Annotated in this window: 51 protein-coding genes (2 of these 51 cut by a window edge); 23 read left to right on the forward strand and 28 right to left on the reverse strand. The window is 40.1% G+C overall.

The annotated features are described in order from the left end of the window. The 3 genes in view from LEP1GSC199_RS05775 to LEP1GSC199_RS05785 are tightly spaced (at most 6 nt apart) and all read right to left on the reverse strand, a layout consistent with a single transcriptional unit that may run on beyond the window. Positions 1-789: the 5' portion of a DUF445 family protein gene (locus LEP1GSC199_RS05775; RefSeq protein ID WP_002978908.1), read on the reverse strand. The gene continues 555 nt to the left of window position 1, outside the view; the window shows 789 of its 1,344 coding nt (coding positions 1-789); it begins with the start codon at positions 787-789; its stop codon lies off the left edge, out of view. 6 nt (positions 790-795) lie between these two features. After that, the gene (locus LEP1GSC199_RS05780; protein WP_002978994.1) at positions 796-1,569 is read right to left on the reverse strand and encodes an SDR family NAD(P)-dependent oxidoreductase; all 774 of its coding nucleotides are present in this window, start codon (positions 1,567-1,569) and stop codon (positions 796-798) included. After that, positions 1,566-1,994, reverse strand: coding sequence for a GNAT family N-acetyltransferase (locus LEP1GSC199_RS05785; RefSeq protein WP_002978837.1), 429 nt, complete (start codon positions 1,992-1,994; stop codon positions 1,566-1,568). Before LEP1GSC199_RS05785 ends, LEP1GSC199_RS05780 begins: the two co-directional genes overlap by 4 nt. A gap of 50 nt (positions 1,995-2,044) precedes the next feature. Between LEP1GSC199_RS05785 and LEP1GSC199_RS05790 the strand changes: the two genes are divergently transcribed. Both LEP1GSC199_RS05790 and LEP1GSC199_RS05795 read left to right on the forward strand, forming a co-directional pair. After that, entirely contained in the window at positions 2,045-2,962 is a 918-nt protein-coding gene (locus tag LEP1GSC199_RS05790; RefSeq protein WP_039926195.1) for a tetratricopeptide repeat protein, read from the forward strand. An 11-nt stretch (positions 2,963-2,973) separates the two neighbouring features. Next, positions 2,974-3,894: a DNA-processing protein DprA gene (locus tag LEP1GSC199_RS05795; RefSeq protein ID WP_002978870.1), complete on the forward strand. Its 921-nt coding sequence runs from the start codon at positions 2,974-2,976 to the stop codon at positions 3,892-3,894. Here the strand turns inward: LEP1GSC199_RS05795 and LEP1GSC199_RS05800 are convergent. Continuing rightward, positions 3,884-4,918, reverse strand: a complete 1,035-nt coding sequence (locus LEP1GSC199_RS05800) for a calcium/sodium antiporter (RefSeq protein WP_002978985.1) — start codon at positions 4,916-4,918, stop codon at positions 3,884-3,886. The genes LEP1GSC199_RS05795 and LEP1GSC199_RS05800 overlap by 11 nt on opposite strands. Here LEP1GSC199_RS05800 and LEP1GSC199_RS05805 point away from each other — a divergent pair. Next, positions 4,917-5,558 carry a hypothetical protein gene (locus LEP1GSC199_RS05805; protein WP_002979029.1) on the forward strand — a complete coding sequence of 214 codons (642 nt, stop codon included), beginning with the start codon at positions 4,917-4,919 and terminating at the stop codon, positions 5,556-5,558. The two genes, LEP1GSC199_RS05800 and LEP1GSC199_RS05805, sit on opposite strands and share 2 nt — an antisense overlap. A gap of 82 nt (positions 5,559-5,640) precedes the next feature. Here LEP1GSC199_RS05805 and LEP1GSC199_RS05810 read toward each other — a convergent pair whose 3' ends face one another. The 3 genes from LEP1GSC199_RS05810 to LEP1GSC199_RS05820 are packed head-to-tail and all read right to left on the reverse strand — an operon-like array spanning position 5,641 to position 11,546. Next, the gene (locus LEP1GSC199_RS05810; RefSeq protein ID WP_039926212.1) at positions 5,641-7,905 is read right to left on the reverse strand and encodes an arginine/lysine/ornithine decarboxylase; all 2,265 of its coding nucleotides are present in this window, start codon (positions 7,903-7,905) and stop codon (positions 5,641-5,643) included. A 48-nt stretch (positions 7,906-7,953) separates the two neighbouring features. Next, complete coding sequence (locus LEP1GSC199_RS05815; protein ID WP_002978895.1) at positions 7,954-10,275, reverse strand: hypothetical protein; 2,322 nt, start codon at positions 10,273-10,275, stop codon at positions 7,954-7,956. After that, positions 10,272-11,546: a valine--pyruvate transaminase gene (locus LEP1GSC199_RS05820; protein WP_002978906.1), complete on the reverse strand. Its 1,275-nt coding sequence runs from the start codon at positions 11,544-11,546 to the stop codon at positions 10,272-10,274. The genes LEP1GSC199_RS05815 and LEP1GSC199_RS05820 overlap by 4 nt, the downstream gene beginning before the upstream one ends. Positions 11,547-11,679: 133 nt before the next feature. On the opposite strand from LEP1GSC199_RS05820, the gene LEP1GSC199_RS05825 reads away from it, so the two are divergent. After that, on the forward strand, positions 11,680-12,774 hold the full coding sequence (locus LEP1GSC199_RS05825) for a DegT/DnrJ/EryC1/StrS family aminotransferase (RefSeq protein ID WP_002978955.1): 1,095 nt from the start codon (positions 11,680-11,682) through the stop codon (positions 12,772-12,774). Positions 12,775-12,882: 108 nt separating this feature from the next. After that, entirely contained in the window at positions 12,883-13,926 is a 1,044-nt protein-coding gene (locus LEP1GSC199_RS05830) for a hypothetical protein (protein WP_002978880.1), read from the forward strand. 27 nt (positions 13,927-13,953) lie between these two features. Here the strand turns inward: LEP1GSC199_RS05830 and LEP1GSC199_RS05835 are convergent, their stop codons facing one another. Continuing rightward, the gene (locus LEP1GSC199_RS05835) at positions 13,954-14,742 is read right to left on the reverse strand and encodes an NADase-type glycan-binding domain-containing protein (protein ID WP_002979034.1); all 789 of its coding nucleotides are present in this window, start codon (positions 14,740-14,742) and stop codon (positions 13,954-13,956) included. 50 nt (positions 14,743-14,792) lie between these two features. Here LEP1GSC199_RS05835 and cutA point away from each other — a divergent pair, with 50 nt between their 5' ends. Continuing rightward, complete coding sequence (cutA, locus tag LEP1GSC199_RS05840; RefSeq protein ID WP_002978910.1) at positions 14,793-15,116, forward strand: divalent-cation tolerance protein CutA; 324 nt, start codon at positions 14,793-14,795, stop codon at positions 15,114-15,116. Here cutA and LEP1GSC199_RS05845 read toward each other — a convergent pair. Beyond that, positions 15,086-15,823 carry a glutathione S-transferase N-terminal domain-containing protein gene (locus LEP1GSC199_RS05845; RefSeq protein WP_002978990.1) on the reverse strand — a complete coding sequence of 246 codons (738 nt, stop codon included), beginning with the start codon at positions 15,821-15,823 and terminating at the stop codon, positions 15,086-15,088. The two genes, cutA and LEP1GSC199_RS05845, sit on opposite strands and share 31 nt — an antisense overlap. Positions 15,824-15,926: 103 nt before the next feature. Here LEP1GSC199_RS05845 and LEP1GSC199_RS05850 point away from each other — a divergent pair, with 103 nt between their 5' ends. From LEP1GSC199_RS05850 to LEP1GSC199_RS05860, 3 genes are all read left to right on the forward strand, one after another. Then, on the forward strand, positions 15,927-17,132 hold the full coding sequence (locus tag LEP1GSC199_RS05850; protein WP_002978850.1) for a M23 family metallopeptidase: 1,206 nt from the start codon (positions 15,927-15,929) through the stop codon (positions 17,130-17,132). Beyond that, positions 17,129-18,328, forward strand: coding sequence for a M23 family metallopeptidase (locus LEP1GSC199_RS05855; protein WP_157356601.1), 1,200 nt, complete (start codon positions 17,129-17,131; stop codon positions 18,326-18,328). The genes LEP1GSC199_RS05850 and LEP1GSC199_RS05855 overlap by 4 nt, the downstream gene beginning before the upstream one ends. 154 nt (positions 18,329-18,482) lie before the next feature. Then, entirely contained in the window at positions 18,483-18,863 is a 381-nt protein-coding gene (locus LEP1GSC199_RS05860) for a DUF2237 family protein (RefSeq protein WP_002978914.1), read from the forward strand. Here LEP1GSC199_RS05860 and LEP1GSC199_RS05865 read toward each other — a convergent pair. Next, positions 18,860-20,113: a phospholipase C/P1 nuclease family protein gene (locus LEP1GSC199_RS05865; protein ID WP_002978786.1), complete on the reverse strand. Its 1,254-nt coding sequence runs from the start codon at positions 20,111-20,113 to the stop codon at positions 18,860-18,862. The genes LEP1GSC199_RS05860 and LEP1GSC199_RS05865 overlap by 4 nt on opposite strands. A gap of 5 nt (positions 20,114-20,118) precedes the next feature. Beyond that, on the reverse strand, positions 20,119-20,961 hold the full coding sequence (locus LEP1GSC199_RS05870; protein ID WP_002978793.1) for an SH3 domain-containing protein: 843 nt from the start codon (positions 20,959-20,961) through the stop codon (positions 20,119-20,121). A gap of 119 nt (positions 20,962-21,080) precedes the next feature. On the opposite strand from LEP1GSC199_RS05870, the gene LEP1GSC199_RS05875 reads away from it, so the two are divergent. After that, entirely contained in the window at positions 21,081-21,947 is an 867-nt protein-coding gene (locus LEP1GSC199_RS05875) for a hypothetical protein (protein ID WP_002978967.1), read from the forward strand. 114 nt (positions 21,948-22,061) lie between these two features. Here the strand turns inward: LEP1GSC199_RS05875 and LEP1GSC199_RS05880 are convergent, their stop codons facing one another. The 4 genes from LEP1GSC199_RS05880 to ilvC all read right to left on the reverse strand — a co-directional run bounded on the left by LEP1GSC199_RS05880 (position 22,062) and on the right by ilvC (position 25,776). Then, positions 22,062-22,718, reverse strand: a complete 657-nt coding sequence (locus LEP1GSC199_RS05880; RefSeq protein ID WP_002978851.1) for an HD domain-containing protein — start codon at positions 22,716-22,718, stop codon at positions 22,062-22,064. Between the two features lie 318 nt (positions 22,719-23,036). Next, the gene (locus LEP1GSC199_RS05885) at positions 23,037-23,231 is read right to left on the reverse strand and encodes a DUF2283 domain-containing protein (RefSeq protein ID WP_002978788.1); all 195 of its coding nucleotides are present in this window, start codon (positions 23,229-23,231) and stop codon (positions 23,037-23,039) included. A gap of 172 nt (positions 23,232-23,403) precedes the next feature. After that, positions 23,404-24,723, reverse strand: a complete 1,320-nt coding sequence (locus LEP1GSC199_RS05895) for a thiolase family protein (protein ID WP_002978856.1) — start codon at positions 24,721-24,723, stop codon at positions 23,404-23,406. Positions 24,724-24,774: 51 nt separating this feature from the next. Beyond that, positions 24,775-25,776, reverse strand: a complete 1,002-nt coding sequence (gene ilvC / locus LEP1GSC199_RS05900; RefSeq protein ID WP_002979007.1) for a ketol-acid reductoisomerase — start codon at positions 25,774-25,776, stop codon at positions 24,775-24,777. A gap of 407 nt (positions 25,777-26,183) precedes the next feature. On the opposite strand from ilvC, the gene LEP1GSC199_RS20750 reads away from it, so the two are divergent. Then, positions 26,184-26,429 (forward strand): hypothetical protein, encoded by a 246-nt coding sequence (locus tag LEP1GSC199_RS20750; RefSeq protein WP_232420669.1) that lies wholly within the window; start codon positions 26,184-26,186, stop codon positions 26,427-26,429. A gap of 668 nt (positions 26,430-27,097) precedes the next feature. On the opposite strand, the gene LEP1GSC199_RS05915 is transcribed toward LEP1GSC199_RS20750, so the two are convergent. The 3 genes from LEP1GSC199_RS05915 to LEP1GSC199_RS05925 all read right to left on the reverse strand — a co-directional run bounded on the left by LEP1GSC199_RS05915 (position 27,098) and on the right by LEP1GSC199_RS05925 (position 34,267). After that, on the reverse strand, positions 27,098-28,726 hold the full coding sequence (locus LEP1GSC199_RS05915) for an MASE1 domain-containing protein (RefSeq protein WP_002978918.1): 1,629 nt from the start codon (positions 28,724-28,726) through the stop codon (positions 27,098-27,100). Continuing rightward, complete coding sequence (locus tag LEP1GSC199_RS05920) at positions 28,723-30,600, reverse strand: ABC-F family ATP-binding cassette domain-containing protein (RefSeq protein WP_039926199.1); 1,878 nt, start codon at positions 30,598-30,600, stop codon at positions 28,723-28,725. Before LEP1GSC199_RS05920 ends, LEP1GSC199_RS05915 begins: the two co-directional genes overlap by 4 nt. Before the next feature lie 172 nt (positions 30,601-30,772). Then, complete coding sequence (locus LEP1GSC199_RS05925) at positions 30,773-34,267, reverse strand: PAS domain-containing hybrid sensor histidine kinase/response regulator (protein ID WP_002978823.1); 3,495 nt, start codon at positions 34,265-34,267, stop codon at positions 30,773-30,775. A gap of 56 nt (positions 34,268-34,323) precedes the next feature. Here LEP1GSC199_RS05925 and LEP1GSC199_RS05930 point away from each other — a divergent pair, with 56 nt between their 5' ends. The 4 genes from LEP1GSC199_RS05930 to LEP1GSC199_RS05945 all read left to right on the forward strand — a co-directional run bounded on the left by LEP1GSC199_RS05930 (position 34,324) and on the right by LEP1GSC199_RS05945 (position 39,681). Continuing rightward, positions 34,324-36,933 carry a hypothetical protein gene (locus tag LEP1GSC199_RS05930; protein ID WP_002978876.1) on the forward strand — a complete coding sequence of 870 codons (2,610 nt, stop codon included), beginning with the start codon at positions 34,324-34,326 and terminating at the stop codon, positions 36,931-36,933. Between the two features lie 172 nt (positions 36,934-37,105). Further along, entirely contained in the window at positions 37,106-38,476 is a 1,371-nt protein-coding gene (locus LEP1GSC199_RS05935) for a hemolysin family protein (RefSeq protein ID WP_002978997.1), read from the forward strand. Then, complete coding sequence (locus LEP1GSC199_RS05940) at positions 38,477-39,007, forward strand: phosphopantothenoylcysteine decarboxylase (RefSeq protein WP_002978897.1); 531 nt, start codon at positions 38,477-38,479, stop codon at positions 39,005-39,007. After that, complete coding sequence (locus LEP1GSC199_RS05945) at positions 39,004-39,681, forward strand: phosphopantothenoylcysteine decarboxylase domain-containing protein (RefSeq protein ID WP_002978848.1); 678 nt, start codon at positions 39,004-39,006, stop codon at positions 39,679-39,681. The genes LEP1GSC199_RS05940 and LEP1GSC199_RS05945 overlap by 4 nt, the downstream gene beginning before the upstream one ends. Here LEP1GSC199_RS05945 and LEP1GSC199_RS05950 read toward each other — a convergent pair. Both LEP1GSC199_RS05950 and LEP1GSC199_RS05955 read right to left on the reverse strand, forming a co-directional pair. Continuing rightward, complete coding sequence (locus LEP1GSC199_RS05950; protein ID WP_002978940.1) at positions 39,667-40,023, reverse strand: DMT family protein; 357 nt, start codon at positions 40,021-40,023, stop codon at positions 39,667-39,669. The two genes, LEP1GSC199_RS05945 and LEP1GSC199_RS05950, sit on opposite strands and share 15 nt — an antisense overlap. A 94-nt stretch (positions 40,024-40,117) precedes the next feature. Continuing rightward, complete coding sequence (locus LEP1GSC199_RS05955; protein WP_002978979.1) at positions 40,118-40,873, reverse strand: SIR2 family NAD-dependent protein deacylase; 756 nt, start codon at positions 40,871-40,873, stop codon at positions 40,118-40,120. Positions 40,874-40,946: 73 nt separating this feature from the next. On the opposite strand from LEP1GSC199_RS05955, the gene LEP1GSC199_RS05960 reads away from it, so the two are divergent. Then, positions 40,947-42,104 carry an aminotransferase class I/II-fold pyridoxal phosphate-dependent enzyme gene (locus LEP1GSC199_RS05960; RefSeq protein WP_002978874.1) on the forward strand — a complete coding sequence of 386 codons (1,158 nt, stop codon included), beginning with the start codon at positions 40,947-40,949 and terminating at the stop codon, positions 42,102-42,104. A 119-nt stretch (positions 42,105-42,223) separates the two neighbouring features. Here the strand turns inward: LEP1GSC199_RS05960 and LEP1GSC199_RS05965 are convergent, their stop codons facing one another. The 5 genes from LEP1GSC199_RS05965 to LEP1GSC199_RS05985 form a co-directional block, all read right to left on the reverse strand. Beyond that, positions 42,224-42,889 carry a cytochrome c-type biogenesis protein CcmH gene (locus tag LEP1GSC199_RS05965; protein WP_002978943.1) on the reverse strand — a complete coding sequence of 222 codons (666 nt, stop codon included), beginning with the start codon at positions 42,887-42,889 and terminating at the stop codon, positions 42,224-42,226. A gap of 3 nt (positions 42,890-42,892) precedes the next feature. After that, positions 42,893-45,091 (reverse strand): heme lyase CcmF/NrfE family subunit, encoded by a 2,199-nt coding sequence (locus tag LEP1GSC199_RS05970; protein WP_002978791.1) that lies wholly within the window; start codon positions 45,089-45,091, stop codon positions 42,893-42,895. Beyond that, complete coding sequence (locus LEP1GSC199_RS05975) at positions 45,088-45,480, reverse strand: cytochrome c maturation protein CcmE domain-containing protein (RefSeq protein ID WP_002975114.1); 393 nt, start codon at positions 45,478-45,480, stop codon at positions 45,088-45,090. Before LEP1GSC199_RS05975 ends, LEP1GSC199_RS05970 begins: the two co-directional genes overlap by 4 nt. Before the next feature lie 100 nt (positions 45,481-45,580). After that, a complete protein-coding gene (locus LEP1GSC199_RS05980) occupies positions 45,581-46,357 on the reverse strand; it encodes a YdcF family protein (RefSeq protein WP_002978939.1) in 777 nt (258 codons plus the stop codon). A gap of 30 nt (positions 46,358-46,387) precedes the next feature. Next, positions 46,388-46,789: a hypothetical protein gene (locus LEP1GSC199_RS05985; protein WP_002978825.1), complete on the reverse strand. Its 402-nt coding sequence runs from the start codon at positions 46,787-46,789 to the stop codon at positions 46,388-46,390. 81 nt (positions 46,790-46,870) lie between these two features. On the opposite strand from LEP1GSC199_RS05985, the gene LEP1GSC199_RS05990 reads away from it, so the two are divergent. Together LEP1GSC199_RS05990 and LEP1GSC199_RS05995 are read left to right on the forward strand one after the other, a co-directional pair. Then, positions 46,871-47,902 (forward strand): MBL fold metallo-hydrolase, encoded by a 1,032-nt coding sequence (locus LEP1GSC199_RS05990; RefSeq protein ID WP_039926201.1) that lies wholly within the window; start codon positions 46,871-46,873, stop codon positions 47,900-47,902. A gap of 57 nt (positions 47,903-47,959) precedes the next feature. Continuing rightward, a complete protein-coding gene (locus LEP1GSC199_RS05995) occupies positions 47,960-49,426 on the forward strand; it encodes a sodium:proton antiporter (RefSeq protein WP_198288761.1) in 1,467 nt (488 codons plus the stop codon). A 60-nt stretch (positions 49,427-49,486) separates the two neighbouring features. On the opposite strand, the gene LEP1GSC199_RS06000 is transcribed toward LEP1GSC199_RS05995, so the two are convergent. Together LEP1GSC199_RS06000 and LEP1GSC199_RS06005 are read right to left on the reverse strand one after the other, a co-directional pair. Continuing rightward, positions 49,487-50,470 carry a DUF368 domain-containing protein gene (locus LEP1GSC199_RS06000; protein WP_002978872.1) on the reverse strand — a complete coding sequence of 328 codons (984 nt, stop codon included), beginning with the start codon at positions 50,468-50,470 and terminating at the stop codon, positions 49,487-49,489. A 27-nt stretch (positions 50,471-50,497) separates the two neighbouring features. Further along, complete coding sequence (locus LEP1GSC199_RS06005) at positions 50,498-51,565, reverse strand: MraY family glycosyltransferase (RefSeq protein WP_039926202.1); 1,068 nt, start codon at positions 51,563-51,565, stop codon at positions 50,498-50,500. Between the two features lie 77 nt (positions 51,566-51,642). Here LEP1GSC199_RS06005 and dapA point away from each other — a divergent pair, with 77 nt between their 5' ends. The 4 genes from dapA to LEP1GSC199_RS06025 are packed head-to-tail and all read left to right on the forward strand — an operon-like array spanning position 51,643 to position 55,198. Then, positions 51,643-52,527, forward strand: a complete 885-nt coding sequence (gene dapA / locus LEP1GSC199_RS06010) for a 4-hydroxy-tetrahydrodipicolinate synthase (RefSeq protein ID WP_002979003.1) — start codon at positions 51,643-51,645, stop codon at positions 52,525-52,527. After that, the gene (dapB, locus tag LEP1GSC199_RS06015; RefSeq protein ID WP_002978916.1) at positions 52,520-53,323 is read left to right on the forward strand and encodes a 4-hydroxy-tetrahydrodipicolinate reductase; all 804 of its coding nucleotides are present in this window, start codon (positions 52,520-52,522) and stop codon (positions 53,321-53,323) included. Before dapA ends, dapB begins: the two co-directional genes overlap by 8 nt. 1 nt (position 53,324) lies before the next feature. Next, positions 53,325-54,155 carry a diadenylate cyclase CdaA gene (cdaA, locus tag LEP1GSC199_RS06020; protein ID WP_002978803.1) on the forward strand — a complete coding sequence of 277 codons (831 nt, stop codon included), beginning with the start codon at positions 53,325-53,327 and terminating at the stop codon, positions 54,153-54,155. Beyond that, entirely contained in the window at positions 54,152-55,198 is a 1,047-nt protein-coding gene (locus LEP1GSC199_RS06025) for a CdaR family protein (RefSeq protein WP_002978976.1), read from the forward strand. Before cdaA ends, LEP1GSC199_RS06025 begins: the two co-directional genes overlap by 4 nt. 79 nt (positions 55,199-55,277) lie before the next feature. Here the strand turns inward: LEP1GSC199_RS06025 and LEP1GSC199_RS06030 are convergent, their stop codons facing one another. Beyond that, entirely contained in the window at positions 55,278-56,174 is an 897-nt protein-coding gene (locus LEP1GSC199_RS06030) for an alpha/beta fold hydrolase (protein WP_002978962.1), read from the reverse strand. Between the two features lie 77 nt (positions 56,175-56,251). Between LEP1GSC199_RS06030 and LEP1GSC199_RS06035 the strand changes: the two genes are divergently transcribed. Then, positions 56,252-57,671, forward strand: partial view of an adenylate/guanylate cyclase domain-containing protein gene (locus LEP1GSC199_RS06035; RefSeq protein ID WP_002978853.1) — the 5' portion only. 1,142 nt of this gene lie beyond the right edge of the window; 1,420 of the gene's 2,562 nt are visible here — the first part of the coding sequence; its start codon is at positions 56,252-56,254; its stop codon lies beyond the right edge, outside the window.

The raw sequence follows: 57,671 nt of genomic DNA on the forward strand, positions 1-57,671 counted from the left end.
ATTCATAAACTGGTCAGATGTTTCTGGATCTTTTACAAAACGTTCCAAAAGTTCTCGAATGGCTTCTTCGTTAAAGGAAAAAATCTTTTTCACTCCAATTCCAATTTTTCCAAGCGTACTTCTTGTTTTTAAATACTCTTCTAAACCTTCATTGAGTAGGTTTGCAAGTTTTGGCATCTCTTCGAGGAGGACCACTCGAAGTTGTTTTCCTAAATCTTCACGATTTGCCTCTTCCGTTAGGTAATATGTTAGGCGATCCTTCGCATAATCCCAAAGTTTTTGAATTTCCTCTGGACGTTCTGCCATTTTTTTCATAGTTTCTTCGGAAAAGTCAAAGATAACTTCTAAAATCTCAGGCCCCCTTGCTTTGAGCATAGAAATGATTTTGGTCACAAGCATGGTTCGGATTTCTTCATTATGAATGGCTTCATCAATTTCTTTAACTATTTTTTGAATTCCGGTTTCGACCAAATTACGTTCATAGATATAAGATAGAATGATGTCTGGATGGAGTAAGTTACTTTGAATACTTTCGCCGAGTGACTTTGCAATTTTAGATTTGTTTTTGGGAACAAGCCCGGACCAACCAAGAACCTTACCATGTTTAGGTTGGAATAACATTTTGATGGCAAGAAAATTGGTGAAGTAACCCACAACCCCTGCCATTAAAACCACAAAGACTGCGTTTATCCAAACATTACCTTCGTAGTATGCTTGAAATCCTCCGGCGATAATGGAAAAGATTATAAGTAATCTACGATACCAGGCATCTAATTTTGCAACATCCATTCGATTCTATTCCTCTTCTAGTTTTAAGTATTTTCCACTTAACCTTCGCAGAAAACCTCGTGGGATGAGTTCTGAAATAGTAATGGCACCTTGGTTGAAGGCACCAGTGATACAAACTGCTTGGTTATTGTGAAGCGCACTGAGTGATTCTTCTACCACTACATCCGCATCCTGCCACATAAACGAAGGATATTTAGATTTACTAATTCCAGCTCTTTGATGGAAGTCTGAATGGGTAAGCCCTGGGCAAAGTGCTTGTACATATATGCCGTGAAGTTTGGCTTCTTCGTGGATGGATTCTGTAAAGGATTTTACAAAAGCTTTGGTTGCTGCATAAATCGCACTACCAGGAGCTGGCAGGTAACCTGCGATCGATGCCACATTAATCAAATAACCTTTTTTGTTTTTTTTGAATCGGTTCAGTGCTACGTGACTTAAATGGACGAGAGTTTTTACATTTAAATTTACTTCATCTAGTTCTTTGTCGAGTGGTAAAGCAGCAAACTCACCTACAGTTCCAAACCCAGCGTTGTTCACAACAAGTTCTGCGTCTTTATCTTTTGTTATGATGTCGGCGAGTTCTTCCACATCTTTCTTTTTGGTAAGATCAAGAGCAAAGTATTTTAAGATCCCTCTAGACTTAGGTTCTAATTCTAAGATTACTTTTTTTAAATCGGATTCCGTACGCGATATCAAAAAGACATTGTAGTCTTTACTGAGTGCTCGAACAAATTCTTTTCCAATTCCTTGGGATGCGCCAGTAATATATGCATTTTTCATTCAGGTGGATTCCTTTTCATCAGAACGGCTGTGGATCCGTCTGGATAGTATTTTTTACGTCTCTCTAATTCTATAAAACCAACGGACTGATAAAGTCTGATGGCAGGTTCGTTTGATTCCTTAACTTCCAGAAAAAATTCTTTTTTTGGAAATTCTTGGAAGAGAGCCAAGATAAGTTCTTTAGCTAAACCTAACTTTCGGTAGTTGGGAAGGGTTGCGATCCGAAAGATTTCTATCTCCCAAGGAGTTTCGCAGACGAGAGCATAACACTGAGTATCTGGATTCCCATAACCAAAAGCCACGTGGAATTCCAGATGGGTTTGGATCATTTTTTCTGTCCATTCCTCTCCGGGGAAACAGAGAGATTCCCATTGGAGGAGGAGAGAAAGGTCGGCTTCCCCCAACCTGCGAAAACTATGAGACATAATCACATTTTTTTCTTTTCATCCAAAAGAAAGAAACTAAAATCGAACCGATGGGCACAAAAAACAGCAGGTTTTCTTTGGTATCCTTGCCAATCGGTATCCTACTAGTCCTCTCTGGCTTTAGTTTTTCAGGATGTGACTATCTAAAGTCACTTACCGAATCCAGATACCGCAAACGCATTGGAGGCGAACCTGCTTCCGAAAAAGATATCGTCAATTGGAAAGAAAAATTGGCATTAGAAGAGGCGGAAATCGAAGAGATGGACAAAAGAATCCGAAAAATGGTTCAAAAATCCAACCAATCGGCTGCTCTTTCTTGGAAGATTGCGAGGGCTTATATGCGTGCCGGTTCCGCTGATTTAGGTGCTCGTTATTATGACGAAGCTTTGGCGGAGTCTATCCCGAATGCAAAACAAGGTGGTTTTGAAATCCATTCTTATGAATCCGCCTTACCATATTTTGATAAGGCCATCCAATCAGGAAAGTTGGATAAACAACTGTTATATGAGACGGCTGTGGCTTATGCCAATGCCTCCAAAGATATGGGTTGGGAATCCACTAGGCGTAGTCGTGCCATTAATTTATTCAAACAACTATCCAAACTAGACAAAGAAGATTCTCGGTTTCCCTTTCAACTGGCTCTTGTTTATTTTGATTCCTCTTTGAAGGATGAGGTTTGGAATGGAAAACTAACTAGTGGGTATGATGAAGTGGAACTTGCATTTTCACTTCTGGATCAAATTTTACGGAAAGAACCTTATAATGTTCCGACAAGGTTTGCCAAAGCCAACTTTTTATACCAAGTGGGGAAATCTAATTTAGCTTATGATGAGTACACTCGTATCAAATCCATTTTGGAAGAGATGAAAGAAAAAGGTACCATCCGAGAATCTTTGGAAGAAAATTCTTCTTATCGCAATGTGATCAAAAACTTAAACCAATTAGGGGCCCAAAACAAATCCAATTGACCTCTTAAATTGTGGTCGTTTCGATTCTAGGGCATCCTCGGGTTTCCTCTTTTCTTCGCAAAACAAGAATTTGGTGTAATTACATTCACTTTTCTGAGTTGTATCAAGTCCTGCCAAATTACTTCGAAGAGGATTTCTGGAACCAATGTTTGAAAGAGTGTATCGAATGGGAAGCTGGCAAAAATCCCCTTTGGAAACTTGTGAGTTTTTATGACCCCGAGTATCCCAAAAGCCTAAAAGAAATTTATGACCCACCTCTTGTGATTGCCTGTTCAGGGAATGTCCAGTTATTACAATCTCCGATGGTTGCGATTGTAGGAACAAGAAAGTCCTCTCCCGTTTCTCTTTCTGCCACAGAAGAACTGGTTCGGCTGTTATCAACAAATAAGAGTTTGTCGATTGTTTCCGGTATGGCCCTTGGGATTGATAGGCGAGCTTTTTTATCCGCTTTGGACTGGGATGTTCCCGTGGTCGGCGTACTCGGGACCACCTTGGGAATGGAATACCCTCCTGGGAATCGGGATCTTTACAAACGGATCAAAGAAAATCCAAACCAACTCCTTCTTACGGAATTTTTACTGAAAACAGAACCTGCCAAATGGACCTTTCCCAAACGGAATCGTGTGATCTCCGGTCTTGCGGACAGAGTGTACATTATGGAGTCGGGGCGTAAGTCAGGTACGATTTCTACGGCCTATAGTGCTATGGAACAAAACAGAGAGATCTATGTATTCGACCATCCCAAACAATTTGATAACGAGGGGGGAAGGTTATTAATACGGCAAGGTGCCCTAAGGTTATTTGGTGAAACCGAAACAGAAATTGAAGAAGTGAATGTTATAGAGATGAGTTACGATGAATGGAGAAAAAAACGAACCATCCCTTCTGGATTGGGAAGAGATGGTGGACTAGGTCGAAAGTTTACCCTTTAAAAACAAATCCTGCGGCGGTAGCAAGGATGTAGATGAATAGTAAAAATACACCGAACGGTCGTTTGATTTTATCTTTAGAAAAAACAATTCCTAAGCGGAATAGAATGAGAACAATGAGCATCGAAGGAAAGTAGAATGTAAAAAAACTTACAGGAGCTTCGAGTCCATTTCTTGTGACAGCAGCGGCTGCACCCGATACAAAGAGAACATTCAAAATATCGGCCCCGATGATATTTCCCACGGCTAGTTCCGAATGTCCCCGTCTTGACGCTTGGATGGCAGTGACAAGTTCTGGAAGTGAAGTTCCAAAGGCAACAAGTGTGGCTCCAATGATAGAATCTGGAATGGAGAGTCTAACTGCCGTTTCTTGAACAGAAGGAATCAACACTTTCGAGGAAAGGATCACAAATGTGATGGCTGCGACTAGTTTTAATAACACAATCCAAAAGGGTGCAGAATCGTATTCGGTTGTGTCATCAATCCCTGCTTCCAATTCTCCTGGTTTGGATCTGGACCAACGGATACTCAAATAAATGTAAACAGCAAGAAGTAGTAAAAATACAAATCCAGTTCCTTGGTCGATCCGTCCTCCTGTAGAGAAAACAGATGTTAGGTTAACCCAAGGAAGGGCTGCAAAAACCAGTAAAAATCCAGAAAGTACTTGGATCCAACCTTGACGATTTACAAGTCGTTTGTCAATATCAGGTGGAGAAATTAAGATGGCGATTCCCAAAATGAGGCCAGTATCGCAGATAATGGAACCAACAGCATTTCCAAGAGCAATTCCCGGATTTCCTTCGAGGGCAGAAAGCACCGATACGGAAACTTCCGGTAGGGTTGTGCCCAAACTTACGATGGTGGCCCCAATGATCATCTTGGGAACTCCCCAACGAGTGGAAAGAGAGACTGCTTCGTCAACTAGTACGTCAGCGGCTTTGCCCAAAACAAGGATGGAGCCAATGATGACGAGTAAAAGAACTGGTAAGGGAAGGGTTTGAAAAGTTGCAGTAAGAAATGCATCCATGGATAAAGGTCAGAATATGGAAAACTTCATCCGACTGCGACTCTTTCTTTGGGTAGGGACCCTCGGATTTTTTTCTCCGGTACTCGGAGAACCACGATTGCCCAAAGAACCAAACCTTCCCTCCCTCCCCATGGAAGAATCCAAGGAACCAAGAAATGCTCGTGGGGAAAAAGATTCTACAGAGCCTAGAGTCATCAATTTAACTCTCTGTGATGGGAGAACTGTCCGTGGCGAATCATCTAGCGGCAGTCAGTCGATGTCTTTTGAACATTCCAAAGATGGAATCCTTTACAAAAAAAAGTTAACAGTTAGTGAACTTGATTCGGTACGGATCGACTCTTGGGAACTCAAACAAAAACGTGAAGAAAAAAAAGGAATCACCTACGAAGTTGTTCCCAAAAAAATTCGGATTCGGACTCGCAATGGAGAAGTGTTTTATAAAGAGACTGGTGTTTCCGATTTAAAACTACTCAACATTGAGATCAAAAACAACAACGGAGAAACCACTCTATTTTCTTATTGGGTAGATTTAAAGTATCCTGATGGCAAATGGTATTCCGGTCTTCCTATGATCAAACAGGACCAAGGAACGAGAGAAGATTGTTTGAAAGATGTAGTTAAAATGGTTGAGTGGGAGTAAGTAAAAAATCTCTGAGAATTAGTCCAAACAAACTCCAGACAAGAAAGACAACCTGGAGTTTGTTTTTTGTGAGTTCTCATTTTTATTCGAATACACAATCTACATAATAAGTCATATGTCCCGATTCTGATTTTTCTTCCACAAGGCCGTGGATGTCTGTTTCGAATCCTGGAAACTTTGAGTTAAACTCACGAGCAAACTGCAAATAACGAATGATCGTCATGTTGAATATTTCACCAGGAATGAGAAGTGGAATTCCGGGAGGGTAAGGTGTTAGCAATACCGAAGTAATCCTTCCTTCCAGTTCATCAATCGGAACTCGTTCAATATCACGGTGAGCCATTTTAGAAAACGCTTCTGATGGCTTCATTGCAGGAATCATCGGGCTTAAATACATCTCTGTTGTTAGGTGAGATATATTGTTTGCTCTATAAACTTCGTGCATAGATTGGCATAAGTCTCGGAGTCCAATACGATCGTATTTTGGGTGTGTGGTCGTAAATTTTGGCATCACACGCCAGAGGGGTTGGTTCGAATCATAATCATCTTTGAACTGTTGTAATTCGGTTACCATCGTGTTCCATCGACCTTTGGTAATCCCTATCGTAAACATGATAAAGAAACTATAGAGTCCCGTTTTTTCTACAATGATTCCGTGTTCAGCTAAGTATTTGGTGAGAATGAGTGCTGGGATTCCCCAATCAGCAAACTCTCCTTCCACACTCATACCAGGAGTGATGACAGTTGCTTTGATGGGATCCAACATATTAAATCCTTCGGCAATGTCTCCAAACCCATGCCAACGGTCATTGGTTTTCAGAATCCATTCGTCTCGTTCTCCTGCCCCTTCGTCGGCAAGAGCTTCTGGCCCCCAAACACTAAACCACCAATCTTCTTCCAATTCCAAACCAACTTTGCGCATGGCACGTCGGAAATCTAATGCTTCCTCAATGGACTCTTCCACAAGAGCATTCCCACCGGGAGATTCCATCATGGCTGCTGCCACATCACAAGAAGCGATGATGGCATACTGTGGACTTGTACTTGTATGCATTAAAAATGCTTCATTAAAAAGGTTTCTATCTAAGGTCTCTTTTTCACTGTTTTGGACAAGGATCTGGCTTGCTTGCGATAGGCCGGCAAGAAGTTTGTGTGTGGACTGAGTGGCAAAGATCATACTTTCTTTAGGACGAGGTCTGTCAGAACCAATGGCATGCATTCCTGTATAGAATCTATGAAAGGAAGCGTGCGGAAGCCAAGCTTCATCGAAGTGGAGAGTTGATATTTTACCATCTAACTCAGATTTGATGTCTTCTACATTGTAAAGAATGCCATCATAAGTACTTTGTGTGATGGTGAGAATTCGCGGATTTCCTTTTACGTGTTTGGCAAACGGGTGTTCTGCGATCTTTTTCTGGATGTTTTCCCACTTAAATTCCGCTTTGGGAATGGGTCCAATGATTCCGAAGTGGTTTCTTGTTGGCATAAGAAATACAGGAATGGCCCCAGTCATGGTAATGGCATGTAAAATACTTTTGTGGCAGTTACGATCTACGATCACAACGTCCCCTGGGGCTACCGTACTATGCCAAACAATTTTGTTGGAAGTAGAAGTTCCATTGGTAACAAAATATAAACTATCACATTGAAAAATCCGTGCTGCGTTTCTTTCGCTGGCAGAAATGGGACCTGTGTGGTCAAGGAGTTGGCCTAGTTCATCCACCGCATTACAAACGTCAGCCCGAAGCATGTTCTCTCCAAAAAATTGGTGGAACATTTGGCCTACAGGACTTTTTAAAAAGGCAACTCCTCCCGAGTGACCAGGACAGTGCCAACTATAACTTCCGTCATGTGCATATTGGGTTAAGGCACGAAAAAATGGAGGAGGTAAACTATCTAAGTAGGATTTGACTTCCCTATGGATGGCACGTGCCATAAACTCAGGGGTGTCTTCAAACATATGAATGAAGCCGTGTAATTCTTTTAAGATGCTGTTCGGTATATGGCGACTGGTTCTTGTCTCTCCATAAAGAAACAGTGGTATGTCGGCATTTCTATGTCGGACTTGGGTGACAAAATCTTTTAGTTGGCGTAGAGCATCTGGAACTTCGCCTTCTGTTTCCGGTGTGAACTCTTCATCATCAATGGAAAGGATGAATCCACAAGCCCGGCTTTGTTGTTGCACAAAACTCGTTAAATCTCCGTAACTGGTAACACCCAGAACTTCAATCCCTTCGCCTTCTAGGGCCTTTGCAATAGCTCGAATGCCAAGACCACTGGCATTTTCGGAACGAAAATCTTCATCGATGATGATGATAGGAAATTGTACGATACCGTTTTGATACATCAACTCCATAGGAGGTGCGACCCCTTTAGAATCAAATAATTTTAGTATTTAAACTCGTTTTTTCGGAAGGTATTTATAATACTCCATCTCTACCGTGTTGATGAGGTAGGTGTAGTACTTAACTAATTTTTTATCGAACTTCTTTTTGTTCATTTCCTCTCTGTAGTGGTCAGCGAGTTGGCCACGAAAGAGTGCGGATTTCATATCAGTGCGGTTGATGAGAATGGTGTTGGGAAGGTCGCGGATGGCAACATCTTCTGGAATGACAATGGTGGAAACGGATTGTAAGACAGCGTATTCGACTGTAGAGGCCACCTTATCGTCATCTTTCTCTTTTGCAAGAGTCATATTGTTTCGTTTGATATTATCCAAGTTTTCATAAATTCGTGAACGTAGAGACTTGGGATCCAAAACTTTGTCAGTGATTTTATTGAATCGTTTGGGAAATACGAAATTATCTGCGGCTTTGTAGATATTCGATAGTTTATCATCTTTTTTGCTGGTTTCCCCCTCATCTTCGTAGGCCGAAGAGGAAGAACTGGAATTATAGGTTGGTTTTCCCCAATCTCCGATTCCTGAAAACTTTCCGGAATTTTTGATATCCTCTCGGATTTCCTCAGTGGATTTTTCGCGGAAGTAGATAGCTGCCATAAACCCAAGCACCACAGAGAAAGGCACACCAAAAAAAATCGGCATCGCAGAACGTAGGTAATATGCACCAGTAATGAATATCATCGTGCTCACTACAAAAGTTAAAATTCCTGGAACTGCATTGAACCTAGAACGAATTTCATTGGAACGTTCTTTCTCCAATTCTTCCACTTCCATGTTTTTTACATCAGCATTGAGTTTTGAAATTAACTCAGGTTTGAGTTTGTTATTGAGCTCTGGATGTTTGGGATTGGAAAGTTTATGATTGATGATTTTGGCATAACCCAATTGTTTTTTGTATTCGGGGTTGGTTCTTCCCTCAAACGCTAGTTTGTGGATGACCGCTGCCATATAACCGTGGTCTACCACGTAATAAACAGATCTGCCGTCAGGAAGTTTTTCTTCATAATAAGAATGGTCTGAGAATACATCATCTTTCAAACGTTTGATGTATTCGTCTGTTTTTTCTTCTGAGGTGATTCCTGCCTTCGCCACTTCTTCTTCGAAGTCAATTCTAAGGAGTGTGTTATGGTTTTTTGTATGTTCTGGAATTTTGCTGATAACCGCATTTTTTACGGTTCCGTAAATGCTGTCATCTTTACGTGATAGAACAGATCCTTTTTCTTCCGAAAGTCTTTTTAAAATTTTTACGCTTTGTTCAATCGTTTCTTTGATTGATAGGGCTCTGTTTCCTTTTTCTGTGGGATAAGGAAAGTTTTCAATGATAGATAAAAACTTTTTTACTTCTTCTTCTGGATTCATTTTTGATTCTAAAGAAGTAAATTTTGGTTTGGATATATAATCGCTAAAAGAAGCTAAGAAGGATTCATACTTTGCATCTTTGGCTAGTCTTGTGAGTTGTTCTTTTGTGAAATGTTCCAACCCATTTATATGAGCAAGGATTTGGTTCACAACTTCTGGCAAACGTTTGAAACTTCCATCGGGTAAGATGTTTAGTTCATCAATCACAATGTGATAATCAGTTAAAACGGAAAGTGCTAAGTTTTGTTCACGCGCAAAGTCCGTGAAGTCCTGGAGAAAGTCAGGCATGGGGATGTAAGGTAAATTTCCAAATCCCTTTCTGACAAGTGAGGAGATTTCTGCTTCCAAAGAACCGAGTTTAGGATACAACCATGTGTTCCCTTCTTTGTTTTTTTGTAATAATAAAGATCCTGGATTGTCTTCGTCCCAGTTCCTTCCTTTTTTAGCACGGTTTTCTAGAAGGACTTTGATGAGGTCTTGTGAAAACCTGAAACAAGCCTGTCTGTAGGGTTGTGTGTCTGTTTTGTTTTCGTTCTGCGGTGCCACGAGTGCAATTTTGGAAGAGATTTTGCTACCGGTTCGAATGAGGTAAGGATACGCATAAGCAGCACGATTTTGGCCCCGATGGTCAATGTCTAAAATTTGACGGAGCGCATGGTGGATGGAGTTTTCCGTCCGACCTTGTGTTCCTAAGTTTGTGTACTTCCCCAAAGCTTCGGGAAGTTTGTCCACTGTCATTAAGTAGGATGCGTGTTTTTCTTTACTGCCGTGTTTTTCTAAACGTTTGTGCCAGTCTTTGAGTTCATCCAAGATACAACGTGCTGTGGGTGTTAGGCTTCCCACAGAATCAGACAAAAAGATGTAGGACTGAGCAGAGGGTCTATCGGCAGAACTTTCCTCTTTGGATGAGGGGTTCTCTACGACTGTGTCTGATAGATCAATGCTGTCTTCACTCATTTGGATTTTGCCTGGTGAGATGCCACAATTTTTGCTAAGATATGGGCTCCCCTGGCTAATTCTTCTTCCTTACGGCAATATGTCAAACGTATGCAATCTTGAGTGTGGGAAAAATCTGAGTTTAATCCCGAAAAGAAATAATGTCCTGAAACAATGAAGAGCCGTTTATCTTTACAAAGGTGGTAAAGTTTATGATTGGATACAGATAGATTCGGAAAACGAATCCAAAGAAAAAATCCACCCATAGGATCATGGATTTCATACTCTACTCCTTGTTTTTGGAATTCCGATTCAAAGATAGAAACGGCAAGTTCCCTTTTTTTGTCATAAAACGGACGTAAGACGTTTTTTGCAAGGAGTGGAAGAATGTCCTTCCGAAATAGAATGTCCATCATATACACACCGAGGTTTCCAACCGCTAAATTACCTACAGCGGCATAAGAAGAAAGAGTTTCGATTGTGTCTGGATTCGAAATGATAATCCCCAAACGAACCCCTGGTAGGCCAATTTTGGAAAAACTGAGTGAAAGAGTTCTGCCTTCCTGGTAAGTGACAGGTTCTTCCTCACCAATCAAGTTGGGAAATGGATTTCCATAAGCTAAGTCAATGAAAAGGGGAATCGATTTTTTTTGTGTTTTTTCTTCCATCCAATGAATGTCTTTTAGAGACAAAATATTTCCTGTGGGATTTGTGGGACGAGAAAGGGCCACACAACCTACATTCGAAAGATCAAAATCAGTTTTGTTTAATCCGTATCGAAATCTATGTTTTCCTGTTGGAATCACTTCGGGTTTGGTTGCCACAAAGGCATCTGCTTCTATCGATTGGTCCGCATAACCAATGTATTCTGGGACAATGGGGAGAAGGATTTTTTTAAAACTCCCATCGGTCATTTTGCCGGAGTGGAGGTTGAGTAAATACGAATAGGCATTTTGGCTGCCATTGAAAAAAGCGATGTTGTCTTTGGTCAGCGTAACACCAAAGTGCGGAGATAAATATTCAGCAGCGAGTGTGCGAAAACGATCATTGCCGATGGGAGCTTGGTAATCTCCGAGAAGTGCTGTAAGAGACGGGTCTTTTGCCAGAGCGAGAAAACAATCCGCGAAAATTTCTTCTGCTTCCGGGATATGGGCCGGATTTCCTCCCCCGAGTAGGATTTCGTCCGGGTGGCCGGTGACTTGGCCCAGATCTTCCATAAGGGATCGGATTCCCTGGTTTTGGCGGAGGCGGGTGGCCCAAAGCGAAGAAAAAGAATCCGTCATGGGGGCCATATTCACCAGACTTTCCTCATCCAGAACCCTTTTTCTAAGGGAATTCTAAAATTATGTTCGCATTTCGAAAAATGAAGTGACATAATTCAGAAACAAGGTATTTAAGTGACATAATATAGAGGAGTGCTGTTGGATGAGCACCGAAACAATACAAAGACCCATTCGAAAAGAAAAAGATATCGAATTTTTTAAACCAACCCTTTCTCGGGAAGACCTGAAAGGTGTTTTAGAATGTCTCGTGGACGAACACCTTTCTACCGGTGAAATTGTAGAAAGATTTGAAAAAACGTTCTGTCACACCTTTAAAATCAAACACGCCATCTCTTCTAATTCTCTTACTTCTGCATACCACTTGGCATTACTTGCGTTAGGTGTAAAAGCAGGAGACTCTGTTCTTCTTTCTAGTTATGCTCCGATCTCCGCTTTGGATGCGATCTTTCTTTTGCAAGCAAAACCAGTGCTTGTGGATTTAAAACGAAATTCCTTCCATCCTTGCCCGGAAGAATTCCTTCGTAAAAAAAATGAATCGGGTGCCACTTTCGCTCTTTTTGATCATAGTTTTGGATCTCTCATTCGTTTGAGTGATTATTCCATCGAAGGTTTGGAAGTTTTAGAAGACTTTACCGAAGCGATTGGAGCCACTTCCGAAACGATCAGCGTGGGAAAACAATCCAAAATTGCGATTTGCGGTCTCAGTGCGGAGAACATCATCACCACTGGAAACGGTGCAATGATCATTACTTCAGAAGTTTCCCTCTCTACTTCCGTAAAATCATACAAGTCGGGTCCTTCCGCCAAACGTAACTTTGGTGAACCAAAGTATGATTACAATTTAGTAGATTACCAAGCAGCCCTTGGCATTGAACAACTTTCCAAACTTGGTGTCATATTAGAACGTAAGAAAAAAATTGCGTCTGCTTATTTACAAGCGGTGCAGAATTCTCGGCTAGAAACCTATTTCCAAAATCCAACAGAAGACACCTTCCAGAGATTTCCGATTGTTGTCTCAGCACAAAACTACGAAGAGATTCAAAGGTATTTTAAATCCATTCATATCGGAACTCAAAGAACTGTGGATGAACCTCTTCATCGAGTACTAGAAGTGAATCCTTTGGAATTCCCGAACGCAGAACGCCTTTATCAAAGAGGGCACTGTATTCCGATTTATCCTAACCTAACAAAAGACAACGTACAACGGATTGCTACAGCCATCCGACGCATCTATTGATTGGCTCAGGTTCTTTATTATCTAGACTCACTTTTTGAGTATAGATTACCTCTTAATCCCTTAAATTTAGATTCCTCCCTCAAACGGAGGAATCGTTGTTTAGAGAAGATGTTCTTTCCTATTTCTCATGAGGAAGATTTTGTCCTCGTAGAAGAGTTACCGAGTGAGGAACTCTTTACCCATTGGAAGGCTGCGGGCCTCACACCAGGCACTCCCGTCCAAGATGGTTCCCTTCTTGGAGACGTGAACCTTGTCGAATGGGGATGTAGGAACGAATGGTATGAAGGAAGGCTAATCGAAGATCCCATTCGTATTGAAACTTCTCGTTATCTCAATTCCAAAATCACACAGCTTGATTTTCGAAAACACCATTCCCCTTTACCAGCAAAGATAATCTCCTCCGAAGAACATTTGTTTGCTGAACTGGAAGAAACCAAACTTCCCATTGTACTCAAAAGCGAATTTGGCCTTGCGGGAAGAAATCATATTATATTTAAGTCTGCTTCTGATTCCTGGAAGATGTCACAGGTAAATAAACGACTGTTTGGTTTTCCTATTCTTGCTGAGTTTTGGGTCGGGGAGGAAAGGTTTTTTGATTTTTCAACTCTTTGGGATGTTCGGGATGGGGAATTCTTTTATCTCACCTCCACGGCTATGCTTATTGATAAAGAAGGGGTGTTTCGGGGAATTCGCATCGGCGGCTCTGAGTTTCCTTATTCTGCATCCTTTTTACCTCCGGTAATGGACCTAGTTCGTGATGTGAAAGGACTGATCCCCAAAGAGTATTCGGGCCCTTGTGCCATCGATGGATTTTTATACAAAGAAGAGGGTAGGGTCCAAGTCCAACCAGTATCAGAATTTAACTTTCGTTATTCGATTGGTCGAATTCTCTTTGAAGTTCGTAAAAAAAGGAATCCAAAACAAGAAGTGATCAGTGGGATTTTGATTTTACCTTATCCCAAACAAGGTTCGCTTGACGAGTGGTCTACCATCAAACGACTGGAAAAAGAGTTGGGTATCGTAATGGTTCTGCTAACGCCGGTTAGAGATCTATCGGGAAAACCTTACCAAAATACAGTATTGTATTTTGAATCCACGGAAGACAAAGAACCTTCCGTGGTGGAATCGATTTGGTTATCCTGGATGGACTAAAAAAGAACGGAAATTCAGTCCTTTAACTTAAACCCCGTCCCGATTGGATATAAATTCATGTTTTCCGTTGATCTCAAGTGTGGGATCTGATAGATTTCCTCGGCGTTTGATTTCCAAAATATCGGTATTGGTGAGAGGGAGTGTTGCCTCTAAACTCACAATGACTTTCTCCCCTTTTTCTGTCCAAGTGCACAACATCTTAGCGGTTTCGTAGCCCATCTCACAAGTTCCATCATTATGAAGTTGGATCCTTGCTATATTGGATTTAGTTTTCCACTTTCCGATGGCCCAAGTATTTTTGGGAGGAATGAGAGCTGAACCCGCCTGTTCTGAATTGAATACCAGTTCTGCTATGGCAGTGTTTTCTGAATTTGTTCCTTTGTATACTTCTTGGATGGTGAGAGAAATTTCTTTGGCACGGAGTTCGGATTTGAATTCTATCATTTGGAGAGATAAACTATCTTTCAGAGTTACAATTTCTTCATTTCCCTCTTCTGTGGAAATTTTTAGTTTTTTGATTCGATTGTTTGCGGCCCAAAGTTTCGGATCGCCAAATCCATTGTAGATGGAGAGGGAACGAAAGTTGATTGGTGTTTTGTATTTGATTTGTAAGGACTCACCGATCCCTTCACCTTCCGCCCCTTCAACCCAACTGGTTTTGAGTTTTCCATCCATAACAAAGATGGGTGTGTATTTTTTTGACTTTGGTAACAATTGACTGGAGGAAGTTATACTCGGAGGATTGAGTGGTCCGGCAAAGATTGGTAAGCAGATGGCGGCAATGAGTAGGGAAGTTTTTGAAATAGAAAACTGCATACACAAAATGATATGTATCTAAAATTTTGAGCAAGTAGGAAATAAATTAAATGAATGAACCTTGGGATTACTACACAGTCTATGTCACTTTTTCCTCAGAAGGGGAAGCAAAAAAAATCGCAAAAATTGTTGTTACAGATCGATTGGCGGCCTGCGCCAACATAGTTTCGGGAATGGATTCCATCTACATTTGGAAAGATGTTTTAGAAGAATCAAAGGAAGTTGTTTGTTTATTGAAAACTACAAGTGAGAAAGCGGAGTTATTAATGCAGAGAATCAAAGAATTACATTCTTATGAAACTCCCTGCATTGTTTTATGGCCTATTGTTTCAGGAAATCCTGATTATTTGGATTGGATTCGAAATTCTTTATAAAACTCTCCGATTCTATCGAATAACACTTCGAATCCTAATTCTTTACGCCAAGTAAGAAAAGTTTCTGGCATTTGTACAGAGGCAAACCAAGGATAAGCGGGGGATTCTTTTGGTTCGGCAAGCATACCCATAAGACTTGCCACAGTCAAATCCACTCGGCCAAAAGAATTTCCGTTAAAATATTTACGGCTTTTGTAAATTTCTATCAATTCTTTTGAGCATTCATCTAATGATTGTTTTACGACTTCTAGGTTTTTTGGAGTGATTTTGTATCTTCTTTTGAGAGATAGAGCAATCAAATCAAAATGTTCGGGAGGTCCAACCGTATCACTGAGCGAAGCAGGTTTTAATAAAAACAACTTCCCTACAATATCTGGATAATCTAGGATGAAGTGATATAAAAGAGTTTGTAAACTTTTTCCAATTTGTGTATCTACTTTCTCTTCCATCAGTTTTTCTTCCGCTGATGCTTTGTGACCAAATGCTTTTTCTTCAACTAAGTCTAGGATAGGCCCAGAACCTTGAATGACACTTGTCTCCGTCTCTAAAACTGGCACATAAAGATCGTTTACAAGTGGTTTTAAAGTTTGGATGTGTTGTCCAGGAACCAGCGGGTTTAGTTGGTAGGGGTAATTTGCAAGATCCAATGCCCATCTAGCTTTTTCAGAAAAATGAGAGATGGGGAAAGTGTATAGGCTTGAACTCATGTGTCGAAGTTTGCAGATAAGAAAGCATTCGGCAATCAAGTTTTTTATCATGGAAAATAGATTGTCTTTTAAGTGTTCCTGTCTTTAATATGATTCCTGTTTTATGAGATTTGGTTTTTTCATCTTATTTTTAGTTTGTCCTATTGGATTTTTAATTGCCAAAGAACATTCCGAATTCTGTTCCATGGACAGACTCTGTGTCATTTACGTTCAGGACAAAACAGGAGTCGACATCTACTTCCAAAACAAAATTGCTATCGATGAAACTTACACAACTATCTCAGTTAATGCCACTTCAAAAAATATGAAAAGTTCTCTAAAACTTCCCCTTGTGACAGTATTAAAAGGACCGAAACGTAAAAAACTGTTTCGTTTGAATGTAAACAAACCTAACAAACGATGGGTCTATCAAATCAAATACAAATGGATACTTGGTAATTATTCCGCATCCCATGATCCAAAAACTGTTTATGAATTACCCTTTGAAAAAGGTATGAAAGTTCGAGTCTATCAAGGTTATAAGGGAACCAAAAGTCACCAAGGTGACAACCGTTATTCGATCGATTTTGGATTGAAAGAGGGCGATTTGATTACAGCCGCAAGAGACGGTATTGTGATCGATACGGAACAAAAAAATAACGAAGGTGGATTCGAAATCAAATACATCCACTCGGCAAATTATATAAAGATTCTCCATGAGGACGGAACGATTGGCCAGTATGCTCATCTCCGTTATATGGGTGTTCTTGTCAAACGTGGACAACGAGTGACTGCTGGAACTCCCATTGGCTATGTTGGTAGTACTGGATTTAGTGATGGACCTCATTTGCATTTTGAAGTGTACAAACCGACTTCCCATTTACGTAAAAAAACAATTCCAACATTGTTTCGAACAGAGTCTTCCGATGGGGAACTTGTTTCTGAAGGGCAACTCCATTGGCGAAGAGACCCAAACACAGCTTTGGTTAAAATTGTTTCGGATATGGAGGAAATCCAAATCTGTGAATCGGTTCAAAATTTGGAACGTTTAGGATGTGATGTCACATCTTTTGCAAAAGGTTCTCCTCTCTACTTTTATATCCCTCTTTTGAAACCGTCGCGTCACAAGATACAAATTTCCGTTCGTAAAAATGGAACCTCTATTTTGAAATTGTATAATTGGGAGACAAATCCTGAATGGTGGGATACCTATTTAGATGTTCAGTTGGAAGATCCTTCGGAATCTATGGAAGGTGATTGGACTGCTGTAATATCTATCGATGGCGTTGTCCAAAAAGAAATAGAATTTCAAATAACGAGTGTAAAGTGACCAGGTTTTTATTTAGTATATTGTGCTTTGGTTTTTTCTTTGGGTTGTATGCGGAATCGAATGTTACCGAAGAATGTAATCAAGAATGGATTTGTCTTATCCAAACGAAGGACGAGGATGGAATTGAGTTATCAATTCGTAACCACAATCCTAATCCTAAAATTACAAATTCAGTTTTACTCAATGCCACTCTTATCAATTTTAAAACGGATTTAGTTTTCCCATATTTCGTTGTTGTAAAGGGACCAACTCCTGTTTTCATAACAAAATTTCTTTTGGAAGATAAATCAAAAAATGCCTTTCATTCTTTTTCTTTCCGAGTTCGGCCAGGGGATTGGGATAGCATACATGATGATTCTGTGAGTTATTTATTACCTTTCGGCCCAGAAATTCGAGCAAAGGTTGTACAAGGATACAATGGATCGGTTACACATTTTGGTAATTTTGCCTATTCGATCGATTTTGGAATTCCTGTCGGCACTCCCGTACATGCAGCAAGGAAAGGTTATGTGATGGCAACGGAAGCTCGTTATTCGGAAGGTGGGTTTCGAAGGGATTTGTTATCAAAGGCAAATTTTATCATTATCCAACATGAGGATGGAACTTTGGGAAATTATGCTCACCTAATGAAAAATGGTGTTGTTGTAAAATTGGGAGATGTGGTAGACGCAGGTCAATTGATTGGATACTCGGGTAATACTGGTTATACGCAAGGCCCGCATCTGCATTTTGAAGTACACAAACCAAATCGTCAATTGGAAGTAACAACAATCCCAACTGTTTTTAGAACACAATATTCCGACAGGGACACTTTAAATGAATATTATATGTATTGGCATCCGCGTTTAGGAATCGATACCAAAACAGACATACTAGAAGAAGACATTCAAATTTGTAAGTTAACAACAAAACGAGAAAAGACACAATGTGGTGAAAACTCTTTTCAATTGGGAGAAAACTTTTTGGTCTCCTTGGAATTTGTGAGACCAGGAAACCAACGGATCGAAGTGGATATATCTATTGATGGAAAGGGTTTTGAGCCTATGAAACTGGATTGGGTTGCTCAAAGGAATTTGGCTTTTGAAGGCAGATACCTTTCCATTGCAAATAACCCCAAATTTATTGGTCGTTGGAAGGTCCGAGTGAGGGTCAATGGAGAGGAAAAAAAGATTCTTTTTTTTGATGTAAAAGCATAATCGTTTGACAAGTAAATGTATGTATAGTAGATTGGCTGTGGGCTTTCCAAGACCTTTTGGTCGTTCTACTGGGGGTGCAAACCCCCATCTTTTTTCGCACCTAATTACAGAAACATCTTCCCATTTTTGAATCCTGCCCTAGTTTGAGATTCCTATGGAAATGGATGAATCTTTGAATGTACTCGGCGGACCTCTGACACCTTGCTCCACTCATCCTCTGACTGGTTTTTTCCGGGATGGATGTTGTAATACATCCGATGATGACGTTGGCTCTCATACAGTTTGTGTCCTGGCCACAGAAGAATTTTTAGAATCGCAAAAACAAAGTGGCAATGACCTCATCACACCTTGGCCACAGTACGCCTTTCCTGGTGTCAAACCAGGAGAACGTTGGTGCCTTTGCGCCTCTAGATGGTTAGAGGCTTACCGCAACGGGGTTCCTCCCAAGGTTTTTTTGGAGTCCACCCACAAACGAGCGTTAGAGATCATTCCTTTGGAGTTACTCGAGAGGTTTGCCGCTGACGGTTTCGATTAGTTTGTTTTAAGAGCATCCAAATAGGCTCTTGTGTGTTTGGATGTATTTCTTAGCAAAGAACCAAGGATGTTATGAATTGGATGGTTTGGTTCATATAGGGTTTCGTATTTCGGAATTTCTAAATGTTCCAATTGTTCATCCATTGGTTCTCCGGCATCATAAGCTTCTTTACAGACGTTACCTCGCAAAACATCCATTCCCTGCCATTCGGTCTGATCCTTTGCTGAAAATCCAGTGATGGAACTTGCTACAGAGTGATTCCAGTTTTTTGTTTCAATCAAGTTCCGAATCAAATAGTATTGGTATTCTTCGATCAAAGTATGTCTTCCTGAAACAAATCGAATCATATTCTCTTTTGGGGATTGGTATCCAACAATGGATACAAGTTGTACGCCAATTTGTTTGGCTGCGCTAACTCTTGGTAGTACAGAGGAATGGTAAGGTTGTGTGAGGTCCTGGATGTAATGCAGGGCCCAACCAGCAAAACGGTATCCCCAATAAGGATGGCCTGTTCGGAATGCTAAATTAGAAAGTTCTGTAAATTGGTGGATCCGGTATTCAGGATAGGTTTTTTTTAAGAATCCTGCAAGGGCAAAAATGATTCCAGGTTCATAAAAGAAACCCATGTGGAATGGTGCCTGTGAGGAAAATTCTACTGCTGGATTTCCAAATGGTTGGCTTCCAAACCCATAAATTTTTCCCACTTCACTTCCACTATCCTCAAACAAATACAAATCTAAATCATAATCAGGTTCATCTGTTGCCGAAATCAAAACTTCATCAGCACCGATGATTTGACCTTCTTGTAAGGATAAAAAAGTTTCGTTTCCCAACTTCCCTTTGTCATTCAGTGTTGTCAGTTGGTCCAAAGGAAGTTTGGTTCCATTTCTTTTGGGAACTGATTGGATGTACAACGCTGCTTTGTGGTTTGGATTGACCCGAAGGGCTTTATAAAAACTGACAACAAGGTCTGCATCCTTTGTAGTTTTTGAAAATTTTAAACTATCGTTTGTCGGAGTTAGATGGGGAAGCCGTTTTAGAGCCCACTCTTCAGAAAGAGACAAACTGTCTTGAATTGATTCTTTTTCTTTTGCTAAAAAAGTTTTTAAAGATTCTACTTTGACTTTTGGAGAGTTTTTATCCTTCCAATGGTCCTTTAGAATTAGATAGGTAATTCCAGCATGGTTGTTCCAGGCAAAGAGGGGCAGCGTAAAAGTTAAGATTACAATTGTTGTGATGAATTGTTTCATAGAGTTTATTGGGTTTCCTTTTTTTGGAAGATGGTTCCGTTCCAAATGTATTCTGATTGGTAGTATTCGTGAGAATTTGAGTCATCAATATCGAAACTGTGAGTTATCTCTTGGATTGTATTTGGTTTTCCTTTGATAACTTTTCGTTTGATTTTTGTATCTTCTGGTAGAGTTTCCTTAGGAAATACTAACCAAGACTCGGCGCAGGATGGAGGATCACAAGATCCAGGGTTCCAAGAAAAATGCGAAACTAATTTAGCATCTGGTGAAATGGTAATCAATTGTTCGTTCGTATATCCGTATTCAATTTCAGAAAAAACTAAGTATGTTAATCCGAAAAGAAACTTAGGACTGGGTGAAAATTGGGATGCGGGGTAAATTTTGTGATCCCAGTTTTCATTGCTGACTGGACCCACTTCCCATTGTGATTGGGAAAGAAGTTTGTCCCCTTGCATCAGTTTTAATTCGATTTTACCATGTTTGACACCCAAGTTTCTGCATAAGATTGTATTTCCATCCAAAGGAAAGGAATAGTCAGCGACAAACCCTCCCCAGATATATCCGGTTTCATTCTCGGATTGAACTTGGTACCAATATTCTTTTACTGAATCTTGTTCCAAAATTTGGTTCGTTTTTGTAAGAATGGTGATTGAAGTCCCTATAGAGAGTTTCTTTTTGACCTTGGATTTTATATTGTCCGACTCTCTTAAGTTGACATTATCACCAAAGATGCGATAGGTGGAGCCAACGTTTTTTTCGTGGATATAATCATCCCAGTGATTTTCAGCAAAAATGGGGAAAACAAATATGATAAGTAAAATGTAGAGTAAAGTTTTGTAACCCGACATAGTGCAAAAAATAGGGAATGTACTGCGGTGAGTCGATCTCTTTTCCAAAGGAATTGTATTTTTCTCGGAACGATAGGTCGATAATAGTATTGTAGGCTTTGTCATCACAAAGGAATTGAATGATACTCGCACAGGTAATGAAATCGTATTCAATGGATCAAATCCGAATCTTGGAAGAGAGAATGAATGCCTATGAAACTTGGGTATTTGTGCTTATCTTATTCGTTGCCGTACTTATCCTAATTGCTGTCATGCAAAAACTGACGATTGCTAAGTTAAAATCATTAGAAGCATTCAAATCAAAATCGATTTCAAAAAGTGTAAGTTCTACATCGAGTCAAAACCCATCGAGTTTGGCCGAAGTTCCAATAGCCGACATCCATACCATTACGCAGACACCGATTCATTCTGCACTAACCGTTCAAGGTAAGGATTTACCCGATCCTGGGTTGGTTTTTAAATATGTAATTCCATTAACGGTGGGTAAGGTCATTACAATTGGGCAAAGAGAAGGAAGTATTGTTACCAGGTCTACTGAGGTTTTAGACCACCACTTAACGATTGAAATAAATGCAATGGATACATCCAACTTAGAGATTTTATCTTACAGTTTGGAATTTAGAAGAGAAGGAAAAGTTTTGTTACAACTTCCGGGCAGCAAGGACTTTCGCGAAATGGGTGTGAAACAAAATATTCATATTTCGAAGTCTTTATCTTTTGATGAAGAACCTTGTTTTGAATCTTTGGATACAAACCATCCCTTACGAATTCGATTGGGGAGTCGTCTCAATGTAGATGGGAAGTTTAAAGCAGGATATTTTGAGTTTCATTTGTTTACCAAAGATGTGTTTGAAAAAACGGCAAGCGGAACCAAACGAATTGAAAAACATTTTTATTTGAAATTGTTTAAGATTTTTCCTGGATATGACACGGCGGGACAAACGAAAGAAGGGCTTGTTCCGATGCTTGGGCGGTTTGGGGTGTGAATCTATATGTCCCCGCCCTTGTTGGGTGGGGAACTGAACCCGCCTCCCAATACTTACCTCTTACCACAACTTCTCTCATCTTACAAATCCCTTTCCCAAAACCGAAATTTCTTTTTAAATAAGTTCACCTTTTTGTAAACTATGGATCTCTAACTTCACATTGTGACGGCTTCGCATTTCATACTTGTCAAAGAAGAAATCTGTATGGAAGAGTCGAATGTTTTCAATAAAATGATTCAATACTTGGGCTCTCCCCTTATTGTAGTCTTCGCGGGAGAAAATGGAATACTCTTTGCGAATGTTTTTCGCATAGTCGTAGTATTTGGATTCTTCCGTTCCGAGAATGGATATATCAATATCTAAAAAATAAGATGTATCTGGATGGCCCTCGTCACCTAATCTATGTGATTTGGTTGCTAGGATTTGTTCTACACAAGTCTCAATCCGTTCGATTGCGACTCCTAATTCTGATAATCTTACTTTGGCAATCTTTGCACTCTCTTCTTCATTGGTTTTCGATGAGACATCGTAAATCAAATCATGATAATATAAGGCAAAGAGTGTGATCTCTGGATCTTGTAATACTTTAGATACCAAATCGTATTCTCCTAACATTTGGTAGAGGTGGTTTAGGTTGTGGTAGGTGCGGTGGGGTTCTGAGTAGTGTGATCGAATCTCTTCCCAAAGGGAATCGCCGGAATTGGAGTTTGTATTGATGAATTTGGAAAGTAAGGATTCAAACCTGCTTTTACATACTTCTTGAATTTCCATGGTTCGAATCCTCGATCGAAAAAGGCAATTTGGATTGTGAATCTATATATCCCCGCCCTAGTTGGGTGGGGAACTGAACCCGCCTCCCAATACTAACCTCTTACCACACCTTCTCCCATCTTACAAATCCCTTTCCCAAAACCAAAATTTCTTTTTAAATAAGTTCACTATTTTGCAGAGTTTGAATCTAGATAGGGTTTTGCCGTGAGAAGATAAGGTTTGATTAAAAGAAGGATCTCACTCAAACAACATCGTATGTATCCCAAGGCTGGTAATCGTTGCAGAGTTTTTGCTTAAAGAAAATAGTTACTTAGAAATTTATCGTTTTTCCAATGCAAAGGCTGACAAATCAACAAATTTGGAAGCATTTCCATGAATGTCGATACCGACAGGATTTCCTTTTTCATCTAAATCGATATTGATATCCTTCGAAATTTCTTTGGTTTCATAAGCGGACTTAGTAGCTAAATCTATATAGAGGGAATCTGTTTCTGAATAATAGGTAACTTTCATGGTTTGAAACCTCGATCGAAAAATGCATTGTGGATAGTAAATCCATCTTCTAACAAAGTGACTCTAAGGTATTTTCCCACTGGGTCAATCCATTTCCAAACAAAAAAGCCAAGGTTTCCCTTGGCTTTTAATCAATCTTTCGATAAAAACAAATTCGAATTTTAAAATTCGATTATGCTCTTTCTACAATCATTGATCCTGCGATCCCACCGTGTGCACAAGCAGTCACGAGTACCTTTTTCACGTCTTTGTTTTCTTCAAAGTCCATGATAGCGTTGTGAAGGAGTCTCACACCAGTAGCACCAAACGGGTGTCCAATGGAGATAGATCCACCGTTCGGGTTGATTTTTTTCTCATCAAACTTCTTTTCCCAATCAAGACCGGTTCTAGTTTTGATTTCTTCAAGAGCCGCTACTGCTGTTGCAGCAAATGCTTCGTGGATTTCGATGATGTCGATGTTTTCGATTTTATCACCTGTTTCTCCGAGAAGTGCTACAGTGGCTTCTGCTTGGCCAAGACCCATAAGGTTTGGATCTACACCCCGCATGTTAAAACCGTTTATATAAGCTTTCGCTACTAAACCAAGTTTTTTAGCCGCATCTTCAGAAGCTACAATGATCCCAGCCGCTCCATCAGAACGTGGGCTTGCATTGAAGATGGAAAGAGTCGGTCCATGAGATTTCTTTAAGTATTTGCTGTATTTTTCTTTGAACTGGTCAAATTTCATTTGAGGGTTGTCAAAGAGTAACATCGCACGACCCATACGAGTTGGGTTTTTGACTAGACCTTCACGAAGTAGAACTGCTTCGTCAGCTTGTAACATGTTCCCTTCATCGTCTTTTACTTCCATGATATATGGTTTGTAACGACCTTCTTGTGTGGCATCAAAGGCACGTTTGAAAGATTCGTAAGCAACTTTGTCTTGTGTTTCGCGTGGAAGTGCATAGTTTTGTGCGAGGATTTCTGCAGTCACTTGCATTCCAAAAGAAGTTTCGCCATCGCCAAGTCCGTCTTCTAATGTATCACGAAGTTCCACTCCTTCAGGAAGGTCATTCGGAAGAAGTTTTACAAGTGAATCCAAACTGTTTGTTTTTTTGTTAAGGCGTGCGTTTTTTACAACGAATGGCATAGAAGTTTGTGACTCTTCACCAATTACGAGAAATACTTTTCCTTCCCCAAGCATAATGCGGCGAGTGGCTTCTGCTACTGCTTCCAAACCAGATACACAGTTGTTAGCAACAGTAAGGCAAGGAATTTCCATAGGAAGTCCAAGTAAGTTTGCAATCACACGTGCCGAGTTAGGTGCGTTAGAAAATCCTTCCCCAACGATCACACCGTCAATATCAGTAGGTTTTAAACCACTGCGTTTCATTACTTCTTCACCTACGATTTTTCCGAGGTGGTGGCCTGAGTACTGTGAGAGCGCCTTGCCAATTTGAGCAAAAGGAGTTCGTGCAGGTGCTGCGAGTACTATCTTTTGTGTTACTTTCATATAAAATCCCTTCTTCCTTTCTTTAGACTAAAACTGTAGTTACCTTAAAAATTACTTCGCAAGCCACTTCATCATAGAACGTAGTTTTCTACCTACATCCTCGATGGGGTGGCTTGCATTTTTTTCTTTGAGTTTTTTATATTCAGGGTATCCAGCCTTTGTATCGGCCATCCAACGTTTAGCGAACGCTGCACCTTTATCTTTTTGGATATCAGTAAGCACATCCTTCATACGAGCTTTCACTCCGGCATCAATGATGCGTGGTCCGCTGATATAATCTCCATACTCTGCTGTATCAGAAATGGAATAACGCATACGTGCCAGTCCACCTTCATAAATCAAATCAGTGATGAGTTTCACTTCATGCAAACATTCGAAGTAAGCAATCTCTGGATCGTATCCTGCTTCTGTTAATGTTTCGAATCCACTCATGATGAGGTTCGCAACTCCACCACAAAGAACCACTTGTTCTCCAAAGAGGTCAGTTTCTGTTTCTTCACGGAAAGAAGTTTCTAAAATTCCTGCTCTTCCTCCACCGACTCCACTAGCGTGTGCTAGGGCACGAGCTTTGGCTTGGCCTGTTGCATCTTGGTAGATCGCAATTAGGCAAGGAACTCCACCACCTTCTGTGTAAACGCGGCGTACCAAATGTCCTGGACCTTTAGGTGCTACCATATACACGTCTACGTTTTTCGGAGGAGTGATGAGATCATAATGGATGTTAAATCCATGAGAAAATACAAGAGCTTTCCCTTCAGTAAGGTTCGGTTCAATGTCCGCCTTATACATGTCAGCTTGGATGGTGTCGGGAGCAAGGATCTGTATGATGTCTGCTTTTTTTGCGGCTTCCGCAACACTGAAAACTTCAAAACCAGCTTCTTTTGCTTCTTTTACTGATTTGGATCCGTCGCGAAGTCCGATGATGACTTTCAAACCAGAATCTTTCATGTTTTGAGCTTGGGCGTGACCTTGGCTTCCGTAGCCAATCACTGCAATGGTTTTACCTTTAAGGAGATTTAGATCGCAACTGTCGTCGTAATAGATATTTGCCATGGATGGGCACACTTCCTGCGGAAAATTTAACTTATTTTTCCATCATTTTTAACTATTAGGAGGGAAACAAGAACGAATTAGGGCGCCTTTCCTTGCTTGGTCCGGACTCCGCGTTCGCTTCGGTCCTCCGGACGGCTAACGCCTCCTCCCCATCAAGGGCGCATAAGAGACATAATATACTTTCGACTCCTATCTCTCCTTTTGATCCCAGAAAAACCATTCGTATAGGTATTATCCGCAAATGCGGAAACCCTCCATTGGAGAAATGTTTTTTCTCCCCTATACTTGTGTTCATGATGAACAGAATCAATTCTGAATCCGTGGAAAAGCTTAACTGTCAAAGGCTCGTTAGGTTTTTTTGTTCCTTGTTTTTTGTGACTGATTTGGCGCTACTCGGAGGGGGTTGTGTGAGTCCCGACCTCGTCCATGATTCCTATTACGCAAGGCACCCCAGCCAGAATGGCCACAACTACCGCAATTACCCTTATCCTTACCAAGGGTCTAGAGGAAGTTATGGTGTTCCTTACTACCCCCATCACGGCGGAGGGAACCAATTCCAAATTCCCAGATCCCACGGTGGTGGTCACAACCCCTTTCATGTACCAGCAGGTAGATACCACAATATGGGCAACCCTGGGAAATGGAGGTTATAGGCCTTGGATCATTTGAATTTTTACCAACTCTCTTCGGACTTATTGGCACAATACCGTACAATCTGTCCGAAGAGAACACCTTCTCACTTGCCGTCTGTTTTCTCCGTTCGAGTTGTCCCTCCCTTAAATGTTCTACTGCTTCTCACTGCAATTCTTTTGATAGGTTGTGCGAGCCTCTTGCCACCAGAAAAGAGAGTGTATCCCAAAAATCCGGTAACTTTACCTGAAGGGATGGACATCCATAAGTGGATCCTAGCGAAGAAAGAACAATACCCGAAGCGATAGTGTAGTTATTCTCCCTATCCAGATTCCTATCAGATTTTGTTTTATCGAAAAAAAATACATCTCTCGGTTCCTTTATCTCTTGTGGTGCTTACCTTCGTCAGACCAACACGGCTCAAATAGAAATCATCGAAATCGTTTCCAATGTAAACTACGCTGATTATGGAAAATCTGTCATTCCTCGAGGTGGAGAACTTGGTCCCATGAATGAAAAAGAAAGAACAGAGATCCTTCTTCCTTGTATGGAAGAATTTTTAGAACCTCTTTTAAGGGAATAAATCGTCAAACGCCCGTATAACGGATGAGTCCAAAGGTCAAATCATCTTGGATGGCGGTGATTCCACCAGAAAGTTGGATTACCGATTGGAAAACCTGATCTCTAATTTCTAGTAGAGGTTTTTTCTCATATCGCGGATCAAATGTAGAAGTCTTTCTTCTCCATACATTTGGTAAGAGTCCGGGGCTCTGGCTTCTGTTAGGCCATCGGTTAACATCACAATCAAGTCGCCTGGCTCTAGTTGGAATTTTTCTTCTTCGGCAAGGATGGTAAAGATAGGAGTGATGATTCTTCCCATAGGTTTTAAACTTACCATGGCACCGGAAGAACGAATGATAAAGAGAGGGAAATGTCCCGCACGTGCAAAACGAAGTTTACCCGAATCTGTATGTAAATGAAGTAAACTAGCCGTCACAAAATGTTCTCTGAGGTTGGGAATGATTTGGTTACGAATGGATTCTAAGTTTTCTTTTAAGTCGGAGGGGTCTTCTTTCCATTTATCAAGGGAGGTTTTGACAAGAGCACTGAGTAGGGCGGCCGGAATTCCATGCCCAGAAACATCACAAATAAAAACACCTAACTCTAGTTTTTCGGGTTTCCAAACAATGTCGTACAAATCACCACCGACTTTCATCATGGGAATATTTTTAAAAAGAATTTCCACACCTTCAGGAAAAACTTCTTTCTGAGGAAAAAGAGATTCTTGGATCCGTTTTGCCATATCCAATTGTTTTTCGATTTCCGATCTTTGTTCTTCGATGACTGCCGTTCTTTCCAATACCTTTTGTTCCAATTCTTCATTGGCTTTTTCTTTCAGTTCATTTAGAACTTGTAAGGATCTTAAAGAAGCAAGTTGTGCTCTTTCTCTTTCCCTTGTGGCAGTCACCAAAAAGTAAGCAATCCCACTGATACAAAATAAAAAGGCATCTAAAAAGATGAGTGAGTCATTGATCGAAAGTCCACTTTCGTCCCTTCTCGCAAAAACACCTTTTCCTTCAATGGTGAGAGTGACCGCAGTAAATGCTAGAACAACAGTTGCCAGTGTGGCGCCGAACTGACGAAACCGAATGCTTGTGACAATGACAAAAGGAATGGGTAAAAAAAGTAAGGGCCATTCATCACTAAAAGCGATGGATCCAGATATATACACCAAAATGATCCAAAGCAAGAGTTCAATTTGTTTGCGCAGTTCCAACTTTAGTTTTGCTTTGGGATGAAACCAAACATAGAGTAGGGGAGCAACAATGAGAAAACCCAACATCTCTCCCGAGAACCAAGTAAAAAATACATTAAAGTATAATTCTGAAGATAAAAAATCCCAATACCATAAACTCGTAACACCGAGCACAGTGCTCACAAGAGATCCGGGAAAAGTTCCAATGCTTAGAAAATAAATTAAATCCTTTGTAGAATAGATGGGATCACTTTTTTCTGTGACTCGTTTGATGATCCTATAGTTTATATAACTGCTAAGGGTATTTCCAATTCCAATGATAAATGCTGTCGGTAAATGAGGGTTATTAAAAAAGTTAGCGAGTGTGGCTCCTAAGTAAATTCCAGGTAAGGCAACAGGACCAAGGAGAAGAAGTGAGGCTAGGCCCACTCCTTCCGGGGGCCAAACGGGAGATACTTGGCTATTTAAGAAGGCAATTTTAAAACCAATCTGAGCTGAGATGAAGTACCCAATAAAGATGATGGGTGTCCAAATAAAAATTCTTGTATATAGGACTGTCTTCATTCGGAATGAAGCATTTCCCATTCCTCCATTTTGTAAAGAATTTCCGACTCTATCTTTTGGATTTCTTCGGTTATTTTGCTTAGTTCGGTATGATCATTTGCGAATGTACTTAATTTCTTTTCTAATTCTACTTTTGTGGACTCTAACTTCGCAATTTCAGATTCTAACTTGGAAAGTTTCTTTTGGTCTTGTTTGGATTTTTGTGGTTTCCCCGTTGCGGGTGTCACTTGGGGAACTACGGTCTGTTTTGGGGAACTAGGTTCACTTTCTAATTCCAAAGTATCCGTTTCCAAAAAGGAAGAGAAGGTTCCAATATAATGGTCCAGTTTTCCCTCCTTTCGAAAGATAAGTAGGCTCTCAGCGGTTCTATCTAAAAAGTAACGATCATGCGATACAATCACAACGGTTCCTGGAAATTCATCGAGGAAGGATTCTAATACAGAAAGTGTTTGGATGTCCAAATCATTGGTTGGTTCATCTAAGATGAGAAAATTTGGACCAGTCATTAGGATCTGCACTAGAAAAAGTCTACGCCTTTCGCCTCCAGAGAGTTTGGCGATCGGTGTGTATTGCAACTTCCCATCAAATAAAAATCGTTCTAACATCTTTGCCGCGGAGATTTTTTCACCCGATTCGGTTTCTATCATCTCACCGGCAACGTCTTTGATATAATCGAGAACATTTCGTTCCAGTGGAAGTTCGGAACTCGTTTGGTCAAAGTAACCCACCTTAGTGTTCATCCCTGGTTTGATATACCCACTATCAGGAGTAATACGACCAGCCATCAAGTTCAGAAGAGTCGATTTCCCAATTCCATTGGGTCCAATCACACCGAGTCTTTCTTTGGCTTTGAAGGTATAAGTAAAGTCGTTAATGAGTAATTTATCAGCAATGGCCTTCTTTAGATTATGAATTTCTAAAATGGTTTTCCCTTGGCGTTTTGCGGCGACACTTAGTTCTAAATCTTTTTGTTCTTCGCGTTTTTCTCTATTTTGGAGTTCACTGGCACGTTCAATCCGTGCCTTTTGTTTTGTGGAACGAGCTTTGGGTTGGCGTTTCAACCACTTCACTTCTTGTTTGAGAAACTGTTTGATTTTATCTTCTTGTTTTTGGAGGGTTTCTTCTCTTTCTACTTTTCGTTCTAAATAAATAGAATAATTCCCCTCATAAAGGAAATGACTGCCACGGTCGAGTTCTAAAATTTTATTCACAATCCGATCTAAAAAATACCTATCATGTGTGATGAGAATGATGGCTTTGTCGAGGCCTGCCAGATAATCTTCTAACCATAAAATGGATTTTACATCCAAGTGGTTTGTAGGTTCATCTAAAATGAGTAAGTTGCTTTCATCAATGAGAGACTTTGCTAGTTCTACTTTTTTAAGCATCCCACCTGATAACTCAGACATCTTTCTTTCTAACTTTTCAACACCTAATTCTTTTAATATGGACTTAACTTGTTGTTCATAATCCCAAGCGGACAGTCTGTCCATCTCCCCGGAAATTTCGGTAAACTCATCATCGAGTCCTTCGACACCTTCACTCATTCGTTCACAGATATCTTCATAACGACGGATGGTTGTGACTAGTTTGTTATCACCTTTGTAGATATGATCGAGGATGGTTTCCTTCTGATCAAAAACAGGATTTTGGTCAAGGATGGAGATTTTGAGATTATTGTTTTTGATGATTTGGCCGGAGTCCGTTTCTTCTTTGCCGAGGATGGCTCGCAGTAAGGTGGATTTACCCGATCCATTGATACCAACAATGGCTAGTTTTTCTCCTTCACTGATAGAGAAATCAAGGTTTTGAAAGAGTTTTTTTTCGCCGATGGTTTTGGAAAGTTTGGAAACAGAGACTAGCACAATGTCCATGAGATGCAAATAGGGTCAAATGGACAATCTCATTCAATATTTTGGCATGAATGTACATCTCATTTATCGACTTTGATTTGGTTTTTGTTATCTCCCCTTTTTTCGAATTCTTTCATTTTGGGAAGGTCTCTTAGTAGAGTGATATGTTATCGTTCAAGAGTAGATTGGCGATCTAATGCAGTTGAAGCCAGTGTTTTATCTTTTCAGAGATGGTTTTTAAAACAACGGGTTTGGAAATATAATCATTCATCCCGCATTCGAGGCAACGTTCCTCTTCCCCTGACAGAGTCCCGGCAGTAAGAGCAATGATTGGCACAAGTTTCCCTTTCGCTAATTTCCGAATTTCTTTGGTGGCATCATAACCATTCATTTCTGGCATTTGCACATCCATTAATATCAATTGAGGTTCTGTTTGGATGAAGTTTTCTACTGCCAACGCTCCGTTCTCTGCCTCAATGATGATAGTTCCTGGTAAAGATTTTTGAACAATCGCTTTGGTTAACATCATGTTTACAGGATTATCCTCAACAATCATGATCTTAATTTTTTCATTCGTGAGAATGGGATGTACTGGTTCGTAATTGGTTGTAATGATTTCTGGACTTTTTCCTGATATTAGTTTGTCCAAACTCTCATATAAGATGTTTGTCTGAATGGGTTTTAAAAGGATAGACTGTACGCCGAGTTCTTTGCCTCTTTTATAAATGTTTTCATCATTGGAAGAAGTATGGAGAGAAAGGAAAGGTTTTCGTAAATTTTTTGATTCTACAATTTTTAATATTTTTTCAATGAAGTCTAGTCCATTCATTTCTGGCATATTAAAATCAGTGATGATCACATCGTAAAAGGTTCCTGATGAGATTGAATTCAGGGCTTCTTTTGCTGAACGAAAACTATCTACTTGGATCCCTTTGTAAGTTAACATTTCATGGATCACGAGTAAGTTGGTATCATTGTCATCCAAAACCATTACTTTTTTGATTTCATTTAGTTCCGGTTCGGTGTTCCTTTCATTGTCAGCCAGGGTAACAATTTTGAAAAAGAAACGAGAACCTTTGTCGCGTTCAGATTCTAATTCCATTTTAGAATTAAATAAATTTAATAATTTACTAGAGATGGATAGTCCTAGGCCAGTTCCACCAAACTGACGTGTGGTGGATGTGTCTGCTTGTGAAAACACTTCGAAAATTTTATTTCTATTTTCTGGACTAATGCCAATTCCGGTATCGATCACTTCAAAGAGTAATTCGTATTCGTTTTTGTCTTTTGGTTCGGCGGAGATTTTGATTTGAATTTCGCCTTTTAAAGTAAACTTTAAAGCATTTCCGATTAAGTTCAAAAGAATTTGCCTAAGTCGCAAAGAATCTACAAATATATTTCTTGGAACCTTTGGTGAAATGTTGAGAATGAGTTCTAGGCCTTTTTCGTATGCTTTGTGTTTTACGATTTCTGCGATTTGGTGGAGTAAATCGTAGATATTGACCCTTTCCTTATAGAGTTCCATTTTCCCAGATTCAATTTTCGAAAAGTCTAAGATGTCATTGATGAGATCCAATAGAGAACTTGCAGAAAGATACACAGTTTCCATGTATTTTTTTTGCACCTGATTGAGATTGGTCCGCATAAGAAGGTCGGAAAATCCAATCACACCATTGAGTGGTGTTCTGATTTCATGACTCATATTGGCAAGAAAGTCCGATTTTGCTTGCGAGGCTTTTTCTGCATTTTCGCGAGCAATGATTAGGTCATTTTCGAGTAGTTTTCGTTCGGTGGTATCGGTGTGGGTGCCAATCATTCGAAGTGGTTTTCCTTCTTCTGTCCACTCAATTACTTTTCCTCGGTCTAAAATCCATTTATAGGATCCGTCTTTACACAACATTCTATGTTCATTCACATAAACAGAGGTTTCCCCGTTAAAATGTTTGTCTAAGTCAGAAAAATAATTTTGTTTGTCTGCGGGATGAACTCTTGATTCCCATTCCGAAATATCGGATCCTATTTCTTCTTCTGAATATCCTAACATATTCTTCCATTGGTTAGAGAAGAAAACTTTGTTTGTAATCGCATTCCAATCCCAAATCCCATCTCCGGATCCTTCCAATGCAAATTGCCAACGGCTCTCACTAGCACGTAACGCTTCTTCGGTGGCTTTATGAGCTGAGATATCAATTCCGATCCCCAAGTAACCGGTGATCTCCCCTTTTTTGTTTTTACTTGCAGTGACTACCAGTTGGACAGGGAATTCGGTTTTGTCTTTACGAACATACGTCCATTCGTGAGAATCAAATTCACCTAACTTTGCTTTGTATATAAACGTATCAAATCCAGAAATGGGAACTCCGAATTCTTTGGAAAGATTGGTTGAACGTAATTGAATTTCTTCAGGTCTATGGAAAATCGCAGGTGAGGTTTTTCCAACCACATCTTCTGCATCATATTGTAAGTGGAATTCGGCACCCTTGTTGAAGTGGGTGATGGTGCCGTTTGTATCAGTTCCGATGATTGTCACATGGGTGGTTGCATCAAGAATACTCTCTAAATTTCCTAAAGCATCTTCTCTTTGGATATCCAATTCTACGTTTTTTGTAATATCTTGAAAACTTCCAAAAATTCGAATACTTTTCCCGTCTGCAAATACTGAATGTCCGATACTTCTAACCCATTTGAAGTTTCCTCGGAGTGTTTTGATTTTTAATACTAAGTCGTAGGAAGTTCCGTATTTGTCTGCTAGGTGAAAAGCGTTAATTAGTTTTTCTCGATCTGATTCTAAAGGATAAAAATCAAAGGCAGATTCTAGGTTTGGTACGTAATTGTCGGGGACTTCGTGAATCCTTTTTGTTTCTTTTGCCCAGAAAATTGTTTTGTTTGTTAGATCCACTTCCCATCCGCCCACATTGGCGGCAGCATTCGTTTCCTCAAATAGTAGTTTGAGTCTTGCAAGTTCATCTCGTTGTTTTAGGATTTCTATTTCTTTGTCTTTTCGTTCCGTAATATCGATGAAATAACAAATTTTTTCCGTGGGCGATGAGTTGAAATAACTTACGACACTATAATCGGAAACATAAATATACGAACCATCTTGTTTTTGGAATCTGAATTCCCTTTGATAAGTTCGCGATTTATTTTTTATATATTCTTTCTCTTCGGCAAGTGCTCTTTCTTTATCGTCGGGGTGAATGAGGTCATCTGGTTTCAACATTCCTTTTTTGAATTCACCAGTTTGATACCCTAGGTTGAGTGAAATATTGGGAGACACGTAAGTTGTTAAAAACTCGGTATCAAATTTAAACCGAAAGATCACATAAGGACCGCTGTCTAAAATTACATTTTCAATGCTAAAGTTTGGTTCTCCACGAAGAATGACTCCTGGTGTGTTTTTAAATTCCAAATACCGCCCAGAGATTCGGAAAGGATTTCCGAGTAGGTTTGTCGTGAATTGGAATGGAGTTTTTTTTGCCAGGGTTTCTTGGCATAAGTTAGTGAGGATGAGTGCATCCCTCGGTGTGATGTGGAGGTCGTTGATATGTTTTCCCGTGGATATGGAGTCAGGTGGCAGATAGAGATTCGGAGAGGTTCGTGAAAATTGAATTTCTAAGAAGGGATCTACATAGATTAGAAATTCGTCAAAACTCTCCACAATGGATTGGTAGTTGAAACTTTCTGCCATGAATTGTTATGTCACTTGACCAAAACGATTGGTCCTAAAGAATAATGGATACGATGATGAATCGCCTGTCACTTTCTATTTTTCTATGTTGTATTTCTGCACTTCCAGCGGGAAGTCTGATGAGCCAATCTCAAAGAAACCACGGTTGGGTAGTTGCGGGAACATCCTCAAAACTGCTCATTCAAGGAAAAGAAATATTAAATGCAAGGGACGAATTTCGATTTAAGAACCCGGAAGGGATGAGCCAAATCCAAGAGATCGACTACTATCTTATGTTAGGGGAGTATTACCTTCGTAAAAAAGACAAAGTAGGGATCGCCAATATCCTTTATGACTTACGAACCAAAAAAGGCGAATATGCTTTTGCCGATTTTTTATTGACTTCTTTATGGAAACAGTCTCAAGGCGAGGAAGTTCAGGCGGTCAAAGTCCTGGATACATACATTCAAAAAGAACCCAATACCTATTTTCGTAACCTAGCAAAAAACATGCGAACCAATCTTTTCCAAACAGGGGAAGATGAAAAAAAGTCCATGATCCGAATGGACTGCCAAAAAACAAAACCTTACTATTCATTATGCCGTGTATTCCGTTTGCAATATTACATTGATCTTCCTTCCGGAAAAGAGAAGGACATGCACAAACATTTTGTGAACATCATGCGTGTCAATTCCCCTTTTTTCGAAGATCCTAATCTGGAATGGATCCCTCTTCTTGATCGAATTGACGAAGATCTTCCCGCCAAACTATCGTTTCTTGGATTTGTGAGAGAAGGGATTCATTTACAAAAAATGATTATGGATCTGGAAAGAATTTCAGATGGGTTCGTTGGTGAAAATTCGAATGAACGGATGGCATTTTTCCAAATTTTACTTGGAGATTATCCTGGGGCTGAAGAATCTTTGTTAAATTTTTTGAGACTAACAAAAGGGAAAAAGGCATCCATCCTTAATCGAATCTATGTGAAGTTAGGTGCACTTGCCTACTTTCAAAAAGATTACAAAAAATCTTTAGATTATTATCTAAAGTTGGATTTGAATAATTGGTCAGCAGATATCCACCATCCGTTTTTGAATGAACCAATGTCCATCAGCGGCGTGAAAGATTTGATTTCTGTTTCCCTATATAAAGTGAACGGTGCAGATGCCGCACTCAAAGCTCTGCAAAAAATTAAAGATCCTGAAAAGTTAACAGAAGCAGACATCTGGCCCAAACTTAGAATATCGCAGATGTTAATGGATCAAAATCCTGAGTTGTCATCAAGGTTGACTGACGAAATCATTTATATGGCTCAGGAGAAAAAATGGAGGCGGTTGGAATATGCTGCCACCATCTTACAAGGTTATAACCAAATTTATAGAAAGGAATTCAGAAAGTCTACTATTGAGTTAACAAAGAGTAGGGGGATTTTGGATGAAGAAAATTCCTTTTATGCGGCAGAATTTCTTAGAAATTTCGGGTTTGTATTTGCCCATACAGCATCTGGCAAAAAGGGACCGGTGAATGGAAACATTCGGGATGGTGTCACCGACTACTTACAAAACAATCTGTATGAAGATTTGTATTATATTCGCAATTACCGGCCACTTGCTTTTTCTACAGATTTGTTTTTTGAATATGCACTCAGCCATCTTCGAGATGATAACGATGTTTGGGGGCTCTTAGATTCTATTTACAAATACAATGCTGTGAAGTGGATTCGAGGAGGTAAGGGAAGTCCGCATTCATTGTTGCAGATTCAATTTGTTGATAAACAATTCCAATACCTCTCTGGTTTTTCCACCGCTAGAGAATCCAAGTTTTTTGATTCTACTTATGCAGACAGTCGGGAAACCGAAAGCCAAATCCAAAGAAAAACTGAAGAAGAATCTGTTCGTAATTTAGAATCTGCTAAACTTCCCACCATCCTTTTGTTACCCTACAAGGATGAGTTTTATCTTTTTACCTTTAATCCGAGAGAATCCAAACGAAACCAACTTAGTTGGAAAGTAATTCGTTCCCAGAGGCCAGATACTTCGGATGTCATTGATTCGGTCAGAGAACTGATAAGTTCCAGTAAAGATGCTGACACTGTACAAATTTATTTAAATGAATCGGGAGCCAGTTTGATGCGTTCTCTGAAAAAAGAAATGAAAGAGACTGGGTTTATATTTTTCTTTTCTCTTCTCCCACAAACGGAGGTACAAAAACCATTGAATGTTTTTTCTTGGAAATGTCCACAGAACATGCGTTCTTTGGAAGGGAAAGGTATGAATCTTGTCGAAACTGCTTATTTTGAAGGTTCTAGGATTCTAAAAGAAAAGGAAAGGTTACATCTTTGGGACTTCCAAGCAAACGCCAGTTCGGTGAATTCTGTCACCAATCTGTCTTGGTCTTGTAAATCCGAAACCGGGTCATACGAAGAAATTCCTTTCCTTAAATTATTCCGTAGGATCGATTACCGCACGGTTCCTGAAATGATAGTTTATACCGAACGTGTCCTTGGTAAGTCCTGGTCTGATTACTCTTGGCACTACAATTGGTTGCATTTTTGGTTTCGATCGGGAACCAAAAAGATTGGATACCTTCCCACTCTACCTGTTTTGGATGCGGGATCGGTTTCGGGCCTTGCCGATCCTTCTCGTTACCGTGAGGAAGGGGTTTGGATTCAGGTTACCGCCCAGTAGGAGTGACATAATCAGACTAAATTCCTTGGGTCGGAGTTTTGTCTGCTTTTGCATTTCCGGTAAAAATGGGTCAAAATGTAGGCGACACTAGGAGATCGGTCCAAAATACTTAATTCTATTCCTCATACGCAATGGACCCTGATCATAATACTTTAGTGGTGTTCGAGTTTCTATGGAAATAATCGGCATCTTTCTCATCTTCCTTCTCGTCTTTGTCAATGGTTTCTTCGTAGCAGCCGAGTTTGCTATGGTTTCCCTTCGCCCCTCTCGCCTAGAGGAGCTCGTCAAAGAAAACAGAGCTATGGCTCATCTTACCAAAAAGGCCGTCTCTAAAATCGATGATATGTTATCGGTTTGCCAAGTGGGAATCACTGTTGCAAGCCTACTCCTTGGATGGATCGGCGAAGCTTTGTTTGCCAGTGTTGTTTCTGGATTCCTTCGTATGTTTCATATTGAATTGGATCTTGTTACTATCCACAGCATCTCTATTGGAGTATCGTTTACTCTCATCACACTCCTACATGTGATTTTGGGGGAACTAGTTCCTAAGACCCTGGCCATCCAAAACACAGAGGCAATTGCTCTTGGAGTGTCTGGCCCTATGTGGTTGTTTTATTATCTTTTCTTTCCAGTCACATTCGTAATGAACCGTCTGGCAGGAGGAGTCCTTACACTTTTCCGCTTACAACGTACGGGTGATAAGTATGTCCACTCTGCAGAAGAATTGATGATTATCATCGAAGAACAAAGGAAACAAGGCCGGATCGATAATGCTGAGATGCAACTCATCCAAAAGACTTTTGATTTTTCCGAACACACTGCAAAAGACGTAATGACACATAGACTTTCTATCATTGGAATTTCACAAGAGTCAACGATAGATAAAATGCTTCCTCTCATTGCAGAACATAGTTTTTCAAGATACCCGGTATATGATCAAACATTGGATCGTATTGTGGGGATTGTTCATGTACAGAAGTATTTAAAATGGCAAGCGGCACATCTTTCTGCCAAAGGTAAAAAAGAAAAGATCACCGTGATTATGGAAAAGGATTTTGTGAAGGTTCCAGAATCTATGTCCATTGAACGAGTAATGACTAAACTTCGCGAGAAAAAACAACACATGGCGATTGTCATTGATGAATATGGTGGAGTTTCCGGTTTACTGACGTTAGAAGATATCATAGAAGAATTTTTTGGTGAAATCCGGGATGAAACGGATTCCGATGAAGTCGATGTAACTTCAACGAATAAAAAAACAAAAGCCATTACTCTTGATGGAGAAACGGAACTTTCCAGTTTATCTGGCATTTTGGAAGGGGAAGAACCTTCGGATATGGAAGAAGTTAGAACCATCGCTGGTTATTTTATGGAAAAGAACGAGGATATGCCAAAAGAAGGAAGCATCGTTCAAATTAAAAAGGGAAGTCTTAAAGTAAAAAAAATGGAAGGAAATAAAATCATCTCCATTTTGTTTACTCCGAAACTAGAAGAAGATAATGATTCTGAAATGGAGAGGGAGCTCTCTTACGAGGACAGGTAGATGAAAGAAATTGTGATTGCGGTTTCAGGATCCATAGCTTCTTACAAGGCTTGTGATTTGGTAAGAGGACTTACCAAACAAGGATACCCTGTCCGTGTGATCATGACTTCCAATGCTACCAAATTTGTCGGAAAAATTACCTTCGAAGCCTTAACCGGAAAACCGGTTCGCGTGGATGAATTTGATACTGGTATGGCACATATCGAAATCAAAAACATTGCTTCAGTTCTCGCTGTAGTGCCGGCTTCCGCCAATATCATTGGGAAAATGGCAAATGGAATCGCTGACGATTTAGTCACCTCCACTTATTTAGCTTGTACCTCGCCTGTGTTAGTTGCTCCTTCAATGAATCCTGGAATGTATTTACATCCTGCGGTCCAAAGGAATCTAAAAATTTTGGAAAAAGACGGTGTGACCATTGTCTCTCCTGATAAGGGAATTGTTGTATGTGGGGATGAAGGATACGGTAAACTTGCCACCGTGGAATCCATTACCGAACAAATTATAAAACTCCATACAAAAAATTCATGAACTTAAAATTCAAACGAGTGATCGTTACTTCGGGCCCAACTCGGGAATGGATTGATCCTGTACGTTATATCTCCAATGCCTCTTCTGGAAAGATGGGTTATGAAATAGCCAAATCTTTTTTGTTATATCCTGTCGAAGTGATTTACATCCACGGAAATACTTTGGAACGATATGCCAATGTTCCAGGTGCCAAACTCAATATTGAAGTGGAAACCACCATCCAATTACGAGATGCAGTTTTATCTCAGATTACTAACGATAGTTTGCTTGTGATGGCGGCGGCTCCTGCGGATTTTCGCCCCATCATGACAGCAGAACATAAAATCAAAAAAGAAAAAACTTCCGAAGGAACGAAAGGCCTTCTTCTTGAGTTAGAAGAAAATCCAGATGTATTACAACAAGTCACTGAATTTGTCTCCGAACACAAAATAGAAAATTCGATTCGTGTGGGATTTGCTGCCGAAACTAGAGAACTTGAAAGGTATGCAAAAGACAAACTAACAAGAAAAGGTCTTCACTACATTGTGGGAAACTATGTGGGTGCGGGCAAAGGGTTTGGAGAAGTGGATTCTAGCGTTCGTATCTTTAGTGGTAAGGGTTTGGAAAAAGAAATCGGACCATTACCGAAAGAAAAAATCGCTGAAGCCTTGGTCCAATTTTTAGTGTCCGTTTGATTTGTTTCCAAAACCAAACGCAAAATATCCCGCAAGAAGGATCAGTCCAAAACTTACGATATAATTCCATTTGAGTCGTTCTCCAAGGAAGAGAGTCGCGAACAAAATGAACACAAAGATAGTGATCATTTCTTGGATGATCTTTAACTGGAACCCTTCGAATTTATAAACAGTATAACCAATGCGGTTTGCCGGAACCATAAGCACATATTCAAAAAATGCGATTCCCCAAGAAAAGAGAATGATATAAAACATATTGCTGGATTTTGCAAACTTTAGGTGTCCATACCAGGCAAAGGTCATAAAAATATTGGAAAGGATCAGTAAGGCGATGGTGGTCATTTTAGTCCCTTGGTTATATTCAAAGATTGATAAGGATTCATTTTATGAAAGCGGAAGGTTTACAGAAAAAGATTTAAGGATACGAGTCATTATTTTACTTCGGTATTCCCTCTGGATAAACTTCGTTAAAAATTTCGGGAAGGATTTCTCCCGATTTCCCACCAAAGTGATGTTGTATGGAAGGAGTGAGGGATGTGGTTTCCGGATTGATTTCGATTCCGAGTGCCCCATTGCGAATGGCAGTTAGAGCCAAATTGGTCGGAACCGAAACATTCGCACTAGTTCCGATCACAAACACAACATGGGCGACTTTACTTAGTTCCCAAGCTTTGGTAAGGAGTATATTGTCGTAACCTTCTCCAAACCAAACAATGTCTGGCCGTAACAAAGATTCACATGTCGTACAAAATTTGAGTCCCGGTTGGTTTAGGCCATCCTCTTCCAGATGGTATTTTGCCTGGCAGTGTGTACAACGTGCACGGAAAATATTACCATGAATTTCTAGTAGGTTCTTGCTCCCAGCTCTGGGATGGAGGCCATCTACATTTTGTGTGATGAGATTGACAAACGAAGAAGCTGTTTGCCATTTTGCAATTGTTAGGTGTCCGTCATTCGGTTTGGCCTCGTGGCAAATGCCTCGCCTCCAGTCATACCATTCCCAAACCACATCAGGATGTCTAACGAAGGCCTCGGGTGTGGCAAGTTCTTCTGCTTTGTAAGTTTTCCAATACCCACCCTCGCCACGAAAGGTCGGAATCCCACTTTCGTTAGAAATCCCGGCTCCCGTAAGAAACAAAATATTGCGGGCAGAACGGATTCGATGGATTACATCGGGAGGGAGGAGACTCATCTGTGGGATCATTCTAACAAAATGGGTAAAAAATTAAATCGGAAAATATTAAGGAAAAAGAAAACTGGTAGTTGTGGCAGACCATTGGACAGAAGTCCAAAAGAAATTAGATTCCATTCGTGAAAAACAATTGTTTCGGGAAACTCGTTCCTACCAGGGAATTGACTTTTGTTCTAACGACTATATGGGACTTGCAACTAAGCCGAGTATGTTGGAATTTTTCCAATCGAAGAAGGATATTTATCCCTTTGGTTCGACTGCTTCTCGATTGGTCCGGGGCAATACCACTTCCATGGAACAGTTTGAATCTGCATTTGCGAGTTTTGTAGAAGGGGAGGCAGCTCTTCTTGTTTCCACTGGTTTTACAGCAAATTTTGGTCTTTTGGATTCGATTGCAGCCCCCGATTGTTATGTGTTTACCGATCGCCTCAACCATGCATCCATTTTAGATGGAATTCGTATAGCCGGTGCAAAGAAAAAATACTACAACCATCTGGATTTAGGCCACCTGCGATCTCTCTTAGAAAAACTAGACTTGGAAGATCCTACACGGAAGAATAAACGCATCGTCGTTACCGAATCTCTGTTTAGTATGGATGGAGATTCTCCCGACTTAAAAACCCTTTTGTCTTTAAAAAAAGAATTTGGATTTGTCCTCGTATTGGATGAAGCCCATGCCTTCGGAATTTATGGCCCTAGTGGGAAGGGACTTGTCTTTCAAGACCTTGACCCTTCGGATATCCAATCTATCGATTACCGGGTTTATACATTAGGAAAATCTTTAGGACTTGAAGGTGGAATCATTGTTACAAAACAAATTGGTCGTGATCACTTAGTGAATGTAATGCGGTCTTTTATTTTTTCTACGGCTCCGCTTCCTATGATTTCGGAACTCGCCTTTTTTGCACTTTCGTTATTAGGTTCTATGGACAAAGAAAGAGAAAATCTTTTATCCCTTGCAAATAAGCTAAAGGATTCATTAAAACAGAATGGATTTTTGATTACCGATTCCACATCGCATATTGTTCCCATCTTACTTGAGACAGAAAAACAGGCGTTATTCTATGCAGCGTATTTACAGGAAAAGGGATTGGACGTGCGGGCCATCAGGCCCCCGACAGTTTCCACTCCGCGTTTACGGATTAGTTTGAATGCAAAATTAACGTTGGAGAGCATCCACCGATTGGTGGAAGAACTCATCCTGGTTCGAAAGAAGTGGAATTCTCTCTAGTCAAATTCTAATTCTCAAACTACCAATGGGAGGATTTAGTTTATTCTAAGGAATCTATCCAATATATAGTTCTTTAAATGAATCTATTGTTTTAATTAAAGAATATTTGTCCTAGACACTTAGGTTTCTTCTTCGAATTTACGGATTTTGTTTTTGATTTCTTCGGTGGTAGACTTTTGGTCACTTGATGGCTTTGAATTTGCCTCTGGAGTTTCCTTCTTTTTTCTGGTCCCAAATTTATAGATTCCAAAAAGTCCCAGAACACCTAATGCGAATAAGGTGAAGTTGATCCAAGTTCCATCTGGTTGTGCTAAAATTTTTGGTCCAAAACCATAAACTATGGAATCTACCATTCCCTGGTTTCCGTTTTCCTGAAACATCATCACAATGGGGTCTTTTAAAACAGAATCTCCAAAACCATTTTCCATTTTTGAAATGATTTCCTCTTCCTTCATTCCGTCTTTGATTCGGTTTTCGATAAAGGTTTTGAGGTAACTTGAAGCCGCACACATATTAAACGAACAAGATTGGATGGGAAGACTCGGTAAACAGATACAACGAATTTGTTCGGTCACTTTTAAGAAGGTTTGGATTTGACCTTCTTCTTTTAGGTTGGTAGTTGTTTTCTGTGCCAATAAAAGGTTTGGCAATAGGAGAAAGAAACCAAAGAACACGATCCAGACTTTTGATTTGGATCCTATGGCAGTCAATCTTCCTAGTGGGAACGATTGCGAAAAAACCATCCTCAATTGGTGGTTTCTGTGATAAAAAAATTCTTTTTTCATCTGTTAACCTACCGTCTTCTTTTTGGTTTCCCCAAGAGGGAGTAACAAAAAAATTCCAGAAAGGAAATAAAGTAAAGATCCAAGCCAAATGAGTTTTACCAGTGGATTCACCCAAACTTCTAAGTTCGCAACAATCTGTTTTGGGAAGTTGAGAAAAAATTTGAGTTTGTCCATTTCACTTCCTGGTGTGAAGTAATACTGCATAAACATCAAAGGTAGATCTGGGTTTTCAGATTTGAGATCGGAAGTTTCAATCGCACCAAGTTGGATGTAAAAATCTTCTTTTGCCATAGAGAGGATAGCCGGTTCACTGGTGGGAATGTGAGTTTCGAAATCTCCTGTTAGGTGAGAGATCTGTGGGTAAAACCTACGTTCGGTAACTAAATCCGAAAGTTTTTCTGTTCCTCGAAAGATTCCGTATGTTCCCTCTTGGGAAACAATCACATTTTGAATGTTAGGTTCTCCACCAAGGCCTGAAATTAGGACCGGTTTTAATTTGAGAGTAGAGGCCTCTATTTGATACCCACCAATCATTGCTTTGTCGATGGACTGATAAACTATCTCTTCAGAAGTGGGCGGTTGGAGTTCATAAAAAAATCGGACGGATGTATTGATTTTAAATGCGTTTCCCGCATACCCAATAAAAATAAGAACTAGTGAAAAGTGAACTAAATACCCACCATACCGACGTTTGTTTTTGAGTAACATTCGGTATCCGGCCACAAAAAAATTCTCGTTTTTAAACTCTTCTCGCCGAGCTCTAATCCCTCTGTAATATTCTTGTATGATCCCTGATATGGTAAAAATACCGATGGTAACCGTAAGAACCGAATACACTTCGGCAAGTACGTCCCCATACTTACTATCTGGTTTGGTAAAGTTTTGGGAATAGAAAAGGATGTACAAACCGCCACCAATGATCCCCGCAATAAAAGGTTTCAGAAGAGTGGAAAAAAAGACAGCACCTGCTCCCTTTCTCCAAGCTAAAAGTGGTGCCGATCCCATAAGAAGTAAAAGAAAAATCCCAGCAGGGACTCCCCAGGAGTTAAACCAAGGAGCCTTAAATTCTTTTCCATACAAAAGCGGGGAAAAGACACCTAACAGAATTGCTGCGGTCGAGAGGACGAGTAAAAAGTTGTTTAAAAGAAAACTTCCTTCTTTGGAAGTGATGGCTTCCAAGTTTCTTTCTGGAGTGAGGTTTTTTCTTCTATAAATCACAAAACCAGTGAAGAAAAGAAAACTACCAATGATGTAGATGATAAAAGGTGTGCCAATCGTAGACTTAGAAAAACTATGTGGGCCTTCGAGAACCCCGGAACGAGTGATCCAGGTTCCAAGCAAACTAAAATGAAAAGCAAGGATCACAAGTAACATATTCCAAAACTTCAACATCCCTCGACGTTCTTGGATCACAACCGAATGGACAAAGGCACTGGTAAGAAGCCAAGGCATTAGTGATGCATTCTCTACCGGATCCCATGCCCAATACCCACCCCAACCTAACTCTTCATAGGCCCACTTCGACCCGAGTAAAATTCCTGTTCCGAGAAAGAACCAAGAAAACAGAGTCCATTTGCGGATGAACTTCATCCAATCTTCAGAAAGTTGTCCTGACACAAGAGCTGACATAGCAATGGCAAAAGGAATCGATATACTTACATAACCAATATAAAGGATGGGTGGATGGATGATCATCGCCCAATGTTGGAGGAGGGGATTGAGGCCCCGGCCTGCCGCAGCTTCTGGAACAAACTCACGGAATGGTTGGGCATCTCCATAAAAAACAGCAAGAAAAGAAAAAAATCCAGATAATACCGCGAGGATGAGATTCATCATAGGGATTCTGTCTTCAATGGACTTACGAGTTTGCCATAACACGATAAAGGTGAATACGTTTAGAATCAAATTCCAAAATAACAAACTTCCAGAAGAACCTGACCAGATCGATGTCATTTTATAGAACAAAGGTAAGTGTTCGCTGGAATGCATGACTACATAATAGTTGCTATAGTCTGACCTGGCGAGTTGTGTTAATAAAACTGTAAATGTTAATACAATGACAAATGGATTTGTCATTAAAGCAAGACGGCCAAGTTCAATGGATTTTCGATCTTGTTTATAAATTCCGTAGATGGTTTGTAATGCGGAAAAAACTAAAATGGCAAGAGAGGCTGCAAGAAGGATGGTTCCTAAATTATTCATTTTTCCTCAGCGTATCCCGCTTCATATTTGGAGGCACATTTTGCTTCTACATGGGAAGCAACGAGTACCCCGTGATCCAACTTTCCGTCCACTCGGGCTCTTGCTCCTTCTTTAAAGGCATCTGGCAAAAGAGTGGCTCCTGTAAAAAATACAGGGATGATTTGATCATTCAGTTCCAAATCAAATTTGGCTTTTTTTCCTTCCCGGACAAGGCTCCCTACCCGCACAAACCCACGCACACGAAGATTTTGGTCTGAGTATTTGGTTTGGTTTGCTGCCAGTTCGGAGGCATCCAGAAGGAGATAGGAAGTTTCCTGCGAGGAAAAATAAGCAATCCCGCCGAGTGAAAGTCCAATGAGAAACAAAAGAGTTAAAAACTTACGATTCATAATCCATTCTTTAGACGGATTCCCGTCTTTCCTCTAACCTCTCTGATTGCAAGTTTCGGTCAAACAAAAAGGTCTTAAAAAAACGGCAGAATTGGGAGCGTTATAAATAGGATTTGGCACGATACACAAAATATCCCACCCATTCTTTGATGGCGAGAGTGGTTTGGTCCAAAAATCCTGCGGAGGGAATGTAAAGTTCAAAGGCTCCCGCTTGCAGATTGGTGGCACGGTAGTCTGTGGGAAAGGAAACAAACTGGATGTTTTGTTTTTCGAAACATCCAGCCGCACGTTTTATATGAAAGGCAGAAGTAATAAGAATTGCGGACTCTAATTTTTTTTCGACCAGTAACTTCTTAGTTTCAACAGCATTTTCATAAGTATTTCGTGATTTGTTTTCCCAAATTAAATCTTTTTCAGGAACCCCAAGCCCTAAAAATAATTCTTTTGCTAAGTCAGCTTCCTTGTAGGTATCAGCAAAGAGAAGCCCTGATCCACCGGTAAAAAGGATTTTTTTTACCTTCCCGGTCTTATAAAGTCTGATGGCATCAGTCAATCGGTCAGCGGAGTCTGTGAGTTCAGGTCTTCCTGGATGTAGGGATATGGTTTGGATCATTCCACCTAACACAATCGCTACGTCTGCTTTAGGGACATTGGAAATGGCTATTGGTGGGTAATCTTTTTCGAGAGATTGAAGTAGGAAGTTCGCAACATAAGCGTTAGATGCCAGATATAAAAACAAAATGATTTGAAAAAGTCGAAATTTTCCGTGTCCCGATTTTGTTTTTAGGATGAGTAAGAAGGACAAAAGGAAAAAAACAGGTAGTGGGTAGAGTAGAACGGTTCCGAACTTGGAAAGAGTAAAAAAGATTGAATCCATAGGTAGTAGGATTCTGAAAGTAAAGGAATCTTACCAGTCTAAATCAGGACCTAAAACGCCTATCCCGCTTCCCCAATATTGGGAAGGGTGAGGGTAACGAACCGAAATTCCTAAGGGGGAACGAGAAAATTTCCAGTCCCTTGCAATTTGTTTTCGCTGTTGGATTTGTTCCTCGGGAACAGAACTTTCGATTGTGTTTAAATACACTTTTGTCATTTCTACCCATTCTTTGATGGCAAAAGGATTTTGTTTTTTCAAATCTTGGATTAAAATTCTTAGTGCGAATTCGGCGTCTTCTCGGAGGTCACGAGCAATTTCAGAAACTTCCGCATTGGCCCCAAAGACAGTTTCACTTCCTTCTGTCCGGTCCACCGTTTCTCTCCATTTTGCATAGGCAATCATCAAATCTTTTGTTTCTTTATGCCTAAACATGGTAACAAAACAATTGTTCTAGTCTCAAAAAAACGCAATCGAAAATTCCCAATAGAGGAAGTTTGTTTTCGTCTAATCCTCGTGAAGTTCCTATCTTTTGTCCCCTTAATTCTCTTTTTTGTTTTGTCCTGTTTTGCAGATGCAAGTGTTCGTAAATCCCACCATACAGCAAACGGATTTAAAAACCCAAACCCCAACTTTGAAACCAAAGGTTTTTGGGATGTCATCTCTTGGCAATTCCTACGTTTCCAACTTCCCTATAGTTTGGATCCAAAAGATTATCCTCCTTTTCCTATCATGCCAAATGATGGCAAACAATTGCAGACTAACAAATCAAAACTTTCTGTCACTTGGGTGGGACATGCCACAACTCTCATTCAAATCGATGGAGTGAATATACTGACAGATCCCATTTGGAGCGAAAGGTGTTCGCCTGTAAGTTTTATTGGTCCCAAACGTTACACTCCCCCTGGAATCAAAATTGAAGACTTACCTCGAATCGATATTGTGATTTTATCACACAATCATTACGACCACACCGATTTACCCACTCTCAGACAATTAGAAGAAAAGTTCCATCCCCTTGTATTCACTGGAATTGGGAACAATAAACTATTGTTAGCTGAAGGTTTGAAAAATGTAAAGGAAATGGATTGGTGGGAAGAAACAAAAACGAAAGAATTATCTATCACTTTCACTCCAACCCAACACTTTAGTGGGCGTGGGTTACTCGACAGGGATGAAACTCTCTGGGGAAGTTACTTGATTTCGGGAGAAAAGGAAAAAGTCTACTTCGGGGGAGACACCGGCTTTTATACCCATTTTCGCGAAATCGCAGAACGATTTGGGCCTGTTGACGTTGCAATTTTACCAGTTGGAGCAACGGAACCCCGCTGGATGATGGCGCCCGTACACATCGATCCCAAAGAAACAGTGAAGGCTTTTATGGATCTGAAAGCCAAGTATTTGGTTCCTATGCACTATATGACCTTTGTTCTTTCGGATGAACCCTTGGATTCTCCTGTGCCCCGCACTAAAGAAGAGTTAAAACAAGCGGGAATCTCAGAAGCACAATTTGTTCCTTTAAAAATTGGAGAATCTCGCTTTTTTTAGTTCCAAGTGGTTTCGATTTCAGGTAAGCTGTCCTAAAAAAATAGGATGGTGAGCATGTTGAAGAAGCTTCTCACAACGATAGTATTCCTGGTTTGTTTGTCTGTGACAACAGCCGGTTTATTTGCGGAAGACCCAACTCCGGTTCCAACGCAAACAACCACTCAGGAAGAAACAGGACATTCGTCTCATGGCGAATCAGTACACGAGGAATTACCATATTGGACGGTTTTACCTTTTGTTGCCATTTTACTTTCCATCGCAATCTTACCGGTTGCTTCTCACAAAACTTCTCATTGGTGGGAAGACAATAATAACAAATTGATCCTTGCTGTTGGACTCGGAGCCATTTCTTTTGTGGTACTTCTAATTTATGGTTACAGCCATAATATTGTTCACACAGTTTTTTTCGATTACGTTCCCTTTATCATTTTACTTGGATCTTTATTTTATATTTCCGGTGGAATTGTGATCAAGGGGGACATCCATGCAACTCCACTCAATAACACATTGTATTTGTTAATAGGTGCGGGCCTTGCTTCCTTTATTGGAACCACAGGGGCATCGATGTTACTTATTCGTCCTTTGTTAAAAACAAATAGCGAAAGAAAACATGTAGTTCATACAGTTGTGTTTTTTATCTTTCTTGTTTCGAACATTGGTGGTTCTTTAACACCGCTCGGGGATCCTCCACTATTTTTGGGATATTTAAAAGGAGTGCCTTTCACTTGGACCTTCAAACTTTTACCTGAGATGTTAGTTGCAGTTGCGATTCTACTTACTGTTTATTTTGTTTGGGACACTCTCGCTTACAAAAAAGAAACAAAAAAGGACCTCAAAAGAGACGATAAACTTGCGACTCCCTTCTCTATCGGTGGGCAAGTGAACTTCATCTGGTTACTTGGTGTGATTTTAGCGGTTGCTTTTTTGAACAGTAACTATATCCCAGAAATCAACAATACTCCGACTCTTGGATTTATCCGTGAGGCAGTTCTACTTGTTCTCATTGGACTATCTAAATTTACATCCAAAGAGGCAGATCGTAAGTTCAATAACTTCACACTTCATCCCATCCAAGAAGTAGCATACCTCTTCATTGGGATTTTCATTACGATGATTCCTGCTCTAGTGTTACTGGAAGCACATGGTAAGGAACTCGGAATCACTCAAAACTGGCAATTCTTCTGGGCAACGGGAGCTTTTTCGTCGGTTCTTGACAATGCGCCAACTTACCTCACCTTTGGTTCGTTAGCTTCTGGACTCCTCACACCAGTGGGTGCGGCAAGCCCTCTCACTCTAGGTCAATTCATTGGGAATGTACAAGCGGAAGAAATTCTAAAAGCCATTTCCGTGGGTGCGGTTTTTATGGGTGCGAATACCTATATCGGTAACGCTCCTAACTTTATGGTGAAATCGGTTGCCGAAGAAAACAAAGTAAAAATGCCGTCCTTTGGTGGATACTTAGCATACTCTATGGGAATTTTAGTTCCTGTGTTTATACTAATCACTTTCGTATTCTTCGTCTAAACTTTTGGACAAACCGGGGAGTCTCCCCGGTTTTCACTCGCTTCATAACGTTTGGAGATTTTACTTTTTCTCTTGTAACGATTCCAATCGGTTGAGACCAAACCCAAGAATTAGTCCTAAAACAAGAGCTGCCAGTGGAACTTGCGCATCTGCAAAATCTTTAGGCAAAACATTCTTTGCAGTTGCAATTTGAATGTCTCGTTTTACTTCTCCAGATCTTCCGACAATCGTCTGACCATTGGCATAATCTTTGAATGGCCATAAAATAAAGAACGATCCTAAGATAAGGCCCAGTAAAAAAGTCATTGTATGTGATTTATATTTCAAAAATAACCATTTTACAAAATGAGTAAAAATAAGAAGTCCCAGTAAACATCCGATTCCAAAAGCTCCAAGGAATACAATGGAACTTGGTTCGAGGATGGTGGAAAGTTTTCCAATCACGATTTGGTATTCACCGAGCACAAGCATAATGTAAGAACCAGAGATCCCCGGTAAAATCATTGCAGATATGGCAACGGCACCAGTAAAAAAAGCAATGAGTGGATTTTCAGAACCCGTTGTATCTCCCATAAAGAAACTGGGAACAATTGTGAGTAGGATTCCTGGAATTAAAAATAACCAAACAAAGATACTATGTTTTTCGATGAGTTTGTAGGGAACAGCTAAAGAAGGGAAGATGAGTCCGATAAACAGAGCAAGGGTTGCTTGCGGATAGTTTTGGAGTAAAAACTGAATGAGTTTTGCTCCAGAAACTACAGATAACAAAAGACCAATTCCAAGAAATACAAGGAACCAAAAATCAATTCGTTTCATTTCCTCTGCAAAACGATTTCTTACATCTTCTTTCCAAAAACCAAACACTAAAGACAGGGATACTTTGATGGTCTCTAAGTTTAGGGATGTGATAGCAGTGATCAACCTGTCGTAAAGGCCTAGAATGAGCGCAAAGGTTCCACCGGAAACACCGGGGATGAGGTTGGCAATCCCGATGAGAAAACCATTGAGAAGGCAGAATAGAATTTCTTTTTTCGATAGAGGCATAAAGGAAAGGATGGGAGTGCGAAGACTTTAGGCAAGGTTTTTTCTAGGTACAAAAGCCCATAGGAGTCCATAACTCAATACAGAAAATAGGAATATTACGACAAGGGTGAAGAGGTTAGAAAGGTTGTTGAACTTTAATACAAAATGGATACAAACGATTGTGAGGTTTAAGAGGGAAAAAATAACTAAAGTTCCGATTTTTCCTAATTTGGTTTCTGTGATTCGTTGGAAGAGGTGTTCTCTGTGGGCCGAGAACAAATGTTTTTTTTGGAAGAATCGTTTGATCAACGTAAAAACTCCATCTAACCAAAAATAAGGGAACAAATAAAAATAGGAAGTGATATCCCAAATTTCTGAATCTGGGCCTTTCTCTTTCCCAACAAACAAAGGTAATGCCATGACTAAAAAACCTAAAGCTAAGGATCCACTGTCTCCCATAAATAATTTTGCTTTTGGAAAATTATAAAATATAAATCCAAACATGGAAACGAACAAAATCACATACAAACTATAACCAAAATGATCGGTAACATAGAAATGGGGAGAGGCAATGGCCAAAGAAAAAAAAGAAATAAAAAGGGTAGTAACTAAATACCAATCCATTCCATCCATAAAGTTCACTAGGTTGACTGCAAATACAAGAAAAACTGTCAGGACAAAAATATAAATCGGTTTCGGAAGAGAAATCAGACCAAAATAGGTGATCTCAGGGTTCATCCAAACTAAAAATACAGCCACAACTGACAGTTCTAAAAACAATCGAAGTTTTGGACTGAGGTGATACAAATCATCAACGAAGCCTAAAATACAAAAAATAAGAACGCCAGCTAACAAAAGATAAACGTCCATTCTTTGTGCAGAATCTTGGGACAGGGGAAGTGATTTTCCTAATTGAGGGCAGAAAAGGAAAGCAATGACAGAGAGAAGGAACAAAGGAATGAAAAACATCCCCCCGGACTTTTTGGTGACCACGTCATGAAGGCTTCGTTCGTTTGGCACATCTTTGACGCCAAAGCGGGAATAGACATAGAATGTATGCAAAATAAGGCTTAGAACGGCAAGAATGGCGAGTATTGGCGGGAAAAAAGAGACCATTTTCGCAAAGTTTATCGGTACGGGGTCTTTTGGCAGTTTTTTATTGCAAAATTCAGTCCCTCTTCGATGTTTAATTTATGTTTCAGGGCGTTTATACTGCGGTCATCACCCCCTTCCGCCAGGGGAAAATCGATTATGATAGTTATTTTAAAATCCTAGAAAACCAAATCCGTTCCGGCGTGGCGGGAGTGGTTCCTTGTGGGACAACGGGGGAATCTCCCACCCTTTCTTACGAAGAACATAAAGAACTCATCCAAAAGACAGTTCAAGTTGTGGCAGGAAAGATCCAGGTCATTGCTGGCACGGGATCCAACTCTACCAAAGAAGCCATTGAGCTTACAGAGTCCGCTTGTGCCGATGGAGTGGATGGAATTCTTACTGTGAATCCCTATTACAACAAACCAACACAAGAAGGGATGTATCGTCATTTTACTGAGATTGCCAATGTATCTTCCAAACCGGTGATGTTGTACAACATCCCTGGAAGAACCAATGTCAATTTGTTGCCAGAAACCGTCGCACGGCTTGCGGCCCACCCCAAAATTGCTGCCATCAAAGAAGCGACTGGTGATTTGGGACAAATGGCTAAGGTGATTGCTGCAACACCACCTGACTTTGATTTGTTGTCAGGGGACGACAACCTAACACTCCCCGTTTTATCGATTGGTGGAAAAGGTGTTGTGTCTGTAGTATCCAATCTTTTTCCACGAGCTTGTGTGGATATGGTGTCCTTGTATTTACGAGGAGACTTGGAAGCTTCCAAAAAGATTTATTATAAACTCCTTCCTGTGTTTATCAGTGCCTTTATTGAAACCAATCCCATTCCTATCAAAGCTGCTATGAGTTGGTTTGGGTATTGTGAAAATGAACTTCGTCTACCAATGACGGCTTTGTCTGAAGGTTCACCTGCAGATGCTTTCAAAAAAACTGTATTCCAATTAAAAGAGGAAGGCATTGTCTAAAATCAAAGTTGGTGTGATTGGTGCTGGAGGAAGGATGGGGAAAGCCATCATCCAGGTTCTTTCTTTGTCAAAAAGATCGGAATTAAGTGCGGCTGTTGTAAGAGAAGGAGCCATCTATGCAGGTTTTGATTCTGGCAATCATGCGGGAATCAAAGAAACAGGGATTTTACTTTCCACCGACTTACAAAAAGCATGCGAAACTTCTGATGTGCTGATTGATTTCAGCACACATACTGGATTTGAATCCATTTTGAATGTAGCCCTTACCAATAAAAAACCTTTGGTAATTGGAACTACGGGACTTACCGATTCTGATAAGGCACTCATCCAATCGGCCGCCACTTCTATACCGATCGTGTTTTCACCCAATATGTCTGTGGGTGTAAATTTATTATTCAAACTAACGGAAATCGCAGCGAAGGTGTTAGACGAAGACTTCGATGTAGAGGTTTTGGACATTCACCACCGCCATAAAAAAGATGCTCCTTCGGGAACAGCCATGTATCTAAAGGAAATTCTTTTGAATGCCACCAAACGTTCCGAAGAAAATGTCATTTATGGTCGTCATGGAATGTATCCGGAACGTGACCAAAAAGAAATTGCCATGCATACGATGCGAGCCGGCGAAGTTGTTGGGGAACATACAGTTTATTTTTTAAGTTCCGAAGAACGAATTGAAATCACTCACAAAGCTCAGGATCGCAAAACATTTGCTACTGGTGCGGTAAAAGCAGCCGAGTTTTTACATGGCAAATCCAAAGGACTCTATAATATGTTCGATGTGTTAGGAATCTAAATTGGATTTTTTTCGAGGATTATACATCATTCCATGGAGTAAAAATTATATCTCCATATCTTTGGATGTATTAATCGTCGCATTTCTCATTTATAAAACCTATACCACACTTAGGCGGACAAGGGGAATCCAACTTTTACTGGGTGTGGGGATCATTTGGATTTCTGGAAGTTTTGCCGAATATTTGGGTTTTGAACTTTTGGAATGGATTCTCACGAATATCAGGCCAGCCCTTGTGTTTGCCATCATTGTGCTGTTGCAACCAGAGTTACGTCGTTTGACTGGGGATTTGGCTCGCATTCGACTACTCAGATTGTTCTTTCTGAAACCCACATTTGACTTAGATCCCATAGTCGAAGCCGTTCGGATCATGTCCCAGGAAAAAACCGGATCCATCATTGTTCTCGTCAAAGACATTAGTTTGAAAGATATTTCAGAAAATGCAGTTCCTATGGATGCGCAAGTCACATCCGAAGTATTACAAACAATCTTCTTTAAAAATTCCCCTCTTCATGATGGAGCAGTCATCATTGAACAAAATAGAATTGTTTGTGCCGCTTCTTACTTGCCTATGAGTAGTTCTGTGGAAATTGCCACACTCGGTGCAAGGCATCGTTCTGCACTCGGACTCTCCGAAGAAACAGATGCCATTATTATCGTTACATCAGAAGAGACAGGTGACATTACCATTTGTTATGAAGGGGAAATGTTGCATCCAGTCAAACCACTTGAACTCAAAGCTCTGGTTAGCGGGCTTATGACGGGAAACCGCAGATCAAAAGATGAATCTTTCCGTAAATCGAAAGAGAAAGATACTGGAGTCAGTATATGATTCTGAAGTTATTCGGAAAACTAGTTCGGAATTGGAAAGCAAAACTAGTTTCTTTAATCATCGCCAGTATTTTTTATGTAAATCTTCAGAATTCCAAAGTATTAATTAAAACAATTAACGTCCCCGTCGACTATCCAAAGTTATCTGGTAATTTAAGTTATTCTAAAAATCCTGAAAAAACGATTCCGGTTCGTGTGGAAGGTTTGAAAGATGTTGTGAATTACTACTCCCAGTTTATGAAAGCGGTAATTGATCCAGAAGATGTTCAACTCGGTGTTACTGAAGTACCAATTAAAAAAATTGTGGGTGTTCCCAGCGGTGTAAAAGTCACCAAACTTAAAAAAACTGTTCCGGTTGAAATTGAATCTCGTGGATTGAAAGTAGTTCCCTTGGAAGTTACATTTGAAGGGGCTCCTCCAGCTAACTTTGAAAAGCTGACGCAGATTGTGAGTCCTCCCAAGGTGACCTTAAGTGGGAAACCACAAGACTTGGAAAAATTCACCAAGGTTCTACTTCCAGAAATTTCTCTAACAGATAAAAGGGAACCTTTTGCAAAAACGGTTCGCATTCCTGATCTACCAAAGGGAGTAAATGTCCTTGGTTCCAGGGATGTTACGGTGAATGTAAACATCATTCCTCTTTCTTACAAAACAGGAGAACAAACGGCCGCAGGAATCCCTATTGTTTGTTCGGGACTTGATGGAAAGTTAGATGCCGAACTTTCTGAAGAACAAGTTGCGATTCGTTATTTTTCTCTAAAACCGATTCGTTCGGCGCAAATTTTAACAGGAATTACGGCCCAAGTTCCTTGTAACTATATCTTTGATCCCATTAAAAACAAAATTATCCCCGAATTACAGCCGCAAGTTGCTAAAGTTCGAATCATTAAAAACAAGGATCTCAAGGGAATTGAGATTTTACAAATCAGTCCTGAAAAAATTGAGATTCGTTATAAAGTCAAAGAACAAAATCCAGAAGCAGATCCAACCGATGATGGAACCGGGATGGAAGTTCCCGGAGCCGTCCCTTCCGATAGGTCCTAAACATCATCGCATTTAATAAACGTCTATATAGCTTTTGATACATCTTAAGTTTTATAAATACAAAAGAATGCGATCGATTTTATTTCAAAAATTCGTAGATTTCTTTAAAACTTTCCTCTGGATTCTCCCATTGCGGGTAATGGCCGATCGAATCCCAGCGGATTAACTTTTTGTTTTTGATTGGAAGTTTATCTATTTCATCCGCTAAGTGGCTTCCACTTACAGGATCTTCTCCGCCATTGATAAAGAGGAGTGGCACTTCTGTTTGGAGGAGAGCATTTTTCCAACGTTCCCCGTGGATTCTTCTTTCTGCGATGTATTTGAGTAATTTGTGTGGAATTAAAACTTTGTTTGGATACGTAATCAATTTCCAAAGAACAGAAATTTCTTTGTCAGTCGGTTTTGTGTTTTTTCCAAAAACTTGGCTGAATGCCTCTCCAAATTTTTTCTCATTATAAAAACGGGAAAGAAAAGCACCTAATATTGGTGTTGCGAGTAGTTTCTGTTTGAAAGTGGGTCTGTGTAAATGTGGGAAGAGTCCCCCGTTCAAAAAAACAGCACCATCAATTTCGTATTTGCGATCAGCTCTTTCCAAATGCCTAGCTAAAATTTCTTGTCCCACACTCACAGCATAATCATGAAAAACAAACTTCACTCTGCGGAGCGCATTTTTCTCGATAAAGTTTTCTATGATATCCGTTTGTTCTATCAGTGTGTATTTGTGTTTTTTTGGTTTGGAAGAATATCCAAATCCTAAAAAATCAATAGCGATTGTATTGAAGTAACGAGAAAGTCCATTGAAGATTTTGGAATAGTCCCAAGAGGATGTGGGGAACCCATGAAGCAAAATTAAATTCTGTCCTCTTCCTTCTTGGATAAAGAAAATTTGAAACTTCTTATATTCGAAAAATTTACCAGCAGCCAACCATTCAGTTGCGTTCTTTTTTGGAAAGTTTAGATCAACCATATCCGACATAGCACAACTAAATAGGAAGTGAGTCAAATAGAAGAATTTGCTACTTTCTCTTTTCCCGAAAGCCGATCTTTAAGAAGATGGAGTCATACCCTCTTATTTATTTCGTAAAACCAGAAGGGATCATTTCGGATTGGGAATATTTCTGGTATCAGATTCCTTACGGTGCCCCAGGAATCCTAACTTTTTTTGTGGGTGTATTCCTTAGTTATTTTGCCTTTCAAAAATTTCGGATATCAAAAGATGAGAACCGAATCTTTCATTTGAACCTAGCTGTTTCCTTCATTAGTTTTGGATCCATCGGACTTGTATTAACCACAAGAGCTTGGATTCAAGATGTTGAAACATTAGTTTTTTGGAATAATCTACTATACTTCCTCGTCGCTCCTTTGGCTCCAACAGCATTTTATTTGGCTTACTATATGACGGGAAAACAGAGTAAACTATTATTGTATTATTCTTATCTTTGTTGGTTAGCCAGTTTTGTATTGTATTTTGGAATACTTATCGGTAAGGGATTTGAAACTACCGTATTTGAATTCACTTTTGGAAAGTATCCAAGAGGAAGTTCCTTTGTAAGGCCTTGGGGAATTTTGGCCCCGCTGGGTTATTTTTTTCTGATTTTACCTTCGTTTATCAAACACTACCAATACATCCGCAAACATTACCATCTAACATTGTTTCATGGGGTAAACTTACTTTTTTTACTCACAACGATGAATGCCCCAAGTATTCTTGGATTCAAGGTGTATCCAGGGGGTTTCTTTTTATTCATTCCTATGTTACTTGTGGCTTATGGAGTATTCCGATCTGATTTTTTTGATGTGAACGAACTTCTGTTTCAAAAGAATGGGATGTTTTATTTCCTATTTGCGCTTTTGTCTTTTGTTTTGATATTTATTTCTTTCGGAGTTTCTTTCGGATTGTCACCCGATGCTTATGAATCGGCAAAATGGTATCCTTGGGGAATTCCGCCCGTAGTATCCGTGTTTGGTGCCGTGTTTCTTTCCATCATAGTGGCAGGTGCCAATCCATCCGCAAGGATCAATCAACTTTGTGCCTTTGCACTCATTCTCACGGGTTTTTATGTCATCCAATCCGTTCCTTTAAAGTTAAACATATCCTATGTAGTTCAACTTCGAATTTCGCAGATGACCTTTGTGGCTTTTGCCTTTGCACCGAGTATTATGGTGCGTTTGGTATTTGAAGCCATTGGACAGAAGTCACCTTTCTGGATCCAAGGAATTGACTTCCTTTGTGTGACAGCTGCTATACTTGCCCCATCCCCCTATTTGTTTGTTGGTTATTTTGATTATCCTTGGTCCAGAGTCCACCATGGGGGTCCTGCTGAATTACTCGTGGGAACAAACGGTGCCATTGCACTGATTTTAGTGCTGATCACATTTATAAGAAACAAAGGTTATATCAACTTTGCTTCCAAATGGATCATAGGTTCTTTTTTGTTGTCCGCACTTTTACTTTTAGCAGCATTACTTCCTA

The organism is Leptospira vanthielii serovar Holland str. Waz Holland = ATCC 700522 (genome assembly GCF_000332455.1).
GTDB lineage: Bacteria > Spirochaetota > Leptospiria > Leptospirales > Leptospiraceae > Leptospira_A > Leptospira_A vanthielii.

Coding starts and splice junctions, on each gene's coding strand:
- LEP1GSC199_RS05925 (WP_002978823.1), bottom strand. CDS start 34,267: ATGGCAGAAAGTTTCAACTACCAATCCATTGTGGAGAGTTTTGACGAA.
- LEP1GSC199_RS05930 (WP_002978876.1), top strand. CDS start 34,324: ATGAATCGCCTGTCACTTTCTATTTTTCTATGTTGTATTTCTGCACTT.
- LEP1GSC199_RS05945 (WP_002978848.1), top strand. CDS start 39,004: ATGAACTTAAAATTCAAACGAGTGATCGTTACTTCGGGCCCAACTCGG.
- LEP1GSC199_RS05985 (WP_002978825.1), bottom strand. CDS start 46,789: ATGTTTAGGCATAAAGAAACAAAAGATTTGATGATTGCCTATGCAAAA.
- dapA (WP_002979003.1), top strand. CDS start 51,643: ATGTTTCAGGGCGTTTATACTGCGGTCATCACCCCCTTCCGCCAGGGG.
- LEP1GSC199_RS05935 (WP_002978997.1), top strand. CDS start 37,106: ATGGAAATAATCGGCATCTTTCTCATCTTCCTTCTCGTCTTTGTCAAT.
- LEP1GSC199_RS05875 (WP_002978967.1), top strand. CDS start 21,081: ATGATACTCGCACAGGTAATGAAATCGTATTCAATGGATCAAATCCGA.
- LEP1GSC199_RS06030 (WP_002978962.1), bottom strand. CDS start 56,174: ATGTCGGATATGGTTGATCTAAACTTTCCAAAAAAGAACGCAACTGAA.
- LEP1GSC199_RS05820 (WP_002978906.1), bottom strand. CDS start 11,546: ATGGCCCCCATGACGGATTCTTTTTCTTCGCTTTGGGCCACCCGCCTC.
- LEP1GSC199_RS05940 (WP_002978897.1), top strand. CDS start 38,477: ATGAAAGAAATTGTGATTGCGGTTTCAGGATCCATAGCTTCTTACAAG.
- LEP1GSC199_RS05880 (WP_002978851.1), bottom strand. CDS start 22,718: ATGGAAATTCAAGAAGTATGTAAAAGCAGGTTTGAATCCTTACTTTCC.
- LEP1GSC199_RS06005 (WP_039926202.1), bottom strand. CDS start 51,565: ATGGTCTCTTTTTTCCCGCCAATACTCGCCATTCTTGCCGTTCTAAGC.
- LEP1GSC199_RS05970 (WP_002978791.1), bottom strand. CDS start 45,091: ATGAATAATTTAGGAACCATCCTTCTTGCAGCCTCTCTTGCCATTTTA.
- LEP1GSC199_RS05835 (WP_002979034.1), bottom strand. CDS start 14,742: ATGCAGTTTTCTATTTCAAAAACTTCCCTACTCATTGCCGCCATCTGC.
- LEP1GSC199_RS05895 (WP_002978856.1), bottom strand. CDS start 24,723: ATGAAAGTAACACAAAAGATAGTACTCGCAGCACCTGCACGAACTCCT.
- LEP1GSC199_RS05865 (WP_002978786.1), bottom strand. CDS start 20,113: ATGAAACAATTCATCACAACAATTGTAATCTTAACTTTTACGCTGCCC.
- LEP1GSC199_RS05860 (WP_002978914.1), top strand. CDS start 18,483: ATGGAAATGGATGAATCTTTGAATGTACTCGGCGGACCTCTGACACCT.
- LEP1GSC199_RS05845 (WP_002978990.1), bottom strand. CDS start 15,823: ATGAGTTCAAGCCTATACACTTTCCCCATCTCTCATTTTTCTGAAAAA.
- LEP1GSC199_RS06025 (WP_002978976.1), top strand. CDS start 54,152: ATGATTCTGAAGTTATTCGGAAAACTAGTTCGGAATTGGAAAGCAAAA.
- LEP1GSC199_RS05805 (WP_002979029.1), top strand. CDS start 4,917: ATGGATAAAGGTCAGAATATGGAAAACTTCATCCGACTGCGACTCTTT.
- LEP1GSC199_RS05800 (WP_002978985.1), bottom strand. CDS start 4,918: ATGGATGCATTTCTTACTGCAACTTTTCAAACCCTTCCCTTACCAGTT.
- LEP1GSC199_RS05870 (WP_002978793.1), bottom strand. CDS start 20,961: ATGTCGGGTTACAAAACTTTACTCTACATTTTACTTATCATATTTGTT.
- LEP1GSC199_RS05975 (WP_002975114.1), bottom strand. CDS start 45,480: ATGAATCGTAAGTTTTTAACTCTTTTGTTTCTCATTGGACTTTCACTC.
- LEP1GSC199_RS05785 (WP_002978837.1), bottom strand. CDS start 1,994: ATGTCTCATAGTTTTCGCAGGTTGGGGGAAGCCGACCTTTCTCTCCTC.
- ilvC (WP_002979007.1), bottom strand. CDS start 25,776: ATGGCAAATATCTATTACGACGACAGTTGCGATCTAAATCTCCTTAAA.
- LEP1GSC199_RS05825 (WP_002978955.1), top strand. CDS start 11,680: ATGAGCACCGAAACAATACAAAGACCCATTCGAAAAGAAAAAGATATC.
- LEP1GSC199_RS05850 (WP_002978850.1), top strand. CDS start 15,927: ATGAGATTTGGTTTTTTCATCTTATTTTTAGTTTGTCCTATTGGATTT.
- LEP1GSC199_RS05885 (WP_002978788.1), bottom strand. CDS start 23,231: ATGAAAGTTACCTATTATTCAGAAACAGATTCCCTCTATATAGATTTA.
- cutA (WP_002978910.1), top strand. CDS start 14,793: ATGAATGAACCTTGGGATTACTACACAGTCTATGTCACTTTTTCCTCA.
- LEP1GSC199_RS05980 (WP_002978939.1), bottom strand. CDS start 46,357: ATGGATTCAATCTTTTTTACTCTTTCCAAGTTCGGAACCGTTCTACTC.
- LEP1GSC199_RS05830 (WP_002978880.1), top strand. CDS start 12,883: ATGTTCTTTCCTATTTCTCATGAGGAAGATTTTGTCCTCGTAGAAGAG.
- LEP1GSC199_RS05955 (WP_002978979.1), bottom strand. CDS start 40,873: ATGAGTCTCCTCCCTCCCGATGTAATCCATCGAATCCGTTCTGCCCGC.
- LEP1GSC199_RS05950 (WP_002978940.1), bottom strand. CDS start 40,023: ATGACCACCATCGCCTTACTGATCCTTTCCAATATTTTTATGACCTTT.
- LEP1GSC199_RS05790 (WP_039926195.1), top strand. CDS start 2,045: ATGGGCACAAAAAACAGCAGGTTTTCTTTGGTATCCTTGCCAATCGGT.
- LEP1GSC199_RS05915 (WP_002978918.1), bottom strand. CDS start 28,726: ATGAAGACAGTCCTATATACAAGAATTTTTATTTGGACACCCATCATC.
- LEP1GSC199_RS05965 (WP_002978943.1), bottom strand. CDS start 42,889: ATGAAAAAAGAATTTTTTTATCACAGAAACCACCAATTGAGGATGGTT.
- LEP1GSC199_RS05780 (WP_002978994.1), bottom strand. CDS start 1,569: ATGAAAAATGCATATATTACTGGCGCATCCCAAGGAATTGGAAAAGAA.
- LEP1GSC199_RS05810 (WP_039926212.1), bottom strand. CDS start 7,905: ATGTATCAAAACGGTATCGTACAATTTCCTATCATCATCATCGATGAA.
- LEP1GSC199_RS05920 (WP_039926199.1), bottom strand. CDS start 30,600: ATGGACATTGTGCTAGTCTCTGTTTCCAAACTTTCCAAAACCATCGGC.
- LEP1GSC199_RS06000 (WP_002978872.1), bottom strand. CDS start 50,470: ATGCCTCTATCGAAAAAAGAAATTCTATTCTGCCTTCTCAATGGTTTT.
- LEP1GSC199_RS05815 (WP_002978895.1), bottom strand. CDS start 10,275: ATGAGTGAAGACAGCATTGATCTATCAGACACAGTCGTAGAGAACCCC.